Origin of the sequence: Paraburkholderia tuberum STM678, from assembly GCF_902833905.1 — a bacterium.
GTDB lineage: Bacteria > Pseudomonadota > Gammaproteobacteria > Burkholderiales > Burkholderiaceae > Paraburkholderia > Paraburkholderia tuberum.
Genome location: NZ_CADFGP010000009.1, coordinates 113713 through 170182 on the forward strand (window position 1 = coordinate 113713; position 56470 = coordinate 170182).

Annotated in this window: 51 protein-coding genes and 2 pseudogenes (1 of these 53 cut by a window edge); 28 read left to right on the plus strand and 25 right to left on the minus strand. The window is 64.8% G+C overall.

The features are described from left to right. On the plus strand, positions 1–1146 hold the 3' portion of the coding sequence (locus tag HWY30_RS10260) for an ATP-binding response regulator (protein WP_090806042.1). Its footprint begins 702 nt before the window's first position; 1146 of the gene's 1848 nt are visible here — the last part of the coding sequence; the start codon falls outside the window, past its left edge; it ends in the stop codon at positions 1144–1146. Positions 1147–1205: 59 nt separating this feature from the next. On the opposite strand, the gene HWY30_RS10265 is transcribed toward HWY30_RS10260, so the two are convergent. Further along, a complete protein-coding gene (locus HWY30_RS10265; RefSeq protein ID WP_090806040.1) occupies positions 1206–2060 on the minus strand; it encodes a helix-turn-helix domain-containing protein in 855 nt (284 codons plus the stop codon). Between the two features lie 108 nt (positions 2061–2168). Here HWY30_RS10265 and HWY30_RS10270 point away from each other — a divergent pair, with 108 nt between their 5' ends. Then, positions 2169–2315, plus strand: a complete 147-nt coding sequence (locus HWY30_RS10270) for a hypothetical protein (RefSeq protein WP_167368686.1) — start codon at positions 2169–2171, stop codon at positions 2313–2315. A gap of 109 nt (positions 2316–2424) precedes the next feature. On the opposite strand, the gene HWY30_RS10275 is transcribed toward HWY30_RS10270, so the two are convergent. Together HWY30_RS10275 and HWY30_RS10280 are read right to left on the minus strand one after the other, a co-directional pair. After that, positions 2425–3765, minus strand: coding sequence for a type II toxin-antitoxin system HipA family toxin (locus tag HWY30_RS10275; RefSeq protein WP_090806039.1), 1341 nt, complete (start codon positions 3763–3765; stop codon positions 2425–2427). A gap of 1 nt (position 3766) precedes the next feature. Beyond that, positions 3767–4021 carry a helix-turn-helix domain-containing protein gene (locus HWY30_RS10280; RefSeq protein WP_090806037.1) on the minus strand — a complete coding sequence of 85 codons (255 nt, stop codon included), beginning with the start codon at positions 4019–4021 and terminating at the stop codon, positions 3767–3769. 231 nt (positions 4022–4252) lie between these two features. Between HWY30_RS10280 and HWY30_RS10285 the strand changes: the two are divergent. The 5 genes and pseudogenes from HWY30_RS10285 to HWY30_RS10305 all read left to right on the plus strand — a co-directional run. Beyond that, positions 4253–4423, plus strand: a pseudogene (locus HWY30_RS10285) (FAD-dependent oxidoreductase); the annotation flags it as partial. 109 nt (positions 4424–4532) lie between these two features. Next, positions 4533–5165: a C39 family peptidase gene (locus HWY30_RS10290; protein WP_090806035.1), complete on the plus strand. Its 633-nt coding sequence runs from the start codon at positions 4533–4535 to the stop codon at positions 5163–5165. Between the two features lie 130 nt (positions 5166–5295). Beyond that, positions 5296–6228 carry a bifunctional Delta(1)-pyrroline-2-carboxylate/Delta(1)-piperideine-2-carboxylate reductase gene (gene lhpI, locus HWY30_RS10295; protein ID WP_090806034.1) on the plus strand — a complete coding sequence of 311 codons (933 nt, stop codon included), beginning with the start codon at positions 5296–5298 and terminating at the stop codon, positions 6226–6228. Between the two features lie 236 nt (positions 6229–6464). Next, positions 6465–7946, plus strand: a complete 1482-nt coding sequence (gene zwf, locus HWY30_RS10300) for a glucose-6-phosphate dehydrogenase (RefSeq protein WP_090806032.1) — start codon at positions 6465–6467, stop codon at positions 7944–7946. Positions 7947–8116: 170 nt separating this feature from the next. Then, positions 8117–9263, plus strand: a pseudogene (locus HWY30_RS10305) (nucleoside hydrolase). Between the two features lie 39 nt (positions 9264–9302). Here HWY30_RS10305 and HWY30_RS10310 read toward each other — a convergent pair. Then, positions 9303–10259, minus strand: coding sequence for a LysR family transcriptional regulator (locus tag HWY30_RS10310; RefSeq protein ID WP_090806031.1), 957 nt, complete (start codon positions 10257–10259; stop codon positions 9303–9305). 739 nt (positions 10260–10998) lie between these two features. Continuing rightward, positions 10999–12051 (minus strand): NAD(P)-dependent alcohol dehydrogenase, encoded by a 1053-nt coding sequence (locus tag HWY30_RS10315; protein ID WP_090806029.1) that lies wholly within the window; start codon positions 12049–12051, stop codon positions 10999–11001. Between the two features lie 337 nt (positions 12052–12388). Here HWY30_RS10315 and HWY30_RS10320 point away from each other — a divergent pair, with 337 nt between their 5' ends. Next, a complete protein-coding gene (locus HWY30_RS10320; protein WP_026225869.1) occupies positions 12389–13357 on the plus strand; it encodes an AraC family transcriptional regulator in 969 nt (322 codons plus the stop codon). Here HWY30_RS10320 and HWY30_RS10325 read toward each other — a convergent pair. Genes HWY30_RS10325 through HWY30_RS10335 form a run of 3 tightly spaced genes read right to left on the minus strand, consistent with a single transcriptional unit; the run spans position 13354 to position 15492 of the window. After that, positions 13354–14160 carry a molybdopterin-dependent oxidoreductase gene (locus HWY30_RS10325; RefSeq protein WP_090806027.1) on the minus strand — a complete coding sequence of 269 codons (807 nt, stop codon included), beginning with the start codon at positions 14158–14160 and terminating at the stop codon, positions 13354–13356. The two genes, HWY30_RS10320 and HWY30_RS10325, sit on opposite strands and share 4 nt — an antisense overlap. After that, entirely contained in the window at positions 14157–14807 is a 651-nt protein-coding gene (locus HWY30_RS10330; RefSeq protein ID WP_090806025.1) for a cytochrome b/b6 domain-containing protein, read from the minus strand. Before HWY30_RS10330 ends, HWY30_RS10325 begins: the two co-directional genes overlap by 4 nt. Positions 14808–14850: 43 nt before the next feature. Continuing rightward, complete coding sequence (locus tag HWY30_RS10335) at positions 14851–15492, minus strand: hypothetical protein (protein WP_090806023.1); 642 nt, start codon at positions 15490–15492, stop codon at positions 14851–14853. 232 nt (positions 15493–15724) lie between these two features. On the opposite strand from HWY30_RS10335, the gene HWY30_RS10340 reads away from it, so the two are divergent. The 3 genes from HWY30_RS10340 to HWY30_RS10350 all read left to right on the plus strand — a co-directional run bounded on the left by HWY30_RS10340 (position 15725) and on the right by HWY30_RS10350 (position 18200). Further along, complete coding sequence (locus tag HWY30_RS10340) at positions 15725–16396, plus strand: heavy metal response regulator transcription factor (protein ID WP_090806021.1); 672 nt, start codon at positions 15725–15727, stop codon at positions 16394–16396. Continuing rightward, positions 16393–17793: a heavy metal sensor histidine kinase gene (locus HWY30_RS10345; protein ID WP_090806019.1), complete on the plus strand. Its 1401-nt coding sequence runs from the start codon at positions 16393–16395 to the stop codon at positions 17791–17793. The genes HWY30_RS10340 and HWY30_RS10345 overlap by 4 nt, the downstream gene beginning before the upstream one ends. A 104-nt stretch (positions 17794–17897) precedes the next feature. After that, positions 17898–18200: a putative quinol monooxygenase gene (locus HWY30_RS10350; protein ID WP_090806017.1), complete on the plus strand. Its 303-nt coding sequence runs from the start codon at positions 17898–17900 to the stop codon at positions 18198–18200. Between the two features lie 46 nt (positions 18201–18246). Here HWY30_RS10350 and HWY30_RS10355 read toward each other — a convergent pair whose 3' ends face one another. Together HWY30_RS10355 and HWY30_RS10360 are read right to left on the minus strand one after the other, a co-directional pair. Continuing rightward, positions 18247–19245 carry a sensor domain-containing diguanylate cyclase gene (locus HWY30_RS10355; protein ID WP_090806016.1) on the minus strand — a complete coding sequence of 333 codons (999 nt, stop codon included), beginning with the start codon at positions 19243–19245 and terminating at the stop codon, positions 18247–18249. 123 nt (positions 19246–19368) lie between these two features. Then, a complete protein-coding gene (locus HWY30_RS10360; protein ID WP_090806013.1) occupies positions 19369–20127 on the minus strand; it encodes a GntR family transcriptional regulator in 759 nt (252 codons plus the stop codon). Between the two features lie 269 nt (positions 20128–20396). Here HWY30_RS10360 and HWY30_RS10365 point away from each other — a divergent pair, with 269 nt between their 5' ends. The 5 genes from HWY30_RS10365 to HWY30_RS10385 all read left to right on the plus strand — a co-directional run bounded on the left by HWY30_RS10365 (position 20397) and on the right by HWY30_RS10385 (position 25972). Beyond that, the gene (locus tag HWY30_RS10365; protein WP_208524309.1) at positions 20397–20738 is read left to right on the plus strand and encodes a UxaA family hydrolase; all 342 of its coding nucleotides are present in this window, start codon (positions 20397–20399) and stop codon (positions 20736–20738) included. Between the two features lie 20 nt (positions 20739–20758). Further along, entirely contained in the window at positions 20759–21034 is a 276-nt protein-coding gene (locus tag HWY30_RS10370) for an Ldh family oxidoreductase (RefSeq protein ID WP_425199366.1), read from the plus strand. 221 nt (positions 21035–21255) lie between these two features. After that, on the plus strand, positions 21256–24207 hold the full coding sequence (locus tag HWY30_RS10375; protein WP_090810064.1) for a molybdopterin-dependent oxidoreductase: 2952 nt from the start codon (positions 21256–21258) through the stop codon (positions 24205–24207). 21 nt (positions 24208–24228) lie between these two features. After that, positions 24229–24999, plus strand: a complete 771-nt coding sequence (locus tag HWY30_RS10380; RefSeq protein ID WP_090806011.1) for a 4Fe-4S dicluster domain-containing protein — start codon at positions 24229–24231, stop codon at positions 24997–24999. 19 nt (positions 25000–25018) lie between these two features. Beyond that, complete coding sequence (locus HWY30_RS10385) at positions 25019–25972, plus strand: dimethyl sulfoxide reductase anchor subunit family protein (protein WP_090806010.1); 954 nt, start codon at positions 25019–25021, stop codon at positions 25970–25972. 57 nt (positions 25973–26029) lie between these two features. Here HWY30_RS10385 and HWY30_RS10390 read toward each other — a convergent pair whose 3' ends face one another. Together HWY30_RS10390 and HWY30_RS10395 are read right to left on the minus strand one after the other, a co-directional pair. Continuing rightward, a complete protein-coding gene (locus HWY30_RS10390) occupies positions 26030–28615 on the minus strand; it encodes an adenosylcobalamin-dependent ribonucleoside-diphosphate reductase (RefSeq protein WP_090806006.1) in 2586 nt (861 codons plus the stop codon). A gap of 283 nt (positions 28616–28898) precedes the next feature. Then, the gene (locus tag HWY30_RS10395) at positions 28899–29186 is read right to left on the minus strand and encodes a DUF3331 domain-containing protein (protein WP_013091570.1); all 288 of its coding nucleotides are present in this window, start codon (positions 29184–29186) and stop codon (positions 28899–28901) included. A 343-nt stretch (positions 29187–29529) separates the two neighbouring features. Between HWY30_RS10395 and HWY30_RS10400 the strand changes: the two genes are divergently transcribed. After that, positions 29530–30624 carry an AI-2E family transporter gene (locus HWY30_RS10400; protein WP_090806004.1) on the plus strand — a complete coding sequence of 365 codons (1095 nt, stop codon included), beginning with the start codon at positions 29530–29532 and terminating at the stop codon, positions 30622–30624. A 57-nt stretch (positions 30625–30681) separates the two neighbouring features. On the opposite strand, the gene HWY30_RS10405 is transcribed toward HWY30_RS10400, so the two are convergent. Both HWY30_RS10405 and HWY30_RS10410 read right to left on the minus strand, forming a co-directional pair. Then, positions 30682–31560: an alpha/beta hydrolase gene (locus HWY30_RS10405; RefSeq protein WP_090806003.1), complete on the minus strand. Its 879-nt coding sequence runs from the start codon at positions 31558–31560 to the stop codon at positions 30682–30684. A gap of 212 nt (positions 31561–31772) precedes the next feature. Beyond that, positions 31773–32882, minus strand: coding sequence for an OpgC domain-containing protein (locus HWY30_RS10410; RefSeq protein ID WP_090806001.1), 1110 nt, complete (start codon positions 32880–32882; stop codon positions 31773–31775). A gap of 211 nt (positions 32883–33093) precedes the next feature. Here HWY30_RS10410 and HWY30_RS10415 point away from each other — a divergent pair, with 211 nt between their 5' ends. The 3 genes from HWY30_RS10415 to HWY30_RS10425 all read left to right on the plus strand — a co-directional run bounded on the left by HWY30_RS10415 (position 33094) and on the right by HWY30_RS10425 (position 35965). After that, positions 33094–33336 carry a hypothetical protein gene (locus tag HWY30_RS10415; protein WP_143037192.1) on the plus strand — a complete coding sequence of 81 codons (243 nt, stop codon included), beginning with the start codon at positions 33094–33096 and terminating at the stop codon, positions 33334–33336. A gap of 73 nt (positions 33337–33409) precedes the next feature. Beyond that, a complete protein-coding gene (locus HWY30_RS10420) occupies positions 33410–34588 on the plus strand; it encodes a porin (protein WP_090805998.1) in 1179 nt (392 codons plus the stop codon). Between the two features lie 429 nt (positions 34589–35017). Then, entirely contained in the window at positions 35018–35965 is a 948-nt protein-coding gene (locus HWY30_RS10425; protein ID WP_090805996.1) for a peptidoglycan DD-metalloendopeptidase family protein, read from the plus strand. A 250-nt stretch (positions 35966–36215) separates the two neighbouring features. Here the strand turns inward: HWY30_RS10425 and HWY30_RS10430 are convergent, their stop codons facing one another. Then, entirely contained in the window at positions 36216–36614 is a 399-nt protein-coding gene (locus HWY30_RS10430) for a hypothetical protein (RefSeq protein ID WP_090805995.1), read from the minus strand. Positions 36615–36975: 361 nt separating this feature from the next. On the opposite strand from HWY30_RS10430, the gene HWY30_RS10435 reads away from it, so the two are divergent. The 4 genes from HWY30_RS10435 (at position 36976) to HWY30_RS10450 (ending at position 42603) form a co-directional block, all read left to right on the plus strand. Further along, the gene (locus tag HWY30_RS10435) at positions 36976–37431 is read left to right on the plus strand and encodes a (2Fe-2S)-binding protein (protein ID WP_018420878.1); all 456 of its coding nucleotides are present in this window, start codon (positions 36976–36978) and stop codon (positions 37429–37431) included. A 1-nt stretch (position 37432) separates the two neighbouring features. After that, positions 37433–39685 (plus strand): xanthine dehydrogenase family protein molybdopterin-binding subunit, encoded by a 2253-nt coding sequence (locus HWY30_RS10440; RefSeq protein ID WP_090805993.1) that lies wholly within the window; start codon positions 37433–37435, stop codon positions 39683–39685. A gap of 17 nt (positions 39686–39702) precedes the next feature. Further along, the gene (locus tag HWY30_RS10445; RefSeq protein WP_090805991.1) at positions 39703–41007 is read left to right on the plus strand and encodes a c-type cytochrome; all 1305 of its coding nucleotides are present in this window, start codon (positions 39703–39705) and stop codon (positions 41005–41007) included. Between the two features lie 273 nt (positions 41008–41280). Continuing rightward, on the plus strand, positions 41281–42603 hold the full coding sequence (locus HWY30_RS10450) for an MFS transporter (protein WP_090805989.1): 1323 nt from the start codon (positions 41281–41283) through the stop codon (positions 42601–42603). 25 nt (positions 42604–42628) lie between these two features. Here HWY30_RS10450 and HWY30_RS10455 read toward each other — a convergent pair whose 3' ends face one another. The 7 genes from HWY30_RS10455 to HWY30_RS10485 form a co-directional block, all read right to left on the minus strand. Continuing rightward, a complete protein-coding gene (locus tag HWY30_RS10455; protein ID WP_090810062.1) occupies positions 42629–43285 on the minus strand; it encodes an amino acid ABC transporter permease in 657 nt (218 codons plus the stop codon). A gap of 2 nt (positions 43286–43287) precedes the next feature. Next, a complete protein-coding gene (locus tag HWY30_RS10460; RefSeq protein ID WP_090805988.1) occupies positions 43288–44055 on the minus strand; it encodes an amino acid ABC transporter permease in 768 nt (255 codons plus the stop codon). Positions 44056–44117: 62 nt separating this feature from the next. Then, positions 44118–44939 carry a transporter substrate-binding domain-containing protein gene (locus tag HWY30_RS10465; RefSeq protein ID WP_090805986.1) on the minus strand — a complete coding sequence of 274 codons (822 nt, stop codon included), beginning with the start codon at positions 44937–44939 and terminating at the stop codon, positions 44118–44120. Between the two features lie 62 nt (positions 44940–45001). Then, the gene (locus HWY30_RS10470; protein WP_090805985.1) at positions 45002–46096 is read right to left on the minus strand and encodes an ABC transporter ATP-binding protein; all 1095 of its coding nucleotides are present in this window, start codon (positions 46094–46096) and stop codon (positions 45002–45004) included. 25 nt (positions 46097–46121) lie between these two features. Beyond that, positions 46122–47015 carry an ABC transporter permease gene (locus HWY30_RS10475; protein WP_090805983.1) on the minus strand — a complete coding sequence of 298 codons (894 nt, stop codon included), beginning with the start codon at positions 47013–47015 and terminating at the stop codon, positions 46122–46124. Next, positions 47012–47995, minus strand: a complete 984-nt coding sequence (locus tag HWY30_RS10480; RefSeq protein WP_090805981.1) for an ABC transporter permease — start codon at positions 47993–47995, stop codon at positions 47012–47014. The genes HWY30_RS10475 and HWY30_RS10480 overlap by 4 nt, the downstream gene beginning before the upstream one ends. Before the next feature lie 5 nt (positions 47996–48000). Next, positions 48001–49095 (minus strand): ABC transporter substrate-binding protein, encoded by a 1095-nt coding sequence (locus tag HWY30_RS10485; RefSeq protein ID WP_090805980.1) that lies wholly within the window; start codon positions 49093–49095, stop codon positions 48001–48003. A gap of 492 nt (positions 49096–49587) precedes the next feature. Here HWY30_RS10485 and HWY30_RS10490 point away from each other — a divergent pair, with 492 nt between their 5' ends. Next, positions 49588–50481, plus strand: coding sequence for a LysR substrate-binding domain-containing protein (locus HWY30_RS10490; protein ID WP_090805978.1), 894 nt, complete (start codon positions 49588–49590; stop codon positions 50479–50481). Positions 50482–50516: 35 nt separating this feature from the next. Here HWY30_RS10490 and HWY30_RS10495 read toward each other — a convergent pair whose 3' ends face one another. Together HWY30_RS10495 and HWY30_RS10500 are read right to left on the minus strand one after the other, a co-directional pair. Then, on the minus strand, positions 50517–51599 hold the full coding sequence (locus HWY30_RS10495) for a calcium:cation antiporter (protein WP_090805977.1): 1083 nt from the start codon (positions 51597–51599) through the stop codon (positions 50517–50519). Positions 51600–51918: 319 nt separating this feature from the next. Further along, on the minus strand, positions 51919–52278 hold the full coding sequence (locus tag HWY30_RS10500; protein WP_090805975.1) for a BON domain-containing protein: 360 nt from the start codon (positions 52276–52278) through the stop codon (positions 51919–51921). A gap of 370 nt (positions 52279–52648) precedes the next feature. Between HWY30_RS10500 and HWY30_RS10505 the strand changes: the two genes are divergently transcribed. After that, entirely contained in the window at positions 52649–53278 is a 630-nt protein-coding gene (locus tag HWY30_RS10505) for a DNA-3-methyladenine glycosylase (protein ID WP_090805974.1), read from the plus strand. 303 nt (positions 53279–53581) lie between these two features. After that, the gene (locus HWY30_RS10510; protein ID WP_090805972.1) at positions 53582–53923 is read left to right on the plus strand and encodes a DUF4148 domain-containing protein; all 342 of its coding nucleotides are present in this window, start codon (positions 53582–53584) and stop codon (positions 53921–53923) included. A gap of 267 nt (positions 53924–54190) precedes the next feature. Here the strand turns inward: HWY30_RS10510 and HWY30_RS10515 are convergent, their stop codons facing one another. Continuing rightward, positions 54191–54634, minus strand: coding sequence for a CBS domain-containing protein (locus tag HWY30_RS10515; RefSeq protein ID WP_090805971.1), 444 nt, complete (start codon positions 54632–54634; stop codon positions 54191–54193). Positions 54635–54972: 338 nt separating this feature from the next. Between HWY30_RS10515 and ribA the strand changes: the two genes are divergently transcribed. Beyond that, on the plus strand, positions 54973–55623 hold the full coding sequence (ribA, locus tag HWY30_RS10520) for a GTP cyclohydrolase II (protein ID WP_090805969.1): 651 nt from the start codon (positions 54973–54975) through the stop codon (positions 55621–55623). Positions 55624–56470 lie beyond the last annotated feature (847 nt).

The following is a 56470-nucleotide window of genomic DNA, read 5'->3' on the forward strand; positions in this document are numbered from 1 at the left end:
GCGAGCCGCGCGGCGCGCGAGGCGAGCCTCGCGAAGGATGCGTTTCTCGGCATGATCGGCCATGAACTGCGCACGCCGCTGCATGCGATCGTCTCGTCGGTGGAACTGCTCGGCTTCAACTATCACTCGGAGGCCGACCGCAAGGTGATCCAGCGGCTCGAAACCGCGGCGCGCCATCTCGAGGCGCAGATGAAGGACCTGACCGACTACGCGCGCCTTGGCGCCGGCAAGCTCGAACTGCGGCACCAGCATTTCGAGCCGCGCGAGCTGCTGGCGTCGATCGTCGATGAACACACGATCTCCGCCAGGACGCGCGGGCTCGAGCTCGAAAGCGAGGCGAGCGGCGCGAGCGGGCTCGTCGAGTCGGACCCGCACCGCATCCGGCAGATCGTCAACAACCTCGTCACCAACGCGATCCGCTACACCGAGACCGGCACGGTGCGCGTCGAACTGCGGCAAGAGCCGGCGCTGCTGGTTTTCGTCGTCAGCGATACGGGGCCGGGCGTGCCGTCCGAACAGATCCCGCTGATCTTCGAGGAGTTCACGCAGCTCGACGCGTCGCGCACGCGCCGCTTCGAAGGCGCGGGGATGGGGCTCACGATCGTGCAAGGGCTCGTGAAGCTGTTCGGCGGCACGGTGGATGTTGCGAGCACGGTCGGCGAGGGCACCAGCTTCACGGTGACGATCCCGGTCGTGCCGGTCGCAACCGTCGAGCCGGCCGAGGTCGCGGAGCAAGCCGAGCCGGACGGCGCGCAGCCGTGCGTGCTGATCATCGACGATAACCGGCTGATCCGCGAGTCGCTCAGCGAAATGGTCGCGCACATGGGCTACGACTCGCTCGCATTCGGCAATGCCAACGACGCGCTCGCGTGGCTCGACACCCACCGCTGCGAAGTGGTGCTGCTCGATCTGCACATGCCGGAGCGCGATGGCTACACGTTTCTCGACGACTTCGCGATGCGCGACGGACCGTCGGCGGGCGTGCCGGTGATCGTGGTCAGCGCGTACGCGCCGGAGGTCGTGCGGAATGGCGAAAGTGGCGCGACTGGCGTGCCGTCGGTGTTCGAGGCGCTGTTAAAGCCAGTCCATTACGAGGATCTGAAGCACGCCCTGCAGCGGGCGCTGGCGGCGCGGCATCAGGCGTGAGCGCGTGAGCGCGTGAAGGCGGCGCTGCCGCGAACGGGGCGCGCATCGGCGCCCGCGCTTCAGGGGCGGTTCAGCCGCTTCGACAGATCGGCGACGAGGATCGCCATGCGCGCGGGCTTCTCGTAGCACGCGACGTCGTAATCGCGGATCACCTCGCTGATCTCCGATTCGCTGGCCTTGCCGGTCAGCAGTTCTCCGGTCAGCACGAAGATCGGCGCGTCCGGGTTCTCCGACGCGCGCACCGCGCGAATCGCGGCCGCCGAGGTCTGCGAGCCGAACAGCCAGTCGATGATCACGCCGTCGAACACCTGCGTCTGCAACTGCTCGCTGAAGGCCGCGAGCCCATAGATCGCGACCGCCGTGAAGCCGCTGCGCTCCAGATAATCGCGCAGGTTATCGGCGCTTGCACGATCGTCGTCGACCACCGCGATGGCCGGCTTGTCGGTCTCGGCGCGGCGCGGATAGATCTCGATCTTGTGGACTTCGTACGCGCTCTGATACAGCGCGCCATCATGACGCGAGACGCGCCATTGACCGAGCCGCGAATAGGCGACGAATTCCGGGCGGCTACCCGGTTCGAGCGCCGCGCCGACCCACGCGGTGCAGGCGATTTCGGTCGCGCCGATGCAGAACACCGCCTCCTGGGCGATCGCGCCGACGACGCCCGGATCGAGCGACTGCGCGCCGAATAGCTGCGCCGCGGGTTCGTCGAATACCTCGGCGACTTTCTTGATCTGCGACAGCGTCCACGGACTATTGCCGCGCAGTTTGCGGTGCCCCTGAGAAAAACTCAGATCGAGGATGCGGCATAGCTCCGTGGTTTGCTGTCGCTTGCCGATTCCATGCCTGCTCATCAACTCGCGCACGCGCTCGGCAACCGCGATGGAGTCGGGTGAGTGTGTTTCGTTGGCCATGCTGGGTGAAAATCCGCCGGGTTAAAAGGTACATCTGGAGCGCGGTCGGCAGGCGCAAGCCGACCCTGCGCATGCTATGCGCATGAATCGGCCACGCGGGGACAGCAAATGTACCGTAAAAAAATCACCATTTATGATTTTGTCAGACCGGCCGCCGAGTCCGCTGATGCAAGCGACGCCATGGCCGTGCCGGTGACGTTTGATGCATTGAGCATCAAAAGGCATTCTACCGGTGAAACGATGACGAAACCGTAGGGAATCCACGAATGAGTAGTGCGCAAGGCGACGGATCCGGCCGCTTGCCGCAAAGCCCGGCAGGTCCGCCCTTGCGGAAAAGCCAGCCGAGAGGCGCAATGAAAAGTGTTCAGCTTGCCGGCATCGTGTCGAGCCGGGCCGCCGAATTTTGAAGTCCTTTGAAAATCCGCTCGGCGACCTTGCCCGGAAAGCGCTCGGGCAACTCCGCCGAGACCCGCTCGATCACGCCAGGTGTCTGCTCGATCAGACGCTGGAGCAGCGGCTCGGCGTCGGCGCCGTACGAGCATTTCAACGCCATCGCGTTGAAGTGTCGCCGCTGCACGTCGCGAAACGCATCGTGCTTGCTGCGCGACCATAGACCCATCGCAAGCCGCGCCTTGTACCACGACCACTGGTTCGGGCCGTTGCCCTCGACCGGCCAGATCGACATCACGTCGTAAAGCGGCGTCAGACGGTACTGGCCACCGGCGAGCAGGCGGATGCTGAAGTTCTTCGCGTGGCCGTCCGGCGCGGCCAGCATCCAGAACAGGATCTGGCTCGCGAGCAGGGTCTCGATGTCCTGCCGCGCCTCGACCGATTGCTGCAGAATTCGCGCGAGGTCGAGCACGCCGGGGCCGCCCTCGTTTTCGTACTTGCGATGCGACGGCACGCCGTAGACCTGGCAGAAATCTTCCTGCGGCAGACGCAGCAGCCAACTGCCGCTCGAATGCATCTGCCGGTCGAAGCGTTCGACGGCGAGCACGCGCTGCTTGCCGAACCTGAGCACCTCGGTGTTCGCGACCGGCAGGCCGAACGCGCGCAGAATCCGCAGACACAGCCACTCGTTTTCGACCGACGTGCTGAGATCGGCGAGCCGGTTGCCGACCAGCCCGAGCGGCAGCTTGAAGATATGCGTGGTCGGCGTCGCGCCGTGCGGCCGTTGCCATTGGCCGTCGTGCCACAGCAGCGCGGTTTTCTCCTGCGCGCCGGCGAGCGAGATGCGGAAATCGTCAAATTCGTCGGGCGCGCCGAGCGTCGGTTTGCCGACCGTCTGCGCGAGCAGCGCCTCGATGTCGTCGTCGGAAAGCGGCGTGCCTTCGATGCGCTGGACCCCGGCCGGCGCGTCGTCTTCGGCGAGCAGCTGGACCGCGCCGACGCAGTCGCGGCCGATGGCCTGCAGCAGGTCGAACGCTTCGAGCGTTTCGGTCCGGTAGCGCTGCGCGATGCGTTTGCGGATGACGTCGCTGTCGGGCAGCAGGTTGTCGAAGTAGTTGAGCACCCGCGGCCCTTTGTGCGTCATGTTGCCAGGCGTGAACGGCAGCGACAGCGACAGCGGACGACCCGCGGGCGACGCGATCCAGGCGGCGTCGTAGGCGAACTCCATCGGGCCGCGCGCGGGCAGCCGCCAGAGCCCGACGCGCTCGCCGTTGGCCCACACCGACAATGCCTTCGAAGCGGTTTGCCGGGCCATCTCACCACTCGACGTTCGGTGCCGGCTCGGAGCTCGGCTGATTTTTGTCGCGCAACTGCAGTTGCAGGCCGTAGGCGCCGCACAGCGCGAGCAGCTGGGTAAGCGTGAGCCCGCTCGCATCGGTTTCGAGCGCGGAAATGCGGCTTTGGCTCACGCCGACGCGCGCGGCGGCCTCGGTCTGCGTGAGGCCGGCCTGGCGGCGGCTGGCCGCTAGCAACTGCGCGAGCTGGTCCGACGTGGCGATCAGGTGGAGCATGGCGGATTATCTGCGAGACGAATAAACGCAATTTATGCGTGAGACGAATATTTGTCAAATATTTGTGTGACGCATAATCGACGAATATTCGCGTGACGGATAATCGGGCATTCCGGCAGGCGCCGGCCGCGCCGTCCCGGCTGCGACCAGCCGCGGTGCCGACGTCGCTCGTCATTGCGGACGATGGCTCCCACTGCGAAGATGACGCCCACATCTCCAATCCGCCCACCGATGACCACGACTTACCCGCTGCACTCGACCTTCACGCCCGCCGACCAACCGTTTCCCAGCCACGCCGACGTCGTGATCGCCGGTGCCGGCATCATGGGCTGCGCGGCCGCTTATTACCTGGCGCGGCGCGGCCTGTCGGTGGCGGTGCTCGACAAGTCGCGGATCGCCGGGTAGCAGTCATCGCGCGCGTGGGGCTTCGTGCGTCAGCAGGGTCGCGAAGCCGCGGAGGTAAACCCCGCGCAACCCAGCCCGATGCAACCCAACCCGACCGATACCGCCGATGATCGAACCCGTTCTCCGCCACGCCGACGTCCCGTACTACACGCAATGGGGCAGCCCCGAGTGGGTGCGCGCCATCGTCGAACAGCAGCGCGACCCGTGCGACGATCCGCACTGGCAGCGCAGCGGTTTCGCCGACCCCGAGCGCTATCGCTTCTGGGCGCAACGCCTGTGCGGGCTGACGTGCCTCGAGTCGGCTCTCGACTACTGGAGCATCGATCACGCGCCGCGCGCCGCACTGCTCGACGACGCGCTGCGGCACGGCGTATACCGGTTGCGCGACGATGGTGGCGTCGACGGTCTGATCTACCGGCCGTTCGCCGACTGGGCGGGCCCGGCGTTCGGCCTCGATATCGAGGTGCTGCCGCAGGCGTCGCTCGAGGAGATCGCGGCGCGGCTCGACGACGATACGCTCGCGATCGTGTCGGTGAGTCCCGAGATCCGCTATCCGGAGCGGACGAACCAGCGGCGGGGCGGTCATCTGATCCTGCTGCACGGGCGGGATCGCGGCGGCGTGTGGTTTCACAACCCGTCGGGCGTCGCGCCGCATCAGTCCGACGTGTACCTGCCGTTCGCGACGATGTCGCGTTTCTATGCAGGGCGGGGGATGACGCTCAGCCGCGGCACGAGCTAGCCAGCGCGCTGGGCATCAAGCGGAGTTCGCGATTCGGCGGGCAGTAGACGTCCACACGACTGGTCAATTTTTTCGCGCTCGGTTACGGTGACGTCATGCCCACTCCATCCCCCATTGGATCGTTCCGCCCATGACCCGCCCGACCACGCAGATCTTCGACGCCGCCGCCACCGCGCGGCTGATGCCTTACGCAGCGCTTGTCGACGCGTTGAGGCGCGCTAGCATCGACTACGCGCAACGACGCATCGTGTGCCCCGAGCGGCTCGTCGTGCCGCTGAACGCCGGCGGCGTCATGCTGTCGATGCCCGCCACCGCGCCCGATCTCGCGATCCACAAGCTCGTCAATGTGTGCGCGAGCAACGGTGCGCGCCATCTGCCGACGATCCACGGTCAGGTCATGGCCTTCGATGCCGATACCGGCGAGACGCTGTTCATCCTCGATGGTCCGACAGTGACGGGGCGCCGGACCGCGGCGATGTCGATGCTCGGCATCGCGACGTTCGCCGCGCGCGCGCCGCGTGAATTCCTGCTGATCGGCACCGGCACGCAGGCGCTCAATCATCTGGAGGCGATCGGCGAACTGTTTGCCGACGCGCGCGTGTGGGTCAAGGGCAGCGCGCCCGCGCGCGCCGAAGCGTTCTGCGCGGTGCAGCGCGGCAAGGTGCGTGAGCTGCGGCCGCTCGCGGATGCGGGCGCGACGATTCCCGCTTCGGTCGACGTCGTGATCGCGTTGACCACGAGCAAACAGCCGGTCTACGACGAGACGGCGCGCGCCGAGCGGCTCGTGATCGGCGTCGGCGCTTTCACGCCGCAGATGGTCGAGATCGGCGCGACTACGATCGCGGGCAGCGCGCTGTTCGTCGACGATCAGGCTGGCGCAATGCACGAGGCCGGCGATTTCATCCAGGCCGGCGTCGATTGGGCGCGGGTGGGCGGGATCGCCGCGGTGCTCGAGCAGACGCAGCCCTTGCCGGCGGGGCCGGTGGTGTTCAAGAGCGTCGGCTGCGCGGCGTGGGATCTGGCCGCGTGCCGGGTCGCGCGTGACGCGCTGGCGCGCGGCTGACCGTCAGCGGCCCAACCGGCAAATCATCGCGCAAAATATCCCGAAAAAACGACTGTCTGGCGCGCAAGGTTGGCAACTTGCGCTAACCTGCGGCAGATGCTGCCGTGCAAACTATCTCAAAACGTTGCACCATAGATGTTTGCCGGAAAAAGCGCCATAGCGGACGTGAGCCGTAGCCCGTCCGCCAGCCGCCGATTCCTGATCGACGCCTTCCCCCTAGACGCTGCGACCGTGCCATGACGACCCAACAAGCTCCTGCCACACCCGACCTGCCGCTCGACATGATCATCTTCGGCGGCACCGGCGACCTGTCGTTCCGCAAGCTGCTGCCCGCGCTGTACATGGCGCATCTGCACTGTAACCTGCCGCCCGACACCCGCATTCTGACGATCGGGCGCAAGCCCTGGTCGCGCGAGGAATACATCAGCGAATTCATGGAGCAGAAGGCCAAGCCCTTCATCGACGAAAAAGCGTTCGACGCGTCGGCGTGGGACAAATTCCTCGCGATTTTCGAATACGTGCGGATGGACGTCGATGCGGCCGAGGACTACCTGCGCCTGAAGGAAGCGTCGCGCGACGGCGTGAACCGCGTGTTCTATCTGGCGACGTCGCCGGATCTGTTCACCCATATCTGCGACAACCTGTCGTCGGCCGGGCTCGTCGACGGCAATTCGCGGGTGGTGCTCGAAAAGCCGCTCGGCCACGATCTCGCGTCCGCGCAGGAGATCAACAACGCGGTCGGCAAGCATTTCGAAGAAGCGCAGATCTACCGGATCGACCACTACCTCGGCAAGGAAACCGTGCAGAACCTGATGGTGCTGCGCTTCGGCAATCCGATATTCGGGCCGCTGTGGCAGGCGCCGTACATCAAGAGCGTGCAGATCACGGTGGCCGAAACGGTCGGCGTGGGCAGCCGCGCGGGGTTCTACGACAAGACCGGCGCGCTGCGCGACATGGTGCAGAACCACTTGCTGCAACTGCTGTGCATCGTCGCGATGGAGCCGCCGGTGTCGCTCGATCCCGACGCGGTGCGCGACGAAAAGCTGAAGGTGCTGCGCTCGCTGCGGCCGATGACGCCCGAGGACATCGCGCGCGACACGGTGCGTGGCCAGTACACGGCGGGCGCGGTGGATGGCGAGGCGGTCAAGGGCTACCTCGAGGAAGACAACGTGCCGGCGGGCAGCCGCGCCGAAACCTTTGTCGCGTTGCGCGCGCGGATCAACAACTGGCGCTGGGCCAACGTGCCGTTCTTCCTGCGCACCGGCAAGCGGATGCAGAAGAAGCTGTCGGAGATCGTCATCGAATTCTCCGATCTGCCGTTCTCGATCATCCCGAGCGGTGGGCGTACCTACGGCAATCGTCTGGTGATCCAGTTGCAACCCGAAGAGTCGATCCAGTTGCAGGTGCTCGCGAAAGAGCCGGGCAGCGGCATGCACATGCTGCCGGTGAGCCTGAACCTCGACCTGCAGCAGGCGTTCACCGAGCGTCGCGCGGAAGCCTATGAGCGGCTTCTGATCGACGTGATCCGCGGACGTCTGACGCACTTCATGCGCCGCGACGAACTCGAAGCGGCATGGGCGTGGGCCGAGCCGATTCTCGAAGGCTGGGCGAAGTCGGGCGAGCGGCCGCGCTCATATTCGGCGGGCACGTTCGGACCGGCGGCATCGACCGCGTTGATGACGCGGGAGAACGCCGTGTGGGCGGAGGAATCGCAGTAACGGGCTTTTGACAGCGCGCTATTCGAAGCGGCTCGCGACGTTGCAGTGGCGTCGCGAGCCGCTTTTGCGTGTGCTGTCGTTGCCGCGCTGATCATTCGTCATTCATACGGCTTGCGCCTATGATGGTTTCCTTGTCCGCGTCACTCGGCGGCATTCCAAACGGGGCATCGATGGGGCGAATTCTCGTGGCATTGATCTGGGCGGCAAGCGTGACAATCACACTCGATCTCACGGCTTGCGCCAGCAGCAGTCTCGATGCCCGGAGCGATCCGCCGAAGGGTGATCATCGACAGCGACTACAACACGCTCGGCGATGACGGCCAGCTCGGGGTGATGGCCGCGCAATTGCAGGCGCAGGGCGCGCTGAAAGTGCTCGGCATTACCGTGGTGTCGGGCAATCAGTGGCTGAAGCAAGGTGTTGCCGATGCGCTGAAATCGGTCGAACGACTCGGCGTCGAACAACAGATCGGCGTCTATGCGGGCGCCAACTACGCACTGACGCACGACTTCAAAACGATCCAGCGGGAACTGAAGGAATTCCCCGGCGGCGATGGCTATGTTGGCGCATGGAGCAAGCCCGAGCCGAAATCGGCTAGCGACCTCGTCGCGCCGCCGGACGGCTTCGCGACGCACACGAAGGTGCAGAGCCAGAGCGCGATCGACTTCATCGCCGAATCGGTCGAGCGGTACCCGGGCGAGGTGACGATCCTCGCGATCGGCCCGCTGACCAACATCGCGTTGGCCACGCGCGAGCATCCCGAGATCGTGCCGCTGATCAAGCAGATCATTTACATGGGCGGCGCGATCGACGTGCGTGGCAATACCACGCCCGCCGCCGAATTCAACTGGTGGTTCGATCCCGCAGCGGCGAAAGCGGTGCTGCGTCTGCCGATCAAACAGACGGTGATTCCGCTCGACGTGACGGATACCGTGAAAATGGACAAGGCACTGTACGATCGCGTCGCGCACGATCCGGCGAAGCAGACCATCATCACGCAACTGTTCAGGACGCTGAACGGCTACGGATACGACGGCAAGAACGGCTTCGAGACCAATCCGAACTACACGACGAACATCTGGGACACGCTGACGCTCGCTTATCTGATGCATCCGTCGTTCGCGACGCAGACCGTCGAGGAGTGGGTGGATGTGGATACGGGCTTCGGCGCCAACGATGGCAAGGCAAGGGGCTACACGAGTTCGCCGCCGCCGGGTTTGCAGAAGATGACGGTCGTCAAACGATTTGATAATCCGGCGTTTTTTAATTTCTATGTCGATCTGTTGACGCGGCCGGTGCCGGTGCGGCCGTTGGACTAGCCAACGCGCGAGCGCCGCGCGCCCGGACCCGCACCCGCTTCACGCGGGATGCAGGCCGCGCAGCAACTGACGCACGCGCGACAGATCCTGCTCGACGTGGCCGGCTTTCTCGAACAGCTCCGCGAGCCAATCGACGAACGCGCGCACGCGCGGCGACACGCGGCGGTTCTTCACATACGCGACCGAGACCGGCATCGGCACGGGTTTCCATTGCGGCAGCACTTCATGCAGCAAGCCCGAATCGAGGTAAGGCTGCGCGGCGATGCGCGCGGGCTGGATCATGCCGAGGCCTTGCAGTCCGCAGGTCAGGTACGCCTGTTCGTCGCTGACTTGTACGAAGCCGTTGAGCTTGACCTTGCGCGCTTCGCCGCCCACTTCGAAATCGAAGTCGCATTCGCGGCCGCTATGCGGCGACACGCAGTTGACCGCGACGTGCGCGCGCAGATCATCGAGATCGGCGGGCGTGCCGTGGCGGGCCAGGTAGGCCGGACTCGCGCAGGTGACCTGATCGAGCGTGCCGAGTTGCCGCGCGACGAGATTGGAATCGGGCAATTCACCGAGCTGGATGCTGCAGTCGATTGCTTCGGCGACCAGATCGACGGTGCGGTTGCTGACGCCGATCGCGAGGTCGAGGTTCGGGTAACGGGTGTGGAAGTCGTCTAGCGACGGGAGCACGATTGCACTCGCTACCGCGCTGGGCATTTCGATGCGGAGGCGGCCGGTCAGGTTGTCGGTCGAATTACGGAGGCTGGCTTCCATTTCGTCGATGTCGGCCAGGATTTGCGCGCAGCGTTCGTAATAGGCGGCGCCCTCCGGCGTGATGCTCAGGCGGCGCGTCGTACGGACTAACAGCGCTGTGCCCAGCAGGGCTTCCAGGTTCTGGACGATCGTCGTCGCCGTTGCGCGCGGAATGTTTAATGACTCCGCTGCGCGGGTGAAGCTGTTGGTGTCCACAATTCGGATGAATGTGCGCATTGCAGTTATTCTGTCGATCACTGGGATGCTCCAAATGGTTTTCTCTTTTTTTGCCTGCGGCGGATTTGTCTTTGTTCTTGTGGTGTTGGCCTTTCCTTGCTGACTTATCGGTCTATTAGCGTTGCCCCTGTGCGGGGCGGCACCTACTTTCTTTGCTGCTGCAAAGAAAGTAGGCAAAGAAGACAGCTCAAACCGCCAATTCTTAAGCGGGCACCGTGCTCCACGAATGGCAGTGGTGCATCTGGAATCCGTGCCCCCGCACATTCCACGGCAGTGACAAAGCCGTCATCCATCCCACTCCGCACTACGTGCGTCGCGGACGCGTACGCAAGGGAAACCAGGCTGTTTTTTTATGTTAGTGGGACCATCGGCTGCGCCTCGGCGACGCGCCGAAACGACCAATGGTTTGAGAACAGCGCTTCGGCGCGCGCAGCGCCGCCGGAAGAATGATGGCCTTGTCACTAACGCGGAGTGTGCGGGAACACAGATTCCAGATGCACCACTACCCGAGGTGGACAAAGGGACCCGCTTAAGAGTTAGCGGTTTGAGCTGTCTTCTTTGCCTACTTTCTTTGCAGCAGCAAAGAAAGTAGGTGCCGCCCCGCACAGGGGCAACGCTAATAGACCGACAAGAAATCAAGGAAAGGCCAACGCCCTAAGAGCACAGAAAAAAGGGCGAAGGCAAAAAAACACAACAACAAAACAGAACCCCGCGCCGCAGGCGCAAAAAAACCACCCGCTGCACGGCCAAAAAGTTGCTATTACTTCTGCATCGAATCCATATCAACCACAAACCGATACTTCACATCGCTCTTGAGCATGCGCTCATAAGCTTCATTGATCTTCTGCATCGGAATCATTTCAATATCGGAAGTAATGCCATGCTCGCCACAGAAATCGAGCATCTCCTGCGTCTCGGCAATACCGCCAATCAGCGAACCAGCAAGGCGCCGCCGCTTGAAGATCAGATTGAACACCTGCGGCGACGGATGATCGTGCTCCGGCGCACCCACCAACGTCATCGTCGCGTCACGCTTGAGCAGATTCAAAAACGGATTCAGATCATGCTGCGCAGCCACCGTATTGAGAATGAAATCGAAGCTATTCACATGCGCTTCCATCTCCTGCGGATTCTTCGAAACCACGACTTCATGCGCGCCAAGCCGCTTCGCATCCTCGATCTTCGACGGCGAAGTCGTAAACAGCACGACATGCGCGCCCATCGCCCGAGCCAGCTTCACACCCATATGGCCGAGTCCACCGAGGCCGACGATCCCGACTTTCTTGCCCGGGCCCACGCCCCACGTACGTAGCGGCGAATACGTGGTGATGCCCGCGCACAGCAGCGGCGCGACACCCGCGGCGTCGAGATTCCGCGGCACGCGCAGCGTAAAAGCCTCATCGACGACCAGTTGCGTCGAATAGCCACCGTAAGTGACCTGTCCGTCGACGCGATCGACACCGTTATACGTGCCCACCCAACCGTTCTCGCAATACTGCTCGAGACCTTCCGCGCAGCTCGAACAGGTGCGGCACGAATCGACCAGACAGCCGACCGCGACCAGTTCACCGACCTTGTACTTCGTCACGTTCGGACCAACCGCGGTCACACGGCCTACGATCTCGTGGCCCGGCACGACCGGGTAGATCGTGTTCTTCCATTCGTTGCGCGCCTGATGCAGGTCGGAATGACACACGCCGCAGTACAGCACTTCCATCTGCACGTCGTGGGCGCGGGGTGCGCGGCGCTGGATTTCAAATGGGGCGAGCGGCGCGGTCGCGTCGGTCGCTGCATAGGCATACGTCGTGCTCATGGATGACTCCAGCAAAGAGGGTGATGGCGCAACATGCGACGCGCCGACGATGCGCAACACTGGGTTGCGGATGCGGCGGGCCGCAGCATGAACCGGGATCGGGGCGCGAGCGTTGGGGGCCGCCGTTGGCAAGCTGTCGGCGCATGGCGGTCGATGACCGCGCACGCTGCGCGCGTCGAAAAAGGCGATCCGGCAGGGTTCCCATCTTAGGGACCCGGCGCTGCCCGGGGAATACCTGATCGTCTTGAAGGTTTGCCTAAAACTCCGGAGGGGCAGCGCGACAGGCTGTTTGATGCTAAATTTCAAGCATTATTCTCTTGGCCGTCGCCATATCGTCATGTCCACTCAAGCTGTCGGTTCCATTCCGGAAGACCCCGCGCAACGCCGCTTGCTCGAACTGTTCAACCTGCTCGCGCCGAATGCCGGCATGACGCGCTCGAGCCTCGAAGGCGTCAGCCTGCTGCGCGCGAATCGTCCGATGCCGCGCATGCCGGTCATGTACGAGCCGAGCATCGTGATCGTCTGTCAGGGGCGCAAGCGCGGCTATCTCGGCGATCAGGTGTTCCAGTACGACGCGCAGCAGTACCTGGTGCTGTCGGTGCCGTTGCCGTTCGAATGCGAGACCGAGGCAAGCGAACAGGAGCCGTTTCTCGGCATGTCGGTGCGCGTCGATCTGACGATGGTCGCCGAACTGCTGATGGCGCTCAACGAAACCCAGGGCCTCGCGCAATACGAACCGGCCGGCATGTATTCGACGCCGCTCGATGCCGCACTGAGCAGCGCGGTGCAGCGTCTGCTGGAGGCGCTCGCGTCGCCGCTCGACGCGCAAATCCTGGCGCCTGGCATCGTCCGGGAAATCTGTTATCGCGTGTTGACCGGCGAGCAGGGCGGCGCGATTCGCGCGGCGCTCACGCATCAGAATCACTTTGGCCGCATCGCGAAGGCGCTGCGGCGCATTCATGCGGACTACCACGCGTCGCTCGACGTCGATACGCTCGCGGCCGAGGCCGGCATGAGCCTCGCGGTGTTTCATGCGCAATTCAAGGCGGTCACCGCGACCTCGCCGATGCAGTACGTGAAGACCACGCGTCTGCATCACGCGCGTCTGTTGATGGTGCAGGATGGCTTGAATGCGGGCGCGGCCGCCGTGCGGGTCGGTTACGAAAGCGCGTCGCAGTTCAGCCGCGAGTTCAAGCGGCTGTTCGGCCTGAGTCCCGTCGACGAGGTCAAGCGCATGCGCGTCGCTCACGATGCGCCGCCGCCGCGCGCGCACAAGCCGGTGCCGCGTTATGTGACCGCGGTCTAAAGCCCGCTGAACCAGTTGTAGCCCTGATCTTCCCAGTAGCCGCCCGGGTTCGTGTTGGTCACGAAGATCGCGGCGATGTGCTTCGGGTTCTTGAAGCCGAGCTTGGTCGGCACGCGCAGCTTCAGCGGATAGCCGTATCTGGCCGGCAGCGGCGCGTTGCGGAAATCGAGCGTCAATTGCGTTTGCGGATGCAGCGCGGTCGCCATGTCGAGGCTCGAGTAATAGCGGTCCGCGCATTTGAAACCGACGTAGCGCGCGCTCAGATCGGCACCGATCAGTTCGAGAAACGTGCGAAACGGCACGCCGCTCCATTGTCCGATCGCGCTCCATCCTTCGATGCACACGTGACGCGTGATCTGCGAGACCTGCGGCAACCTGCGCAGCTGCTCGAGACTCCAGCCGCGTTTATCCGCGACGAGCCCCGATACTTCGAGCCGATAGGTCGAGCCGTCGATATCGGGCGCGTCGAACTCGGGATAGAACGCGTTGAACGGAAACGGATCGGTGACATCGCGCGCCGAATAGGTCGGCGCGAGTTTGTTGCGATTGAACAGCCACGCCTGCACGCGGTCGTTCCAGCGCGACATCGCCCATAGCACCTTGTCGACGGAATCGTTGTCCTGCAGGTTGCAGCCGGACAGCATCGCGAGCGCGCCGATCGATAGCGACGAGCGCAGAAACAAGCGGCGTTGCAACTGCTCGATCCGCGGCCGGTGCTCGGCAAGCACGATGCGTGAGCGGCGCGCGTCTTCTGTATTGGCGTGCGTATCGTTCGCCGTGTCGGTTCGTTGCGGGGCGCTCATGCGCGAGTCCTCTGGGAGGCTTGATCGATGCGCTGCGCATTGCGCCGGGCGCGTCCGGTGACCATCGGCGGCAACGTGCGCGGCACCAGCAGCACCAGCAGCAGATGCACGACGACAAAGCCGACCACGCCGGCCATCGCGACGAAATGCACGCGGCGCGCAAAATCGAAGCCGCCGAACAGCGCGGTTAGCCACGACAATTGCACCGGCTTCCAGATCGACAGTCCCGATGCGACCAGCAGCACGCCGAGCAGCAGTACCAGCAGATACAACGCGCGCTGCACGGCGTTGTACTTGCCGGTTTCGTGCGGCAGTCTTAGGCGCAACGCGAGCGCCGCGTCGCGCGCCAGCTCGCGGGCACGCACCGGCAGCAGCTTGCGACGCAAATGGCCGCTCGCGACGCCATACGCGAGATACAGCAGGCCGTTCGCGCACAGCAGCCACATCGCCGCGAAGTGCCATGCGATCGAGCCGCCGAGCCATCCGCCGACCGTCGCCCACACGGGGAACCGGAACGGAAAGATCGGCGACGCGTTATAAATCGCCCAGCCGCTCATCACCATGCAGACCATCGCGAATGCATTGATCCAGTGCGTCACGCGAACGACGAGGGGATGAACGACCAGAAATGCTTGCGAGTCGGGCATAGTCTTCAAAGACGAGGGGGAGGAAGACGAACGACGCGCCGCTTTACATCGGCGGCGTCACGCCATGCTCGCCGGCCGAAATGAAATTCGCCGCCATCGCGCCGTCCGCTTCCTTGTGCGCGAACAGCACGACCTTCGTGCCGGGCGTGAGCAACGCGCGGTTGCCCGGCTCCAGACTGACGATGGGCACGTCCTGCGGAATCACGATCTTCTTCTCGCCATCCTTGTACTTGATGGTAATCGTGCGGCCGTTGCTGACCACGAGCGAGCCGACCGTGCCGTTCGTCATCGTGCTGTTCGCGCCGAGATCCCACGGCCGATGACCTTCGCCCGAACCGCGCATGCTCGGCGGGAATACATGCACTTCGAGCGCCTTCAACGTGCCGTCGGGCTGCGGAATCGCGGCGGTGCCGACGTAGCTGTCCGGCTTGATGTCGCTGACGTTGGCGAGCGTGACGCCGCGAATCGGCGTGTCGGCGGCCAGCTTCACGTCGACGTCCTGACCATTGCGCGTGTGGACTTTGAGCAGATCGCCCGACAGCGACGTCACCGTGCCGCGCACGCCGGTCGGCGCGGCGGTCTGGGCCGAAGCCGCGAACGTCGTCGCGAGCAGCACGGCGGCGAGTGCGGGGACGGCGAGGGCGCGCAGCGTTCGTGCGCGGGCGATCTTCATACGGGTCTTCATGAGGCAACTCCAGGAAGGGATGCAGCGTGGTGGACGGTGCGTTCAGACTAGCCGTCGCATCGGCTCGTCAGAGTGACGGGAGGATGACAAAAACGTCATCAAGGGTCGATGGCGGCCACGTAGAATGGCCGCCGGGAGCGCTGCGGTTGTTCTCGAGCGCTGTCATCAGGCTTTTTTGCGCGGGCGAGCGCGGCCTTTACGGTCGCATCGCGCGAGAGGAGCAGTGAGCATCATGAGCATTCTGGTCATCGAAGACGATCCGAAAACCGGCGACTATCTGAAGAAGGGCCTGCGCGAGCATGGCTACGCGGTCGACCTCGCGCGCACCGGCACGGACGGCCTGCATCTGGCGCTCGAGCATGAATACGAACTGGTCGTTCTCGACGTGATGCTGCCCGGCATCGACGGTTGGGAAATCATGCGGGCGTTGCGTGCGCGGCGCGATCTGCGGGTGATTTTCCTGACCGCGCGCGATCAGGTCAGCGACCGCATTCGCGGTCTCGAACTCGGCGCCGACGACTACCTGGTCAAACCGTTTTCGTTTACCGAGCTGGTGCTGCGCGTTCGCACGCTGTTGCGCCGTGGCGTAATCCGCGAGAGCGACGTGTTCGAAGTCGCCGACCTCAAGCTCGACGTATTGCGCCGCCGGGTCACGCGCGAGGGCGTCGACATTGCGCTGACCAACAAGGAGTTCATGCTGCTGCATCTGCTGGTGCGCCGCGAGGGCGAAGCGCTGTCACGTTCGCAGATCGCGTCGGAAGTGTGGGACATGAACTTCGATAGCGACACCAACGTGGTCGACGTGGCGATCAAGCGCTTGCGCGCAAAGGTCGATCACCCGTTCGGGAAGAAGCTGATTCACACGGTGCGCAGCATCGGCTACACGTTCGGCGACGGCGCATGAAACTCTGGAGCGAACGCTCGCTGATCGCGCGCACCACGTTGCTGTTCGCACTGATCGCCTGCGCGGTGATCGGCTCGCTCGGCGCGTATTTCTATCATTCCGCCGAAGTCTCGCTGCAACGCCGCGCCGACGTCGTGCTGAGCGGCCGTGTCGAGCATTTCAGCCGCATCGTGCACGACCTTTATTCGGTCAGCGAATTAAAAAAGCGCCCGCTGCTGTTCGAGACGATGCTCGGCGCGGAAGAGGACGTGCTGATCTTCCGGCGGCCGGGCGAAGCGCCGTTCGTCGACGTGAATCCGGGCAGGCTCGCGGTGCCTGATCTACAGGTCGGCCCGGCGGGCAATCCGCCGGGTGCCGCCGACATGCGTCAAACGCGCCTCTCCGACGGCGTGCCGGTGCATTGGGCGATTGCGACCGCGACAGCGCGCGAGGATGGCGCCGAAGTCGCGGTGATCGCAGGCCATCCGATGACGAACGAAATGCGCATGCTGGACGAATACCGCAACCGCATCGTGCTGGCGACGCTGAGCGGCATGCTGGCCGCGACGCTGCTCGCTTACGGCGTGCTGCGCCGCGCGCTGCGACCGGTTCGCGAGATCGCCACGCGGGCCGCGCAAATCAGTCCGACGAACCTGGCGGTCCGGCTCGACGACGAAGCGGCGCCGGTGGAACTGCGTCAACTTACGCAGGCGTTCAACGCGATGCTCGATCGTCTCGCCGACGGCTATCAACGCCTGCAGCAGTTTTCCGCCGATCTCGCGCACGAGATTCGCACGCCGGTCGGCGCGCTGGTCGGCCAAACCCAGGTGGCGCTCGCGCAGCCGCGCGAAGCCGACGAATATCAGCACCTGCTCGAATCGAATCTCGAGGAGTTGAATCGCCTGAGCCATATCGCGGAGAACATCCTGTTTCTCGCGCATGCGGATCATGCGGCGTTGTCGATCGAGCGGCAGCCGGTCGATCTGCGTGGCGAGCTCATCAGGATCGCCGACTATTTCGAAGGCCTGGCCGACGAACGCGGGATGCGTTTCGAAGTCGACGCGGCGGGCGTCGCGTCTGCCAATCCGATGCTGTGCCGCCGCGCCATCAACAATCTGGTCGTCAACGCGGTGCGTTACGGCGCGGGCGACACGATCGTGCGCCTGCGCGGCGCGCAGGACGAAGCAGGCGCGCTGGTGACGGTCGAAAACGAGGGCGAGCCGATTCCCGCCATGCAACTCGACCGGCTGTTCGACCGCTTCTATCGCGGCGACGCGGCGCGCAGCGCGTTCACCGAATCGAACGGACTCGGGCTCGCGATCGTGAAGGCGATCATGCATCTGCATGGCGGCAGCGCGCGTGTGGTGTGTCCGCTGCCAGGCGTCGTGCGCTTCGAGCTGCGCTTTCCGGGCGCGTGACTTGCTAGCGGGGTAAGTCCGGCGCCGCCTCAGCCGACGCCGCCTATACTTTTCAAAGCGCTTTGAAAGGACCGTTCGCTGCCGAACTCACCAGGAGTCGCATCATGGTCAAGCTCGCTTTGTATGTCCGTCTGGAAGCCAAGCCCGGTAAGGAAAAGGAAGTCGAGGCGTTTCTGCTCGGCGGCCTGCCGCTCGTCGAGCAGGAGCCGGCCACCGCCGCGTGGTTCGGTCTGAAGCTCGGTCCGTCGACGTACGCCATTTTCGACGCGTTCGAAGACGAAGCCGGCCGCGACGCGCATCTGAACGGCAAGGTCGCGGCCGCGTTGATGGAGAAGGCGGGCGAGCTGTTCGCGTCGCCACCGAGCATCGTCAAGCTGGATGTGCTCGCGGCCAAATTGCCGGGCTGAGGTTGAGCGTTGCGTTGGCGTGGTGAACGCCTGACGCCGGCGAGCGTTACTTCGCCGCCGCGTCCGCCCCCGGCTGCGCCCCGTAGTGCGCGCGCTTTTCCTCGTACATCAGCAGGTCGGCGCGCTGCACGCCCGCTTCCAGCCGATCGCCGCGCTGGCAGGTTGCCGCGCCCATCGAGAAGCTCAGCGGCGAGCCCGGATAGAACTGGTTGTTCATCTCGACGAGCTGGCGGATCGCGTCGATCATCGCCGCGCCGCCGCGCTCGTCGGTATCGGGCATCAGGATCGCGAACTCGTCGCCGCCGATGCGGGCCGCGTGGAACGGTGATTCCATCGCCTTCGCGAGCACTTCGCCGGCACGCCGCAGCAGCGCGTCGCCGGCCGCGTGACCGAGCTGATCGTTCACGCGCTTCAGGCCGTTCAGGTCGGCCATGATGATCGTCACGGGCCACGGTCCCTTGCGTTCGAGCCGGTTCAGCTCGTCGACGTAGAACGAGCGGTTGCGCAGCTTGGTCAGCACGTCGTGCTTGCCGAGGAATTCGAGGTAGGCCTCGGCCTTCTTGCGCGCGGTGATGTCGGTCAGCGCGACGAGTACGAGGTCCCAGTCCTGTTCGTGGCCTGGCAGCACCGAGAATTGCAGGTGTACGTGCACCTCGTTGCCGTCGAGTGAATAGTTGAGCACCTCGCGCTGCTGGAACAGCTTGTTGTCCCATAGCTCGATCAACTGCTCGCGGAAATGCGGACGCATGTCGTCGCGGAACACCGAGGCGAGATTGCTCGTCAGCATGTCGAAATCGGCGGCCTCGAATTGCGTGAGCGTCTGGCGATTGACCTTGATCACGCGGATGCGATGAGCGCATTCGGCGATGCGGCGCGGGTCTTCGGCGAAATGGGCGCGCAGATCGGTCACGCTGGCGGCTCGCCACGCGTCGAACAATGCGCGCACGCCGCTGAAATCTTCGAGCCACAGCGACACGGGCGCGAGTTCGAACATCCCGGAGTCGTCGTTGATGGGCGCGGAGCCGCTCGTGAGGGTATCCAGCATGAGGTTCTCGGGGGCGGAAGTGCGGCTATTTTAGACAGGTTGGCGCCGGCCGAAAATGAAAGACGATTGGCCTGTCGTTTTTGCGCAGATGTGATATGAAGCGCAGGCGGCGACCGAGGTCCGCTATTTCTGATCGTCGCGCGCCGCGCGCGTGCCGATGTACTCGTACTCCTCGGTATTGAGCCGCGACATGCGCAGTTCGACCGCGCTGCGGTGATACGAGTACGCGATGCGCCGGATCTCGAGCAGCGGCGCGCCGACTTCGACGCCTAGTTGTGTGCTTTCGAGCTCATTGGCGAGCGCAACGCTCACATGCTCATCGGTCTCGACCACGTTGATGCCGAAACCGTCCTGATAGAAGTTGTACAGCGTGTTCGGCCGGTTGCGTAGCTTGCTTTCCGTCAAGCCGGGAAACAGCGCTTCGGGCACGGTGATATGTTCGATCAACACGGTCTTGCCGTGCAGCGCGAGCCCGTTGACGAACTGCAGAACGCGCGCGCCGGTGTCGATGCCGAGCGCGGCGGCCGCCTCGCGCGAGGCACGCGCCTTCCTGAACCCGATCAGCGTGACGACCGGGTAGGCCTTGTCGCCGTCGCGCCGCACGATGCGAAAGAAGCGGAAGAAGTGCCGGTCGCGCTGATGCATCGCCACGAACGTGCCGAGCCCCTGATGACGGATCAGAATGTTCTCGGCGCACAGTTCGTCGATGGCTTTGCGCAGCGTGCCGATCGACACGCCGAAGCGTTCGGCGAGGCGCTTTTCCGAAGGAATGCATTCGCCGCCTTTCCATTCGCCGGCCGCGAGCGCCGCGAGAATCGCGCTCTTGACCTCCTTGTACCGTGTGCCTCCCACTGCGGGCGCATTGATCGCGAGCGTGCTCATGAAAACCTCTGGGATACGCGAGTCGTGCCGCTCGCCGGGGTTGAACCTGCCCTGATTCTAAACGACCAGGTCATCTAATCCATCTGGATGAATCGTATGTTGTCGGTGAATCGCGACAACGGCCCGGTTCTCGCCCAGTCGTCTAACACATATATATGACCTAGTTGACATTGGGTAAGTCGCCGCCTAATATCGATTCACCGCGGCGCACCTGGCTGCGCTGCCCCGGCGGCACCCTCACCGCATTCAAACTACGAATGGAGAAGCTCATGGGCAATCCCACGGCAGACATCAACGACACCGCAGCGGGTGCGTCGGCGCCGCGCAGAACGATCCACATCGTGCTGCACGAGGCGAAAGACACGGTCGGCGTGGCGGTGGTCGAGGGCATCAAGGCGGGGACGCTGCTCAACGCATGGATCATGGACGACGACGAAATCGTCACCGTGCCGGCGAAGCAGGACATTCCGATCGGTCACAAGATCGCGCTGAAGGACATGGCCGTTGGCGACACGGTGTTCAAGTACGGCGTCGACATCGGCAAGGTGGTCGCGCCGATCAAGGCCGGCGAGCACGCCCACGTGCACAACATCAAGACGAAGCGCTGGTAGGCCGAGCAGCGCCGCGCGCGCTGAGCGGCGCGAACTTCGGCTGCGAAGCGGGCTCGTTCCTGACCGAGGAGGGCGAGCGCTCGCGCATCGGCCACCTGTTCTGGGTGATCGACCCGGGCGCGCTGGCCGGCGACGACGCGTATCTGTCGCGTGTCGAGGCGCTGATCGAGATGATGCTGATGGATGACGACGTGCGCCTGCCCGGTTATCGCCGGGAGCAGCTTGCGCAGGCCGCATACGAGGAGGGCGTCGAAATTCCGGATGCGCTGATCGCGCAACTGGAGGGCCGCGCTTAAACGAGCGTCCCAGCGCACCCAACCGATCTCACCCGACTGGACACGCCGTCGAAAAAAAGCGCATAGCTGAAAGCGAAACCGAAACTATCGGTGCGCCAGATAGTTTTGCTCGCAAATCGCGATTTCCCTTGTGAGGCAGGTGCGAATACGATGGTCGGTATCGTATGAGCAGCGCGTATGACGCGCGCTTCGGCCCACCAGAAGCAACGACGGAGATGGCCATGGAGCACCACGCCCGCACGCAGAACGAACGGCTCGATGTCAAGACCACCACCTGCTACATGTGCGCGTGCCGCTGCGGCATCCGGGTGCATCTGCGCGACGGCGAGGTGCGCTATATCGACGGCAATCCGGAGCATCCGCTCAATCAGGGCGTCATCTGCGCGAAGGGTGCCTCCGGCATCATGAAGCAGTACTCGCCCGCGCGCCTTACGCAGCCTTTGATGCGCAAGGCCGGCGCGCAGCGCGGCAGCGCGCAGTTCGAGCCGGTCTCGTGGGACACCGCGTTCGACGTGCTCGAAATGCGTCTCGCCGCGATTCGCTCGAGCGATCCGAAGAAGTTCGCGCTGTTCACGGGCCGCGACCAGATGCAGGCGCTGACCGGCCTGTTCGCCAAACAGTTCGGTACGCCTAACTATGCGGCGCACGGCGGCTTTTGCTCGTCGAACATGGCGGCCGGCATGATCTATACGATCGGCGGTTCGTTCTGGGAATTCGGCGGACCGGATCTCGACAGCGCGAAGCTGTTCTTCATGATCGGCACCGCGGAAGATCATCATTCGAATCCGCTGAAGATCGCGATTGCGAAGTTCAAGCGCGCGGGTGGCCGCTTCATCGCGATCAATCCGATCCGCACCGGCTATGCGGCGATCGCGGACGAATGGGTGCCGATCAAGCCTGGCACCGACGGCGCGCTGTTCATGGCGTTCCTGCACGAACTGATCGCCGCCGACGCGTGGGATCACGAGTTCGTGCAGCGCTACACGAACGCGGCGGAGCTGATCGATCTCGACGAAGCGAGCGAAAACTTCGGTTTGTTCGTGCGCGATCCCGAACGGGCCGAAGGCAATCCGCTGTTTCCGCAGAATCATCTGTGGTGGGACCCGGCCACCCAGCGCGCGGTGCCGCATCATGCGAGCGGCGTGAGGCCCGCGCTCGACGGCCGTTACACGCTCGACAACGGCAAGCCGGTAACGCCGTCGTTTGCATTGCTGCGCGAGCGCGTCGCCGAGTGCACGCCCGAATGGGCGGCGGCGATCACCGGCATCGCGGCCGAGACGATCCGCCGGCTCGCGGGCGAGATGATCGAGACGGGCCGCCGGCACCGCATCACGCTGCCGATCCGCTGGACCGACGCGTGGGGCGAAACGCATGAGACGGTCACGGGCAACCCGGTCGCTTTTCATGCGATGCGCGGGCTCGCCGCGCATTCGAACGGCTTTCAGTCGATCCGCGCGCTCGCCGTGCTGATGTCGCTCCTGGGCACGATCGACCGGCCCGGCGGCTTTCGTCACAAGTCGCCGTTCCCGCGCGCGGTGCCGCCATCGGCGAAACCACCGAACGACCCCGCCGCGGTGAAGCCCAATACACCGCTTGCGACGGGCCCGCTAGGCTGGCCCGCCGCGCCCGAGGATCTGTTCATCGACGAGCACGGCGCCCCGGTGCGCATCGACCGGGCGTTCTCGTGGGAATATCCGCTCGCGGTGCACGGCGTCATGCACAGCGTGATCACCAACGCGTGGCGCGGCGATCCGTATCCCATCGACACGCTGATGATTTTCATGGCCAACATGGCGTGGAATTCGTCGATGAACACGATGAAGGTGCGCGAGATGCTCGCCGACAAACACGCCAACGGCGACTACAAGATTCCGTTTCTCGTCGTGTGCGACGCGTTCCAGTCGGAGATGACCGCGTTCGCCGATCTGATCCTGCCGGACACGACTTACCTCGAACGTTACGACGCGATGTCGATGCTCGACCGGCCGATCTCCGAGTTCGACGGCCCCGTCGATTCGGTGCGTGTACCGGTCGTGCCGCCGACCGGCGAATGCAAGCCGTTCCAGGAAGTGCTGATCGAACTGGCGTCGCGCCTGAGGTTTCCGGCGTTCACCAATGCGGATGGCGGCCGGCGCTTTCGCGACTATCCGGACTTCATCGTCAATCACACCACGTCGCCCGGTTCCGGCGTCGGCTTTCTGATCGGCTGGCGCGGCAAGGATGGCGACAAGGCGCTCGTCGGCGAGCCGAATCCGAATCAATGGGAGCAGTACGCGAAGAACAACTGCGTATTCCATTACCGCTTGCCCGAGACCTTGCAGTACATGCGCAACTGCAACGGACCGTATCTCGACTGGGCGGTCAAAAACGGTTTCCGCAAATTCAGCGAACCGATTCTGATCCAGCTTTACTCGGACGTGATGCAGAAGTTCAGGCTCGCCGCGCAAGGACGCACGAGCGGCCGGCAGCCGCCCGACCATCTGCGCGAGCGCGTCGACAGGTACTTCGATCCGCTGCCGTTCTGGTACGCGCCGCTCGAAAGCGCGGCGACGGATCTCGCGCGATTCCCGCTCGCCGCGGTCACCCAGCGGCCGATGGCGATGTATCACTCGTGGGATTCGCAGAACGCGTGGCTGCGGCAGATTCATGGGGAAAACTACCTTTATGTGAATCCGAAAACGGCGAGCGCGAACGGCATCGCCGATGGCAGCTGGATCTACGTCGAATCGCAATGGGGCCGCGTGCGCTGTATGGCGCGCTACAGCGAGACCGTCGAACCGGGCACCGTATGGACGTGGAACGCGATCGGCAAAGCGGCGGGCGCATGGAATCTCGGTCCCGACGCGAACGAATCGCAGCGCGGCTTCCTGCTCAATCACCTGATCACCGACGAGCTGCCGGGCTGCGACGAGGCACCCGCGCGCATGTCGAACTCCGATCCGGTGACGGGCCAGGCCGCCTGGTACGACGTGCGCGTGCGCATCTATCCGGCCGAAGCCGACGCGCGGCACACGCTGCCGCAGTTCGAGGCGATGCCCGAATTGCCCGGCGCGGTTGCACAGAAGAGCGTGGTGTCGCGCATCGTCCAGACCTATTTCGCGGGACGCGGAGAATTCGCGGCTCGCCTGCGCGGGACGTTGCGCCGCGCCGAACATAACGGCGACGACCGCTAAAGCCACGGCAAGGAGCTTGCAATGACCCAGATGGCGCTGGTGATCGATCTGAACGTATGCGTGGGATGCCAGGCGTGCGTGACGAGCTGCAAGGAGTGGAACACGTCAGGCGAATCGGGCAGCCTCGCCGATTTCAATCCGTACGACGCGGACCCGTCCGGCACGTTCTTCAACCGTGTGCAGAGTTTCGAAGCGGGCAGCTTCCCCGACACGGAGATGATCCATTTCCCGAAGTCGTGCCTGCATTGCGAGGACCCGCCGTGCGTGCCGGTGTGTCCCACGGGCGCGAGCTACAAGCGCAAGGAAGACGGTCTCGTGCTGGTCGATTTCGATCGCTGCATCGGCTGCAAGTATTGCGCCTGGGCGTGCCCGTACGGCGCGCGCGAACTCGACGAAGCGCGCAAGGAGATGACCAAGTGCACGCTGTGCGTCGATCGCATTCATGACGAGCATCTGTCCGAGCGCGATCGCAAGCCGGCCTGCGTGCTCGCATGTCCGACATCCGCGCGGCTGTTCGGCGATATCCACGATCCGGAGTCGGTGGTGTCGCAAGCGATCCGCGAGCGCGGCGGCTATCAGTTGATGCCGGAGTGGGGCACGCGCCCCGCGAATCACTATTTGCCGCGCGTGCCGATCACGTCCGCGAGTTGCGGCGGCGACGGGTGCTCGTGCAAATCGTCAGGAACGACCACCGGCGATGTCATGCACACGCCGGGCTCGCCCGACTCGCAGCTCGAGGGGCAGCTCGCGCATGGCGAAGTGCATCTCGCGTCGATCGCGAAGCGCATTTGAACGACAACGAGGCCATACGATGAATCCGGCTTTTTCCGTAGTCTTCCTGACCACGCTGAGCGGCGCGGCGCAGGGGCTGTTGATCGCGCTTGTCGGTGTCGAGAGTGCGGCGTGCCTTGGCGTCGTCGCGCAACCCGCCGCCACCGCGTTCTACGTGAGCGGCGCGGCGCTCGCGGTGCTGCTGGGCGGTCTTGGTCTGATCGCGTCGTTCTTCCATCTTGGCCATCCGGAACGCGCGTGGCGCGCGATCGCGATGTGGCGCACCTCGTGGCTGTCGCGCGAATGCCTGTGCCTGCCGGCGTTCCTGGCGTGCGCGTTCCTGTATGGCGTCGCGCACTGGCTCGGCTCGCCGTGGTCGCTCGCGCTCGGCTGGCTCGGTGTGCTCGCGAGCGCCGCGCTGTTCGTCTGCACCGCGATGATCTATGCATGCCTGCGCTTTCTGCAGGAGTGGGCGACGCCGCTGACGCTGGTGAACTTCGTGCTGCTCGGCTGCGCATCGGGCTTGACGCTCGCGACCGCACTGAGCGCATGGTTCGCGCCCGCGCTGACGGCGGGACTGGCGGTCTGCGCGTGCCTGCTGACGCTCGCGGGATGCGCGAGCCGCTACGCGTCGCTCATGCGCAATGCGCGCTTGCGGCCGAAATCGACGGTGCAGAGCGCGACGGGCATCCGCAATCCGAAGCTCGTGCAGGTGTCACGAGGCTTCACCGCCGGTGCGTTCAATTTGCGCGAGTTCTTTCACGGCAAATCGGCGCGGACGTTGCGTGGCGTCAAATGGGGCTTTCTCGTGAGTGCGTTCGTCGTGCCGGTCGTGTTGATCGTGCTGGGCGCGGGGCTGCGTTCGCCCGGCGGGTCGTTCGGCTTGCTGGCCGCGGCTTGTCTCGTGCAGTATGCGGGGCTCGTGGCGGAGCGCTGGTTTTTCTTCGCGGAGGCGAAGCATCCGCAGAATCTTTACTACGCGAGGGTGGGGTGAGGCATAGCCTTCAACGAGCGCGTTTGGCCTCCGGGCCAGCGCGCTCCTCGCCTCACACTACCCGCACGCCCCCACCTCCCCGCACGCGGTACAAAAATCGCAGCCGTCCTTGCGAATCACCGCATTCGCGCCGCACGAAGCGCATTTGCGTCCGAGCATCGTGTGCAGTCCTTGCGTGCCGTTCGGCTGCAGCAAGGTGTCGGCGCTATCCGCTGGATTCGGACGGATGCCGAAATCGGCGGACAGCGCCATGTCGGTTTTCATGTGCCCGCGCGGCAAACGCGCGAGCATCCGCGACGCGACCTGATTGCCCTCGGCGTCGAGAAAGCCGCGTCGATACAGGATTTGCTGGATCGCGAACGCGAGCGCGGCCACTTCGGAATCGTGCCAGCGCGGCGCGCGGTGACCGTCGAGACGCTGCACGTCGCCAAGCCGCACCTGTCCGCGATCCCATGACACCTTGCGCATATCCTGCAGATTGCGCGCAACGAAGCCGCCGCGCGCGGCCAGCGACAGCGAACGCATCGTCGCGGTGATCCACTGCTGCGACTCGTCGCGCTGACCGGTCGGAATGAAGAACTCGATCGGCCGCTCGATCGTCACGTCCTCGCCGCCGAGCCGCCCCGTCACCTCGATGAAGGACGCCGCGACGTACAGCGACTTCTTGCCCGCCTGGGTCAGATACTCGACCTTCTCGATGATCGCCGGCAACTCGCCTCTGGGCCGATGATCGATCGCGATACGCAGCGGGTCCTGGTCGATCTCGGCGAGCGTGTCGTCGGCCTGCGCGGGCGTCACGCTCAGCACCGCGCCGAGCGTGTCGTTGGGGCGATAGGTGGCAAGGCCCTTCAGCCCGCTTTTCCATGCATCGAAGTAGAGGCTTTCGAACGCGTCGAACGGATAGTCGGCTGGCACGTTGACGGTCTTCGAGATCGACGTGTCGACGTATGGCTGGACGGCCGCCATCATGTCGAGATGGTCGCGCGCCGACATCTGCAGCGCGCTGACGAAATAGTCGGGTAGCCGGCTCACGTCGCCGCCGAGCTCGCGATAGAGCCGGTACGCGTAGTCCTCGACGTCGAACGATTCGCGGCCGCCGTCGGCCATCACTTTCACGCGCGTATAAGTCCACGAGAACGCCGGCTCGATGCCGTTCGACGCGTTGTCGGCGAACGCGAGGCTCACGGTGCCGGTCGGCGCGATCGACAGCAGGTGGCTGTTGCGAATGCCGTCGCGGCGGATCGCCTGCTGAATGTCATCGGGCAGGCGCGAGGCAAACGTGCCGGCTTCCAGATAGCGCGCGGCGTCGAACAGCTCGAACGCGCGGCGCTCCTTCGCGAGTTCGACCGAGGCGCGATACGCCTCGTCACGCATCAGCCGCGCGATGCGCACCGCGAAATCGCGGCCTTCCTGCGAGTCGTAGCGCAGGCCCATCATCACGAGCGTATCGCCGAGGCCGGTGAAGCCGACGCCGATGCGCCGCTTCGCGCGCGATTCGTCGTATTGCTGCGGCAGCGGCCACAGCGTGACGTCGAGCACGTCGTCGAGAAAACGCACCTGCGTGCGGGTGCGCCGCGCGAGGCCGTCCCAGTCGAACGAGGGCTGGCGGCCCTGCAACTGCGCAAACGGATCGACGACGAAGCGCGTCAGATTGAGCGGCCCCAGATTGCAGCAGCCGTACGCGGGCAGCGGCTGCTCGCCGCACGGATTGGTGGCGCGGATCGTTTCGACGGCGCGCAGATTGTTGTCCTCGTTCATCCGCGAGATGAACACGATGCCGGGCTCGGCGACGTCGTACGTCGAGCGCATGATGCGGTCCCAGATCGCGCGCGCCGGGTGTTCGCTGTAGACCCACAGGCCGTCTTCGCGCTGCCGCACGTCGCCGGCCGCGCGCAGCGCCGGCGACGGCTCGGCGCGATGGACCAGTTGCCACGGCTCGTCGTTTTCGACCGCGCGCATGAACTCGTCGGTGACGCTGACCGACACGTTGAAGTTGTTCCAGCGTCCCTTCGAATGCTTGGCCTCGATGAATTCGAGCAGGTCGGGGTGGTTGCAGTCGAGCACCGCCATCTGCGCGCCGCGCCGCGAGCCCGCGCTTTCGACGGTACGGCACGACGCGTCGAACACGTCCATGTAGCTGCACGGACCCGAGGCGGACGAACTCGTGGTGTGAACGCGCGCGCCCTTCGGCCGGATCGCGGAGAAGTTGTAGCCGACGCCGCCGCCGCGCCGCATCGTTTCGGCCGCCTGCAGCAGCGCCACGTAGATGCCGGGCAAGCCCTGTTCATCGACGCCCTGGATCGAATCGCCAACCGGCTGCACGAAGCAGTTGATCAGCGTCGCGGCGATGCCGCTGCCCGCCGCGCTCATGATGCGGCCCGCGCCGAGCGCGCCGTGGCGCATGTTGTCGACGAACTGTTCCTCGACCGACGCGCGCAATTCGGGCGGCTCGGCCTCGGCGACGCCGCGCGCGACGCGGCGATATACATCGTCGGCCGATTGCTCGTCGCCTTTCGCATACTTTTCGAGCAGCACGTCGAGAGAGAACTGCTGCGGCGGGATTAGCAAAGCGGGAGGAGCGGAGGAGGCGGGAGGCGTGGAAGCGGCGTTGGCCGCGCGGGTTTGCGGCGTGTCTTCTGCCATGATCGTCCCTCAAACGGCGTCGCGGCGGGCGCGGCGCGGTGGTGGAAGGCGCGCGGCCGGCACCGGATAGCGAGCCGGCGGTCGGGCGGGCGCAACGAGTCCACCTTAACGCACGAGGCGCGGGGCGGCAACCGGCAGCGGGGCCGGCGCGGCGCCGCATCGTGCGATGCCGCGGCCGCCGGGCACGCGCTCGCTAAGGGCACGTGGGCAGTAGGGAGATCGCCCCCGGAACAACGGGTTGAAACCCGCGCTTAGTGCGCGGGACTCGGGAACGTTCCGTGCGTCAGGCCGCTTCAAGCAGCGGTTCGAGGATTTCCGCGCAGATCATCGCGGACGCATTCGACGGCGCCGGGCGCTCGGCCGGCTTGAACACCGGGTCACCGCGACGGATCTTGCGGCGCGACACCGCGCAGGTGCCGGAAGAATGCGCCGAGCGACGGCGCCAGCGCTGCTCACCGTAGTGGCAGCGGCCCGGCTCGACCCAGCGGATCACCAGCGTCGTGTCGGAGCTCTCGAGAATTTCGATGCGTACGCCATTGCTACCGTCGAGGGGGATGGACTCCAGGGTCATCATCGGCTCCGTGTTGTGGAGTGCCGAATGTAGTCCCGCGCGCGCCGGATAGCTATTGTGTCACCGTTGAAACACCGTTCCGGAATTTGCAATAATCAGACTTGACATTAGCGATTCGCCGAAATGACAGGCGTTGCAAGCATTTTTTATGTAATTTTTTAATAAGGCATATTTTTGCAACGCTGTGTTGCCTGTGGCGCGACGAGGCGGGCGGCCGGGAAAGAGGCGGCAACGCTTCCTTTAAGATGTCGAATGTCGGGCGGCGAACTGAGCCGTCAGTGTAGCGGGTTTGAATTTTTCAGGTCGGCTCGCGCGCACACCGTTCAAAAACACAAGAGTTCACATGATTCCACGCCCTCCCGCCGTCCCCCCCAACTCTCCCGAAGCGTCGTCCGTCGCCGCCGAGCGCCTGAAAAAGCAGAAGGCCGCATCGATCGTGCTCTATATAGGTCTCGCGCTGCTCGCATTGTGGGTGGTGCGCGATTTCATCGTGGTGGTGGCGTGGGCCGGGGTCGTCGCGATCGCGCTGTGGCCGCTGCTGCACAAGGTGGCGGGCAGCCACTGGTTCAAGGGGCGCGCGACCTTGCTCGCGACGGTCTTCACGCTGGTGATCGCCGTGCTCGTGCTGCTGCCGGTCGGGCTCGGCATCGCCCAGGCGCTGCGCGAGGCGCACGAGCTGAACGACTGGTTCCGCAGCGTGCAGGAGAACGGCATCGCGCTGCCGGACTTCATCAACCGTCTGCCGTTCGGCGTGCAGCAGATCACTTCCTGGTGGCAGGCCAATCTTGCTCAGCCGCTGCGCGACTCGGCCGCGATGAAAGGCTTGCACAGCAATACGGTGATGACGCTCGGCCGGCTTTTCGGCGCGCGCGCCGCGCATGCGGCAATGGTGTTCGCGTTCATGCTGGTCACGCTGTTCGTGATTTTTCAGGCGGGGCCGCGGTTGTCCGGCTCGCTGCTGAAGGCCGCGCGACGCGGTTTCGGCGATAGCGGCGCGGACCTCGTCGCGCATATGGGTACCGCGGTGCGCGGCACCGTGTCGGGGTTGATCGTGGTCGGCGTCGGCGAAGGCCTGCTGCTTGGCGTCGCCTACTTCGCGACTGGGCTGCCGCATGCGGCGCTGCTCGGCTTCGTCACGGCGATCGCCGCGATGCTGCCGTTCTGCGCGCCGATCGTGTTCGGTCTTGCGGCGCTGTGGTTGCTCGTGCAGGGCTCGATGGTCGCGGCGGCCGGGCTGCTGGTGTTCGGCGCGGTCGTCGTGTTCGTCGCCGAGCACTTCGTGCGGCCTGTGCTGATCGGCAACTCGACGCGCCTGCCGTTTCTGCTCGTGCTGTTCGGCATTCTCGGCGGCGCGGAGACGTTCGGGCTGCTGGGGATTTTCATCGGCCCCGCGTTGATGACGGTGCTGATGGTGCTGTGGACCGATCTCGTGGAGTAGCGCGGGCGTCGAGGGACGCGGGGCTGGGCGGCCGTGCGCCTCGCGTGCCGCGCCGGCTCAAGGGCGCTGATTCGACGGATGCTCCTGCGCCGGCGGCTTCACGCAGCCGAGCGTGTATTTGAGCGCGGCGGGCAACAGCGCGCTCCACACGTCCCACGTGTGGCCGCCGTCGATGATGCGCAGCGCCGCCGGATTGCCCGCGAGCCGCAGGTGCGTGTATAGCTGCGAGGCGTTGGCCTGGATCTCGAGGTCGTCGTCGCCGGATGCGATGAACATCGGCAGGCGGTACGCCTGGCTCATGTAGCGGTCCCACTGCGCCGGATAGTTGAGCTCGTGCCACACGCGCGGATCGAACTGGCGCTCGCCGAACACGCCGACCCGCCGCGCCGCCGACGCGCGCGGCGGCTCGTTCGCGTAGATCGCCGGACTGAGCAGCAGCGCGCCGCAAAACATCTCGGGCTGCGTCAGCGCGTAGCGCAGCGCGCCGAAGCCGCCCATCGACACGCCGCCGATCATCCGGCCGCCGCGCTGCGTCGCGACCGCGTAGTGCGTTTCGATCTCGGGCAGCAGATCGTCGAAGAACGCGCTCTCCATCTTTTCCTTGCGGTCGACGTACCAGTCCGTGCCGCCTTGTGGCATCACGATGACGACCGGGGCAATCTCCTTGCGCTCGATCAGCGTGTCCGCGGCGTTCTGCAAATGACCTTGCGTGAGCCAGTCGTTGGCGTCGCCGTTATTGCCGTGCAGCAGGTAGAGCACCGGCAGGCGCGGACCGTCCGCGCGATAGCCGCCCGGCAGGTAGATCGTGTAGTTCCAGTCGCGGCCGAGCGCATCGGAATGGAAGCTGCGGCTCGCGACCGTGCTCGCGAACGCGAACGCGGGCGCGCCGACGGCGAAGGCAAGCAGTGCGAGGGCGAAACTGAGGAATCGACGCATGTCAGTAGGGAAGGCCGGCGGGCGCGGGACTCGCGCGCGGCCGTCATGCTATCAGCATTGGCGCCAGATTTGAGATGGAAAGTGGCGCAGAGAAGGACGGCGCTTTATGCGCGCAAAGTTCTTCGGGCGCCAAGGGGACGTCAAGGGCCCCGAAAATCGCGACGCGTCAGGGACGCGCTCGAAGGGCGCTCGAAACGTTGCCGAAAAGTTCTTCAGCCCGACGTCCGCAGCCGCCCGTCCACGAGCCGCCCGACGACCCGCTTCAGCGGTTCCACGGCCAACGCGACGGCAAACAGCGCGCCGACCGCGGCCGCATCGGCGAGCAGTCCGAGCGGATAGTTCAGGTAACCATCGGTCGCCGCGTAGAGCAGCGAGTCGATCACCAGCGAAATCACCGCGCCGGCAATGAAGCACAGCAAACCCTGACGCCCGATCACGCCGACCCACGGCAGCCGCCGCGCGACCTTCTTCGCCCAGCCGAGCTCGACCAGATTGGCGACGAGCCACGCGATCGCGAGGAAGTTCCCAGCGCGCAGGTAGGACAGGTTCTGCTTGAGGCTCGCGGCAAGTGGCGCATCCAGCAGAACGAGCTTGTAGTACGCGGCGCCCACGACCACCGCGAACGCCAGCACGCTGACGAGCCACCCGGATCGATGCGCGCTGGTGCGCTGATACACCGGCTGGCAGCGCGCGAGCACGCCGAGCACGAACATCAGTTGCCACGCGAACGGGTTGAAGTCCCAGTGCATGTCGGGCGCGGCGGGAAGGTACTGGCTGACCGCCGGTGCGCCGGCCCACAGCGCGACGCTGCCGGCGACCAGCAGCCAAGGCTTGCTGCGCGCGAGCGGCAGGATCGCGGGCACCAGCAGCGCGAAGAACGCGTACATCGGCAGCACGGACGCGAGGTACGGCTGGCGGCGTAGCAGCACGATGTCGCGCAGCGCGGCAAGCGGCGTGTCGATCAGGTCGTCGAGATCGGTCGTGGCGAGATTCGGCCCGTCGATGCTGAATGCGGTTAGCACCGCGCTGACCAGCAGCATCAGCCCGGCGGTGACGAGAAACGCGCGATAGATCTCGAACGAGCGGCGCAGGAAGCGGCCGCGAGCGATCGTCTCATTGCGCCGCTCGGCGAGCGTCGCATAGGCGGTGGCGGTCGCGAAGCCGCCGAGGAACACGAATACTTCGGTGGCATCGCACAGCGCGTACGCATGCAGCGTCACGCGCGACAGAATGCTGCCGCCGATGTGATCGACGACGATGATCAGCAGAACCAGTCCGCGGAAAAAGTCGAGCTCGATCAGGCGGGAAGATGACTTGGCCATTGTTTGCGTCAAAAGCAGCCCCGTGCGACGGCGCGCTGATCCAGCGCGGCGGGCGTCTCACAAGGCTTTTTAATATGGGATTCGGTGCTGCGGCGGTGAGGTGATCCGTGCCGGCGTCGCCTGTGGCCCATCTCGCCACGCTCGACCGGTATCGCAAGGCGGCCGTGTCAGCGGGCTGTGAAGATGACCTTCGCGGTGACGCCGAGTTCCGTTGCATCGCAGCAAGGCGCAGGATTATATTTCTTTTCATGACAATGACGCAGCGAGACGGGCAGCAGCGGCTGCTGTTTACCTGAAGCGACGTTACGAAAAAAGAGGCAGCAACACGCAGTGGAGAATTAGCAACATTCTCGATGCTTGGCGCATCCACTCATGGACGCCCGGACGATGTCATGTGAGGATTTCCGGAAAAGCGCAGCCATTGGAGCAGTCTTCAGAACTGCTGGAAAAGTGACGAGAATAAAGAGCAAAGAGAACAAAGCGGCCGGATCGAGTTGTCCTATCACTCGCGGTGCAGGGAGATCATCATGAACAAGCAAGTGTTCGCGCTGGCTGTCTCCATTGCTGCGTCTGCCGTTCTTGCCGCGCCTGCCGCCGCGCAGACTAGCGTCACGCTGTACGGCGTGATCGACGAAGGCATCAACTACACGAACAATGTCGGCCACGGCCATGTTTATGAACTCGCCAGCGGTCTTGCGCAGGGAAGCCGCTGGGGCCTGAAGGGTTCCGAAGATCTCGGCGGCGGCCTGAAGGCGATCTTCCAGCTCGAGAATGGTTTCGATCTGAATTCCGGGCGGCTCGGGCAGGGCGGCCGCCTGTTCGGCAGGCAGGCTTTCGTCGGACTCAGTTCAGAGGCGTACGGCACGCTGACGTTCGGCCGGCAATATGACTCGGTCGTCGATTATCTCGCGCAGACCACGGCCAACGGCAACTGGGGCGGCGAGCTGTTCTCGCATCCGTACGACAACGACAACACCGACAACACGTTCCGCCTCGACAACACCGTCAAGTACACGACCCCGTCGATCTCGGGCTTCCAGTTCGGCAGCACCTACAGCTTCAGCAACGACACGAACTTCGCCAACAATCGCGCCTACAGCTTCGGCGGCCAGTACACGTACGGTGGGCTGCTGGTCGCGGCCGCCTATCTGCAGGCCGACAATCCGGGCAACGGCTCGAACGGGGCGATCACCGCGAACGACGCCGGCTTCGTCGCGACGCGCCTGCGCGTGTTCGGCGGCGGCATCACCTATACGTTCGGACCGGCGACGGCGGGCTTCGTCTATAGCAATTCGAACTACCTGGAGCCGACCGCAAACGGCTATCTCGGCATCGAGCCGCTGGTGCCGCTCGTGCCCGTCACACCGCCGGGCGTGCTGCTGAATTCGCTCAAGTATCAGAACTTCGAGTTCAACGGCAAATATCAGATTTCGCCGGTGCTGTTCGTCGGCGCGCAGTACGTGTACACGATGGAAACCTACGACGCATCGAACGGCGGCGTGAAGCCGCGCATCCATACGTTCGGCCTGATGGCCGACTACAACCTGTCCAAGCGCACCGACCTCTATCTGCAGGGCGCCTATCAACAGGTCACCGGCGATTCCACGCTGTCGATCCTCGATTTCGCATTCATCCCCGGCACGCAGTCGCCGTCGTCGACGTCGAAGCAGGTCGTCGTGCGCGCGGCGATCCGGCATAAGTTCTAGTTCGCTGCCCGTCAAACGCAGATCGGCCAGCCTTCGGATTTCGAAGGCTGGCCTTTTTTGCGCCCTCCGACGCGACGCATGGCTATTCAAGTTCCCCTCCCGCCTGCCGATAAGTCGAATGTCAACAAGTCTGAACGCGCCGCGGCGAAGCGGTGATGTGTGCGTCATTGGCGTCCCGATACACGTGCGGGTCGTAACGCGGAAATACGGCTCGTAACGTCTGTATCAGAGTGTGTGGGGCAGGGCGTTTTTATTAAACGACACTTTAGAATTCCGCGAGAAATTTGATCGGCCAGCAGGCAGGAAATGAGCGCCATACGAGGCGGCTTCGCCGTGCCGTCGGGAAGGCCGCGCGGCCGAAGATCGCGCACCTCGTCCGCGGCATCGGGCTATCCGGCTTGCGCATTCATAGAGCAGGAGTCGAACAGGATGAGAAAGCGTTTCGACAGAACGTTATTGGCCAGTCTCGCCGGCGCGTGGGTCGCGCTGGCCGTCAGCGGTTGTGCGAACGTCGGGCAGCCCAATGCGCAGAACGGTGCTGCAACCAGCGCCAACGCGGCGTCCGGCGTGCCGGCGGCGAATGCGACGGGAGCGGCGTCCGGCGACCCGGCGGCAGCCGCGCCGCTGTCGATCGACGCCAGCGATAACGCGCCGCTGAAAAAATCGCCGCCGCTCGTGTATCGGGTCAGGCGCGGCGACACGCTCGCGCGGGTTGCGCAGCATCATCACATCAGCGTCAAGCAGTTGCAGGCATGGAACGGGTTGAAGGCGTCGGCGCGGCTGAAGCCGGGGCAGGTGCTGCACGTTGCGTCGCCGGAAACGGTGCGCGCGGTGCAGGCGGCCAATGCGGCGGCCGCCGCGAAGGCGGCGGCGCAATCCGCGGCGCAGCGTGCGTCACAAGCGACAGCGCAAACGTCGGCGCAAGCTTCGACGCAGTCCGCCGCGCCGGCTCCGGATGCCACCGCAGTGCGCGAAGTCACGCAGGAAACCCGCCGGCACGCGAGCAGCGTGACGCTCGCGTGGCCTGCCGCGGGCAGCGTCGTCGAAGCGTTCCAGCCCGGCGAAACACGCGGCATCGAAATCGGCGGCAACGCGGGCGATCCGGTGCGAGCCGCCGCCGACGGCAAGGTGATGTACGCGGGCACCGGACTGAACAGCTATGGCAGTCTGATCATCGTCCAGCACAACAAGGATTTTCTGACCGCGTATTCGCACAACCGCAAGCTGATGGTCAAGATGGGCGACATTGTCCGCAAGGGACAGCAGATCGCGGAGATGGGCGACGAGAACAACTCGCGTGTGTCGGTGGGGTTCGAAGTGCGGCGCGACGGCAAGCCGGTCGATCCGCTGCCTTATCTGCCGCAGGGGCGCGGCTGAGCTTCCACGTTCCCGCAAAAGCTCACCTTGAATTTATTCAGCTAAACCAGGTAATTTGATCGACCGCGCATTCCGGCGGTCGACGAATCGTTGCAAAAGTACCTTCACGTCAGAGCATTCCGCTCGATCTGCGCAAGAATACCGACGATCAACCATGCTGCCTCGACCCGCAGCCGTTTATGAACGGTGAGGCAATGCAGGAGCCGGCAGGCAGCGCAGGCGCCGCCGCCGTGCCTGGTGCGAATCGCCGTTACGTCGTTTGCCCTCCGCGCAGCAGCCGCGCTACCTCACCGTGGTAATGCAGGATCGCGGGATCGGCCTGCAAGAGCGGCAGATAACGCGGCAGGAAGTGATTTTGCGGTTGATCGGGCGAGAACAGGCCGACCACGGCCTCGGCGGTCGCGAGACGGTCGCCGGCCTCGGCTTCCGCGTCGTCGAGAACTTCGTCGACGCTCGCGATCACCGTCGACAGCGGCGTCAGCCAACGAAACCCCGAGCCGTTGATCAGCACCTGCAGGAATGCCGCCGGCGTTACCGGGCCGAACTCCTTTTCGTACGCGGCACGTTCGTGATCGAGAATCGCCTTGTGCAGCGCAAGCAATGGTCGGCGAATGTCCGTGAGGAATTGAGTGCATTGCGGGTCGTTCATCGGCGGCTCCAGCGGCTGAGGTGATTCGACGGAATCGTGCGTCGCAACACCACTCAGTGCGATGCAGCGGGTCGCGCGATCACGCTAACGGATCGATTCGTCGATGGTAACGCATCGCTCCAGCCCACACATGCGATCCACCGCGCACAGCATGCGATGTGCCGCCTGACACCGCCAAAGCGAACTTCTTTCGACACGACTACAATCGGCCGGTTTTCTTGCGACACCCGCTCGCTCACAGGCCGCATTTCATGGCTTATTAGCGCGACACGCCGAACAAAACCGGTGCATGTCGGCGCTCTGGTGCGGTGTCGCGATCTAAACCGCGTGACCACAACAACATCCCCATCCGGAGCCCCTCATGACAACGCTCAATATCAACGGCGAAACCCATACCGTCGATGCCCCGCCCGACATGCCCCTGCTGTGGGTGCTGCGTGATCTCGTCGGGCTGACCGGCACCAAGTTCGGCTGCGGCATCGCGCAATGCGGCGCATGCACCGTGCATCTCGATGGCGTCGCGGTGCGCTCGTGCGTGTTCCCGGCGGCGGCGGTCGGCGACCGCAAGATCGTCACGATCGAAGCGCTCGGCGCCACGCCCACGGGCCAGAAAGTGCAGCAGGCGTGGCGTGAGCTCGACGTCGTGCAATGCGGCTACTGTCAGTCGGGGCAGGTGATGTCGGCGGCGTCGCTGCTCGCGCGCAATCCCAATCCGAGCGACGCCGACATCGACGCCGCGATGGCGGGCAACATCTGCCGCTGCGGAACCTATCACCGCGTGCGCGCGGCGATCAAGCACGCCGCGAAGGGGGCCTGACATGTCCCAGGGATTGCTCGATGCACAGAACGGCGCGCAGCCGGCTGACACCGACACGCGGCATGCACGCGGCATCTCGCGGCGCGGCTTCCTCAAATTCGGCGTGACGGTCGGCGCCGCGGCCGGCGGCGGTCTGCTGCTCGGCTTCAGCATGCCGGCCGCGAGCCAGGATCAGAAGGCGGGCAAGAGCGTGATCGGCGGCGATGCGAACGAGGCGCCGCAAAGCGGCGTGTTCGCGCCGAACGCGTTCATCCAGATCGACAACGCCGGCAAGGTCACGCTCGTGATACCGAAGGTCGAGATGGGTCAGGGCGTCTATACGTCGATTCCGATGCTGATCGCCGAGGAACTCGAAGTGCCGCTCGGCACGGTCACGCTCGATCACGCGCCGCCCAACGAAAAGCTCTTCATGGACCCGCTGCTCGGCGGCCAGTTGACCGGCGGCTCGACGTCGATCCGCTTCGCGTGGGAGCCGATGCGTCGCGCGGGCGCGACTGCGCGCGTGATGTTGATCAACGCGGCCGCGCAGCAGTGGCAGGTCGATCCGGCGAGTTGCCATGCGCAGGCCGGTCAGGTGATCCACCCGGCCAGTAATCGCAGCGCGAGCTATGGTCAGCTCGCGCAGGCCGCCTCCGCGCTGCCCGCGCCGCAGAACGTGCCGTTGAAAGACCCGAAGGACTTCAAGCTGATCGGCACGCCGGCCAAGCGTCTCGATTCGCCGGAGAAAGTCGACGGTACCGCGCAGTTCGGCCTCGACGTGCGCTTGCCCGACATGGTTTACGCGGCGATCGCGAACTGTCCGGTGTTCGGCGGCACGCTCGCGAGCGTCGACGATACGCATGCGAAGACGATCCCCGGCGTGCGCGAGGTCATCAAGCTCGACAACGCGGTCGCGGTGATCGGCGCTCACACGTGGGCCGCGAAGCGCGGGCTGCAGGCGCTCGACATCAAGTGGAACGAGGGCGCGGGCGCGCAGGTATCGATGAAGCGCATCGTCGACGATCTCGCGGCGGCCTCGCAACATGGCGGCGCGGTGGCGCGCAAGGACGGCGACGTCGGCCGCGCGTTCGGCGATGCGAAGTCGCGCGTCGACGCGGTCTACCAGCAGCCGTTCCTCGCGCACGCGACGATGGAGCCGGTCAACGCCACGGTCCACGTGCGCGGCGACGCCTGCGAAATCTGGCTCGGCTCGCAGGTGCCGACGCGTGTCGTCGATGCGGCGGTCGCGGTCACGGGCTTGCCCGCCGACAAGATCATCGTGCACAACCATCTGATCGGCGGCGGCTTCGGACGGCGGCTCGAAACCGACATGGTCACGCAGGCCGTGAAGGTCGGCAAACAGGTGTCGACGCCGGTCAAGGTGCTGTGGACGCGCGAGGAGGACATCCAGCACGACATGTACCGGCCGTACTACTACGACACGATCTCGGCCGGGCTCGACGCGAACGGCAAGCCGATCGCGTGGCAGCATCGCATCGCCGGGTCGTCGATCATGGCGCGCTTCGCGCCGCCCGCGTTCAGGAACGGGCTCGACCCCGATGCGGTGGAGGTCGCCGCCGATCTGCCGTACGACCTGCCGAACCAGCTGGTGGACTACGTGCGCGTGGAACCGCACGCGGTGCCCACCGCGTTCTGGCGCGGCGTCGGGCCGACGCGCGGCACGTTCGTCGTCGAGAGTTTCATCGACGAACTCGCCGCGCACGCGAAGATCGATCCGGTGCAGTACCGGCGCGATCTGCTCGGCAAATCGCCGCGCGCGTTGAACGTACTCAACCTGGCCGCGCAAGCGGGCAACTGGGGCAGCGCGCTGCCCAAGGGGCAAGGGCGCGGCATCTCGGTGATGCACGCGTTCGGCAGCTTCTTCGCGATCGTCGTCGAGGTCGCGCTCGAGCAGGGCGAAGTGACGGTCAAGCGCGTCAACTGCGCGGTCGATTGCGGGATGTTCGTCAACCCGAACACGATCGAAGCGCAGGTGCAGGGCGGCATCATCTTCGGCATCACGGCGGCGCTTTATAGCGAGATCACGATCAAGGACGGTCGCGTCGAGCAGAACAACTTCACCGACTACCGGATGCTGCGCATCAACCAGACGCCGCCGATCGACGTGCATATCGTGAAGAGCGGCGAGGCGCCCGGCGGCATCGGCGAACCCGGCACCGCGGCGCTCGCGCCCGCGCTGACCAACGCGATCTATGCGGCCACCGGCACGCGGCTGCGGCAATTGCCGGTTGGCCGCCAACTGCACAACGCCTGACGCGAAAGGAGCCCGACATGAAAAAAATGCTGAAGGGTCTTGGCGCGGCGCTATGCGTCGCATTGCCGTTTATCGCCCAGGCGCCTGCTGATGCCGCAACTGCGTCAGCCACCGGCGCAGCCGATCAAACGCTCGTGCAACGCGGCGCTTACCTCGCTCAACTCGGCGATTGCGCCGCCTGCCACACCGCGCCGAAAGGCAAGCCGTTCGCCGGCGGCCTGCCGATGAACACGCCGATGGGCCGCATCTACGTGACCAATATCACGCCCGACGCACGGACCGGCATCGGCGGTTACACGCAAGCCGACTTCGCGCGGGCGCTGCGTGAGGGCATCGCGAAAGACGGCCACAACCTGTATCCGGCGATGCCGTATCCGTCCTACGCGAAGGTCGACGACGACGACGTGAAGGCGCTGTACGCGTTCTTCATGCACGGCGTCGCGCCAGTGCAGCAGGCGAATCGCGAGTCCGACATCAAGTGGCCGTTGAACATGCGCTGGCCGCTGATGTTCTGGAACATGGCGTTTCTCGAGAAGGGTGCGTATCGCGACAAGCCGGGCAAGGACGTCGCGTGGAATCGCGGCGCGTATCTGGTGCAAGGGCTCGGACATTGCGGGTCGTGTCACACGCCGCGCGGTGTTGCGTTCCAGGAAAGTGCGCTCGACGAAAGCGGCAGCGCATTCCTGAGCGGCGCGCTGCTCGACGGCTGGTTCGCGTCGAACCTCACGGGCGAGCACAACACCGGGCTCGGCCGCTGGAGCGACGAGGATCTGCGCACGTTCCTGAAGACCGGCGCGAATCGCCATGCATCGGCGTTCGGCGCGATGACGAGCGTGATCAACAACAGCACGCAAGCGATGAGCGATCAGGACGTCGCGGCAGTCTCGACCTATCTGAAGTCGCTGCCGCCGGTCGGCGGCACCGGCGCGGCGGCCTATACGTACGATCCGCAGGCGACGAAGGTGTCGCTCGATCGCCCCGCGAACGATGCCGGCGCACGCGTCTATACGGCGTATTGCATGCATTGCCACGGCGTCGACGGGCACGGCTTCGCGCCGATGCTCGCGCCGCTCGCCGGCAATCCGAACGTGCTCGCGAAGGACGCGTCGTCGCTGATCAACGTCACGTTGAACGGCACCGGCGATCTCGTGATCGACGGCGTGCCGTCGCCGTTTCCGATGCCCGGCTTCGCCGCGGTGCTCGACGATCAGCAGATCGCCGATGTGCTGAGCTTCGTGCGCGCTGGCTGGAACAACGGCGCGCCGGCGGTCGGTGCGGCGGAGGTGGCGAAGTTGCGGCAGTCGACGCAGGCGGGGCGTTGATCGGCCGCTAAGTGCGGCGCAGAAGCGCGCTTGCCGACCTCGCGCCGTATCAGGTTGTGGGCCAACCGACGGCAGCTATCATCGTGGGACGGCACACCGCGCCTTCGTCGATGGACTCGCCGTCGGCCAATGCCGACATTTGCACCACGACCGATACAGGCGCATTGGTCCTATGGGAGTCCCCGTCGTGTTCGAACGGCTCTCGGAATTGGCAACGACCTTCGTCCGCCGTGCGGCGTCGAAGTCTCTGCGCGAAGCTGATGGACTTCCGACATGACCCTATCCAGTCAAGCCCGAAACGTGTCGGTCACACCGTCGGCTTCTCGCCTGTCGACGCTCAGTCACATACAGATCGCGTCGCTGTGGTTTGCGCTCTTTACCCAATGGATGACGGTCGTTCCAGTGCTCGTGCCGGCACAGGTCGCCGATATGCTCGGACGCGATGCCGCGTTGAAGGAAGGCGTGGCCGGCTCCGTCATTGCGTCCGGCGCATTCATTGCGATGATCGTGGCGCCACTGGCCGGCGCGCTTTCAGATCGCTGCTCTGCAAAACGTGGACGTCGGCGACCGTTTCTCGTCACCGGCGTGTTCGGCATTGCGGTTGCACTGGTATGGCTTGGTTCATTCAACGGCGGGGGGAGCGTAGGGATGTATACACTCGCGTTCCTGCATCTCCAGTTCTGGTGGAACTGGGCGGCGGGGCCGTACGCCGGGCTGTTGCCCGATGTCGTGCCAAAACAGGAAACCAACCGCGCGAGCGCGTGGCTCAACGTGATGACCGTGCTCGGCACGATCACTGGCAACGTGGTGCTCGTTGTCCTCTATTCGCCGGGCCACCTGTATCCTACGGTTGCCGCGTTCATTGCGATCATGTTGCTCTGCCTTTGGCTGACGATTCGCGGCTCGCGCGAGCCGACACCGGTCAGATCCCGACAACGGTTCGAACTCGTCACGTTCATGCGCTCGTTCTATCTCGATCCACGTCTTCACCGAAACTTTTACTGGGTGCTGGTAACCCGTCTGTTCGGCAACATGGGAATCTGGTCGATCTTCGCCTTCATGTTGTACTACCTGCAGGACGTGATCGGCATTCGTCATCCGACCAGTCTCCTGAATGGGCTGCTTGGCGTCGGCGTGGTGCTAGCGATCCCGGCCAGCCTGCTGGGCGCATGGCTCGCCGACCGGCACGGTGTCGTTCCCGTCGTCCGCCTGACCAGCTGGATCATGGCCGGAGCCGCGATTGGCTTTGTCCTGCTGGCGTTGCATCCAAACCTGTTGCTGGTGATCGCGGTCGGGCTGGTTTTCTGCGCCGCTTACGGAACCTATCAAGCCGTCGACTGGGCACTCGCGCTGCAAGTGTTGCCAGACGATGCGTCCAGCGGCAAGGACATGGGCATCTGGCAAGTGTCGATGGTGCTACCGCAGATCCTCGGCCCTGCCGCGACCGGGTGGATGCTGTCATGGGTCAAGGCGTTTGCCGGTGCCGGACCCGCCTATGTCGTCGCGTTCGTCGTCGCAGCGGGGTGGTTTGTGCTCGCGGCGTGGTTCGTCTCGCGCATCAAGATTGCTTCCCGGCAGCACGTATCCGTGACTTGAACTACAGACCGCGAATCACCTCACCTCACCGATGCTGTCCCGCCTTCTGCCGCTTTTCGAGCACGCGAGCATACCAGGTCAGCGGAAAACACATCGCGAAGTAGATCATCGCGACCATGCCGTAGATCGGAAACGGCCGGAACGCGGCATTCGTGATCATCGTGCCGGTCTTGGTCAGCTCGGCGAAGCCGATGATCGACGCGAGCGCGGTGCTCTTGACCACCTGCACGAGAAAACCGACGCTCGGCGCGACCGCGATCTTCAGCGCCTGCGGCCACACGATGTAGCGCAACTGCTGGCCGAACGTCATACCGAGGCTCGCACCCGCGGCCCACTGACCGCGCGGCACCGCTTCGACGCAGCCGCGCCAGATGTCGACCAGATACGCGCTCGTATAGAGCGTCAGCGTGACGGTCGCGGCGGCCCACGGCGACACGTCGATGCCGATGAGCGGCAAGCCGAAGAAGGCGAGAAAAAGCTGCATCAAGAGCGGCGTGCCCTGAAACACCTCGACGTACAGCACGACGACGCGGCGCAGCCACGCGATCGGCGACACGCGCATCGCGAGCAGCACGAGCCCGACGATCCCGCCGCCGACGAACGCGATCAGCGACAGCAGCACGGTCCAGCGCGCGGCGAGCAGCAGGTTGCGGGCGATGTCCCACAGCGTGAATTCGACCATGATCAGCGCTCCGTCGGCAGGGTGCGCGCGCCGCGCCACATCAGGCGGCTGCGCCAGTTGCGCGGCAAGCCGTCGTTGCCGCTACTACTGCTGTTGTTACCTCGCGCCGCGCGGCCCGCGAACAGCCCGCGGCCGAAGCGGTTCAACAGCTGCCGCAACACGATCGACATCAGCAGATAGGCGGCCGTGATGATCACGTAGCTCTCGAACGAGCGGAAGTTGCGCGACTGGATGAAGTTCGCCGCATAGGTCAGGTCGGGCACCGAGATCTGCGACACGACGGCCGAGCCGAGCATCACGATCAGCACCTGGCCGAGCAGCGCGGGAAACACGTTGGCGAGCGCCTGCGGCAGCACGACGTAGCGGAACACCTGGCGTCCATGCAGGCCGAGCGCCTGGGCGGCCTGCACCTGACCGCGCGAAATCGAATCGATGCCGGCGCGCACGATCTCGATCGCGTACGCGCCGAGATTGACGGTCATCGCAAGAATCGCGGCCTCTATCTCGTCGATATGAATGCCGAGGCTTGGCAGGCCGAAAAACACGAAGAACAACTGCACCAGAAACGGCGTGTTGCGGATCAGCTCGACGTAGCTCGCGACCAGCCAGCGCGCCCACTTCGGCCCGGCCGCCGCGATGCTCGCGCCGGCGATCCCCACCATCCCGCCCGCCAGGGTCGACACGGCCGTGAGGCCGAGCGTCACGGCGGCGCCGCGCGCGAGCATCCCCGCATACAGGCCGAAGCCGCTGAAATCGAACGCGTAAGTCATGGCCTCGTGCCCATCGTAGGATCAGATCGCGGCGCGGCCTTCACGGCGCCACGCCACAGGTTTCAAAAATCGGCCGGCAGCGGCGCGCGCAGCCACTTCTGCGAGATCGCGTTCATCGTGCCGTCCTTGCGGGCCTTGGCAATCGTTTCGTCGACCTTCGCCTTCAGGCGCGGCTCGTTCTTGTTCAGACCGACGTGATCGGGCGAGCTGAACAGCGCGAACTTCTGCTCCGGATCGTTCGCCGGATGCCGCGCGAGAATCGTCGCGCCGACGTCGTTGCCGACCACCATCAACTGTACCTGACCAGAAAGAAACGCCGAAATAGCGCCGTTCGGATCGTCGAAACGTTTGATGTTCGCCGACGGCGGCGCGATCTTCGTCACGCTCAGGTCTTCGAGCGTGCCGCGCGCGACCGAGATCGACTTGCCGCCGAGGTCGGCGGCGGTCTTCACCGGCAGCGACTTCGGGCCGAACACCGCGAGGTAGTACGGCGCGTAGGGTTGCGAGAAGTCGATCACTTTTTCGCGCTCGGGCGTCTGGCCGACCGACAGCAACATGTCGGCCTTGTGGTCGGCGAGAAAGGCCATGCGGTTGTCGCCGGTGACCGGCACCAGTTCGACCTTCGCGTTGAGCGCCTTACCGATCAGATTGGCGACGTCGATGTCGTAGCCGACCGGTTTCATGTCCGGACCGATCGAGCCGAACGGCGGATAGTCCTCGAATACGCCGATGCGCACGGTGCCCGACTTCGCGATGTCGTCGAGCGCGTCGGCATGCGCGGCCGACGGCAGTGCGCACAGCGCGCCGAGCGCGGTCATCGCGAGCGTCGCGGCGAGCGTCGCGAACACGCGGCGGGTCGATTGGAGAGCGGGGCGCTGGTTCATGATGGGTTCCTCTGTCGTAATACGGTAGTTATTCAGGCAAAGCCGTGTGATGGGTTCGGGTATCAGGCGGCGCGCGCGGCGATCAGCTTGCACGCGTGCGGCGGCAGCTCGGCGAGCACCGGCATGCCGAGCGCGAGCCCGGGCGTTTCGCGCGGCGTGGTCGCGGCGGTCAGCGTGAAGCCCACGCAATCGATCGTCGCTTCGAGCGAGGCGCCGACGTCGCGAATGAAAGTGACGGTGCCGGGCAGCCGGTTCGGGTTCGGTGCTTCCGTGGCCGCCTTCACGCAGATGTCCTCGGGGCGAATCAGCAGGCGGATCGCGTCGCCGGCCGCACCCGGCTGCCGCGCATCGGCGAGCGGCGCGCCCGGGTTTGGCGTCACCGCGATGCGCCGTCCGCCCGGCAGGCTCACGACGCCCGCGCCGTCGTACCGCACCGGCAGAATGTTGCCGAGCCCGATGAAGTCGGCGACGAACTCGCTGACCGGATCGCGGTAGATGTCGAGCGGCTTGCCGACCTGCGCGATGCGGCCTTTCTCCATCACGACGATCTCGTCGGCCATCGTCATCGCTTCGCGCTGGTCGTGCGTGACCATGATCGTCGTGATGCCGAGGCGTTGCTGCAGCAGGCGGATTTCGACCTGCATCGCTTCGCGCAGCTTCGCGTCGAGCGCGGACAGCGGTTCGTCGAGCAGCAGCAGTTGCGGCTCCGAAGCGATCGCGCGAGCGATCGCGACGCGTTGGCGCTGACCGCCCGACAGTTGCGTGACCGGCCGATTCGCCATGTGCGGCAGCTGGATCAGCTCGAGCAGTTCGGCGACGCGGCGCGTTTGCCGTGCTTTCGCGACCTTGCGCAGCTTCAGCGGATACGCGACGTTCTGCGCGACCGTCATATGCGGAAACAGCGCGAGCGACTGGAACACCATGCCGAAGTCGCGCCGGTTGGCCGGCAGTCGCGTGATGTCGCGGCCGGCGAAATGGATGCTGCCCTCGGTCGGCGTTTCGAGGCCTGCGATCATCCGCAGCAGCGTGGTCTTGCCGCAGCCGGACGGGCCGAGAAAGCACACGAGCTTGCCGTCGGGCACGCTCAGGTCGACGTCGTCGACGGCATGCACGGCGCCGAAGCGCCGCGTGACGGCCTGCAAGTTCAGATGGGTCATCGGAAGCTCCAGCAAGGTGGCGGGTTCACAGCGCGACGCCTTCGTCGCCGATCAGCTTTTCGAGCAGCCAGATCAGCGCGAAGTCGATCGCGACGATGACCACCGCGAAACAGAACACGGTCGGATCGAGCGACGACACCGTGCGGCTATAGAGCCACACCGGCAGCGTGATCGTATCGATGCTGTACAGGAAGAACGTCACCGTGAACTCGTTGAACGACACGATGAAGGCGAACAGCATGCCGGCGAGAATGCCGGGGCGCATCAGCGGCAGCACCACGTCGATGAGCGCGCGGCCGGGGCTCGCGCCCATCACGAGCGCGGCTTCCTCGAACTCGGGGCCGATCGACGCGACCGACGCCGCGCAGTTCTTCACCGTGAACGGCAGCGCCAGGATCACATGCGCGATGATCAGACGGCCGACGCCCAGCTCGACCGGCAGCACGTTGAACACCAGCAGCAGCGACAGGCCGAGCATCACGAGCGGATAGACGAGCGGCAGCGCGACCAGTTGCTCGACCATCGGCTTGCCGCGAAAACGGTAGCGCGACAGCGCGTACGCGGCGGGCACGGAGACCAGCGTCGCGATCAGCATCGTCGCTAGCGCGACGACGAGACTCGTGCTCAGCGCGGCGCCCATCGACAGCGTATCGGTCGCGTCCGGTGACACGAAGCTGTGCCACGCCGCGCGGTACCAGTGCAGGCTGTACGCGTGCGGCGGGAATTCGAGCGTGTCGGCCGCGCTGAACGACATCGCGATCATCGTCAGGATCGGCAGCGCGGCGAGAAACAGCACCACGCCGGCGACGAGCGCGGTCGCGCGGCCGAGCTGGCCGGGCATCGTCTGAGGCAGGCGCGGGAAGCGCGGCGAACGAGGTTCGGTGCGCGGCAGGTGCGAACTCGGCAGCGGCGTGCTCATGCGTGTGGCTCCCCGGTCAGACGTTGGGTGCGGCGCACGAGCCGTTGCGACAGCGCCATCACGGCGAGCGTCGCGATCATCAGCACCACGCCGGAAGCGGAGGCGGCCGGCCAGTTCAAGAGCGGCGCGACCTGATCGTGCACCAGCACCGCGAGCATCGGCACACGCCGGCCGCCGAGCAGCAGCGGCACCGCGAACGCGCTCGCGTTGTACGCGAACACCAGCAGCGCGCCCGACACGAGGCCCGGCATCGCGAGCGGCAGCAGCACGTGACGCAGCGTTTGCCAGCGCGTCGCGCCGAGCGTCGCGGCGGCTTCCTCGTACGAGATCGACACCGCGCGCATCGCGCTGGACAGCGGCAGCACGGCGAGCGGAAACGCGGTCTGGATCAGCCCCAGCAGCACGCCATGCTCGCGATACAGCCACATCACCGGACGCTCGACGAGTCCGCTCGCGAGCAGCGCGTGATTGAGCAGACCCGCCGGGCCGAGGATCACGAGCCAGCCATAGCCTTGCAGCAGCAGATTGACGAGCAGCGGCAGCAGCACACCCGCGAGCAGCAGCCGGCGCGCGAGCCGCGATGTCGTGCGCGCCATCGCGAGCGCGACCGGAATCGCGAGCACGACCGCGCACAGCATGCTCTGGAACGCGAGCCGCAGCGTCAGCCACAACGATTTCAGGAAGTAGCCGTCGAGCAGGTCCGCGTAGTTCTGCAGCGTGAAGCTGCGCCATTCGTTGCCGGACGTGCCGAAGCTCATGCGCAGCACGACCAGCGCGGCCGTGCCGAGTATCGCCAGAAACAGCAGGATCGGCGCGAGCAGCAGCCACGGCCGGGCTTTCGCGAGCGTCGTTGCACCGGCAGCGGGGTCGGTCACGGCAGTCTCGACGACTGCGCAAGCGCAAGCAGCGCCGCCGGGCGTCGGGCCCGGCGCCGCTTCGTCCGGCATCATCGCGGCACGCCGCGGGAAGCGCGCGAGCATCGTGGTTACGCCGAGAAGATTTCGGTGTAGCGCTTGATCCATGCCGGCTGCACGGCGGCGAGCGCCTTGTCGTCATGCAGCACGGCTTTCTCGGCGATCTGCTGCGGGCTCGGCACGAACGCGCGGCTCGCGGCCGGAATCATCGCTTTCGAATTGACTGGGCCGTTCAGCACATCGGCCGCCATGCGGCCTTGCACGCCGGCGTCGAGCGAGTGATTGATGAACGCGTGGATCAGGTCGGTGTCGCCCGGATGCGCTTTCGGAATCACCGTGAACATCAGTTGCGTCGCGAAGCCTTCCTTCATGCCGTAGGTCACGCCCATCTTGTATTCGGGCTTGCGGATCTGATCCGGGAAAAACGCGGGCGAGTAGATGCCGCCGATGTCGAGCGAGCCCGTGCGGAACAGGTCGGCCACCTGGTTCGGGTTCTCGCCGAGCGTCATCACGCGGTCTTTGAGCTGCGCGAGCTTCTTGAAGCCGGGCTCGATGTTCTGCTGCGAGCCGCCGTTCATCTTCGCGGCGATGATCGCGAGATCGACCGCTTCGGCCCATTCGGGCGGCGGCAGGAAAATGCGGCCGGCGTATTTCGGGTCCCACAGCGCCTCGTACGACGAAGGCGGCGTCTTGACCGTCGCGGTGTTGTAGATGAGGCCGTCGGACCACAGCAGATAGCCGACGCCGAAGCCGTTCGCGCCGGTGCGGTATGGCGGCGCGACTTCTTTCAGGTTCGGCAGGCGGTCGAGGTCGGGCTTCATCAGCAGGCCCGCGTCGGCGAGGCCGGAGGCGCCGACACCGGCGAGCGTGATCACGTCATAGGTGGGGCGCTCGCCCGCTGCCTTGACTTTGGCGACCATGCCGGAGGTGCCGTCGGCGCGGTCGGCGATCACCTTCGCGCCGGTCTTCGCCGTGAAGGTCGCGGCGATGTTGCGCAGCGCGGCTGTGCCGGTATCGTCCGACCACGTCAGGATGCGCAGCGTCTTGCCGCTGAAGTTGTGCTCCTGCGCGCGCAGATTGAGGAACGGCATCGGCAGCGCGGATGCCGCGAGCGCCGTACCGATCGTCTTGATGGCCTGCCTTCTGCCCCGTTTGATCTGCTGCATGGCGGTCTCCTGTGTTGAACGCCCGTTGCCCATGATTCGCCGTGACCGCTGCCGGATATACCGTGCGTGGATGCACTGTAGGTTTGCCAAAATCACGCAACAATCGAAATATGCGCATGGATCGCATGACGTACGCTCATGGCTCGCCGCCGGCGAACGCGGTGGCGAGCGATTTGGCGACGCGCCGGGAAGCTACGGGCGATGGCGTATGCGGGTTAACGTCCAGATCTGGCTGAGGAATTCCAGCGTGCGTCGAGGTATGAGGAAAGCTCGGTTCTGGTGCGGTTGCTGAAGGCTTTTTTGCACCGCGCCGGTGCGACATTCCTCGGTACGGGCGTTTTTCACGCATGCCATGAGTCGAACGCATGCGGGTTTGCCTGCGCGCCCACTCGTGCGCGCATAGCCGATCGCGTATGCTGTGGGCTTGACGGGCAGGGCGGCGAGGGGCGCTGCCGCAGCCACGCAATGATTTTTTCTGATCCTGGACTTTTGATGCGACGCCTACCGCCGCTCAACGCGCTGCAGATTTTCGAAACCGTCGCGCGCCATCGCAGCTTCACGCGTGCCGCCGACCATCTGTGCCTGACGCAAGGCGCGGTCAGCCGGCAGATCATCGCGCTCGAGGAGTACTACAAGTTTCCGCTGTTCAAGCGGCACGCAAAGGGGCTGACGCTGACCGCCGAGGGCGAAATGCTGCTGCCGGCGGTCAAGGAGAGCTTCGCGCGGATCGAGGAAATGTCGCTGCGCTTGACGAGGCAGCGCACTGATCTCGCGCTGAAGGTGCCGACCTGCGTGATGCGCTGGATGCTGCCGAAGATCATGCGCTTCCAGTCCGACTATCCCGATCTGCACGTGCAGATCACGACCACCTGGCAGCACGACGTCGATTTCCAGAGCGAGCCGTTCGACGCGGCGATCATCTATGGTTCGTCGCCCGGTGCGGACGTGCAGGCGGTGTCGCTGTTCGAGGAGCGTCTGACGCCGGTCTGCACGCCCGAACTGCTGAAGGACAAGCCGCTCGCGCAGGTGGCCGATCTCGGGCGCCACACGCTGCTGCATCCGACGCGCGATCACCGCGACTGGAAGATGTGGCTCGCGAAAGTCGCGGAAGCCGATTCGGCGGGCGCCGCGACGATCGACGCGGAGCTCGGCCCGAGCTTCGATACGCTCGACATGGCGACCAACGCCGCCGCGCAGGGCTTCGGTGTCGCGATCAGCGACCTCGCGCTAATCGACGAGGACGTCGCCGCCCGGCGCCTCGTGCGGCCGTTCGATACCGTGCTGAAGACCGGCTGGCGCTATTACTTCGTGTATCCGGACTCAGTCGCGCAACAGCAGAAGCTGAATTTGTTCCGCGACTGGATCGCCGAGCATTGGGAAGAGTGAGGTTGCCGTCCGCCCGTGCCGGATAAGGCATCGCGTCACGGCGCGAACGACAGAAACAGATAAGCCGCGAACAGCGACAGATGCACGGCGCCTTGCAAAATCGTCGTGCGCCCGGTGCTGAGCGTCAGCGTGGCGACCACCAGCGTGAGCGCGAGCAGCACCATGTCCTTGCCATCGATGCCGAGCACGATGGGCTGACCGATGTACAGGAACACGCCGGCAACGGTGGGAATGGTCAGGCCGATACTCGCCAGTGATGAGCCGAGCGCAAGGTTCAGGCTGGTCTGCAGACGGTCGGCGCGCGCTGCGCGCAGCGCCGCGAGTCCTTCCGGCAACAGCACCAGCGACGCAATCACGATACCGACCACCGCCGGCGGCGCGCCCGCGCTCAGCACCGCTGACTCGACCACCGGCGACAGCACTTTCGCGAGCAGCACGACCGCGACGAGGCTCACGAGCAGCAGCACGCCGCTGATGGCGGCGAGGCGCGCGCCGGGCGGCTCGGCATGGACGTCTTCGTCGGGCACGCCGGCGAGGAAGTAGTCGCGATGGCGCACCGTCTGCACGAACACGAACACGCAGTACAGCACCAGCGACGACACGCCGGCAAACGCGAGCTGCGACGGCGACAGGACAGGCCCGGGGCTGGTGGTCGTGAAATTCGGCATCACGAGCGTCAGTACCGACAGCGACGCGAGCACCGCCAGGGCGGCCGCCGCGCCGCGGCTCTGGAAGTCCTGTTCCAGATGGCGGATGCCGCCCACCAGCAGACACAGCCCGACGAGCCCGTTGCAGACGATCATCACGGCCGCGAATACCGTATCGCGCGCGAGGCCGGCTTTCTCGGGACCGGACGTCAGCATCACCGAGACGATCAGCGCCACCTCGATCACCGTGACGGCGACCGCGAGCACCAGCGTGCCAAACGGCTCGCCGACGCGATGCGCGACCACTTCGGCATGATGCACGGCGGCAAACACGGCCGCGCATAGCGACATGCCGGTCAGTGCGAGCAGCAGCGTGTTGCCCGGCATCGCGTAGGCGGCGCCGAGCACGATCCAGCTAACGATCGGCGCGACGAGAGTCCAACGAGGCAAGACGGTCGCGGACGAAGTCATGCGGCCTTCCTTTCGGTGCATGTATAAACTTGAAGTAATATCTTAACAAGTGACGTTAAGCTATTAAATTATCGGGAATAACTCGTTACGAGAAGCCGTCGCCACGCGGTCGGGTCGTCATCGCGACGCGCGTAGCGCATTAAAAATATCGCGGTTTCGGGGGCGCGGGGAATCGCCGGGTCGGATGGTGCGATGGCCGCACCGTGAGGCAATGGTGTCGAGCGCTGCATCGGAGGGTGAATTGGCGTCGCGGCGGAGCTTTCCGCCGTCGACGCCAGCTTGCTGCTGTTACCGCAACTTCTTCGGCCGTTCGACCGGATTACTGGCCCATCGCGCGGATCGACAGCGCGCTCTTCACCGACGTCACGCCTGCCACGCCTTGAGCGGCGTTCGTCGCGAGTTCGATCTGAGCCTGTTCCGGCACCGAGCCTTCCAGCGTGACGGCGCCTTCGCGTGCGCGCACGGTGATGTTGCCGACGCTCAGGCCCTTCGTACGTGCGAGCGTCGCGCGGACCTTCTTCTGCAGCGCGCGATTAGCCGCGCGAGTCTGCTTGGTGGTCGGTGCCGTTGCCGCCGGCGCTGCGGTCGCGGCCGCCTCGCTGCTTTGCGCGTACGCATTGAGGGAAGCGAGAACGACCAGCGCGCCGCCGATCATCTTGATTGCCGAGAATGCTTTCATTCAACCATCTCCTGTTGTCGTAGAACGTCGATCCCCGGATGGGATCGATTTTTTTTACACCAGCGGGTACGGCGGGATTCCATGCCAAAGGAACAGGTACAGCAGTCTGCGAACGCTTTCAGCCGACACGCGGTTTCAGCGAGCCGCGAAGCGCGCGCCGAAACATGCAAACGGCCGTGTGACCGGCCGGATGAACACAATACAACAATTGGTGCCATGTTGACTTCCATGGCGCAGAAAATGAGGCTTCGGTACAACGAATTTGTCGAGCGCAACCGGTCGATGACGTGAGAGTAGGGCGACTGCGCGCTTGTCGCGAGGCCGTAGGTTTCAGCACCGATTTCAGCACCGACTCAAGGACACCCAGCGCATGCGAAACGAAGCTCTTCCGATCCTACCGTTGCGCCGCGAGGATCTGCCGATCGATACCGTGGAACTCGCGCGCTTCATGGTCGGCAAATATCTCGTGCACGATCTGCCCGAAGGACGCCTGAGCGGACGCATCGTCGAGACCGAGGCGTATCCGCTCGGCGACTCGACGAGCCATGCGTTCATCGGACGTCGTCCGTACAACGGGTCGATGTTCCTCCCGCGCGGTCATGCTTATGTGCGGCTGACCTACGGCGTGTCTTACATGCTCAACATGTCGTCCGAAGCGGAGGAGGTCGGCGCCGGCATCCTGCTGCGCGCGATCGAACCGCTCGAAGGACTCGCGCTGATGGAAGCGCGCCGTCCCGGCGTGCCGCTGCGCGATCTCGCGCGCGGACCCGGCCGGCTGACGGTGGCGTTCGGCATCGGCCAGGCTCTCGACGGCCGCGATTTGTGTACGGGGCGGGGGCTATGGATCGGCGTGATCGAGACTGGCGACGCGCCGATCGGCGTGACGACGCGCATCGGCCTGTCGCGCGAGATGCACCGTCCGTTGCGATTTTTCGAGCCGGGCAGCGCGTTCGTCAGCGGCCCGCGCAAGCTACTGACGATTCCGCATTCGGGCGCATGACGTCGCGGCTACGCGCGTACATCGATTCAGACGTTTCGGCGTGCGGGGCGGGCGAATTTTTTCTTCGATCAGACGTATTTCGGAAACATCAGACGCAAAGGTGACGATCCGGGCAATTGTTACCCCGAAGATCATGCTAACGGAGGCGGTTCCACGATATTTCCCGAGATCGTTGCGAACTGAGCAATTTTCTATCTCGAAATTAAGGGTTTTCCCTTGGCAGTGCGGTGACTAGACTCAAGTGATTCGCTGGACACCGAAGTGTCGGCGATGCAGATAAAACCACATTGGAGGGAAGTCACCATGAAATCGCTGATCAAGGCAGTTGCCATTGCGGCCCTTGTCGCCGCGCCAGTCGTATCGTTCGCGCAGTCGAGCCAGCAGCCGGTCACCCGCGCGGAAGTCCGCAGCGAACTGATCCAGCTGGAGCACGCGGGCTACAACCCGTCGACCTCGAGCGACCCGAATTATCCGGCCGACATCCAGGCCGCCGAGCAGCGCGTGCAAGCGCAAAATCCGGCCGTCGCGCAAACCCAGCCGAGCGCTGATACCAGCGGTTACGGCGCGCCGATGAGCGGATCGACCCAGGCGGGCGGCATGAAGCAGCCGATGAGCGGCCCGAAGAGCGTCTATTTCGGTAACTAATTTCGGTAACCAAGCAGGCAGCAGAATCTGTGTGCGCGTCGTTTGACGGCGCACACAGCGTTTCATACCCGGTACTGTTTCAAACGAGCGCGCCGCACTCATGCGCCCGAGAGCGTGTTATCCGCGCGCGTTGCGTTCCTCTTTCCGAAGGAACCTCCGCTGCCGCAAGGTAGCTTGGCCCAAGCTCTTAGAGGTTTGGGCTTTTTTTGCGTCTGGTCCCGCGCGGATGATCGATGCGGTGTCGCTCAGCGAAAACCGTGCTGCCTGTCAGAGCCGTTCGCCGTGAATATAGAACTCGAGTTGCTGAATCGTGAACTGCTGTTCCGCGATGATGTCCTTCACGAGGTCGCCAATCGACACCATGCCGACCAGCCTCTCGTTGTCGATGACAGGCAGGTGACGCATGCGCCGCTCGGTCATCAGCGCCATGCACTCTTCAGTCGTCTGGTTCGGACGAACGAAGCGCACCGCCTTGCTCATGATGTCGCGCACCGGCGTCGCCTTCGACGACCGGTCCATCAGCACGATCTTGCGCGCGTAGTCGCGCTCCGTGATGATGCCGGCGATGCTGTCGCCGTCCGTCACCACCAGCGCGCCGATGCTTTTCTCGGCCATCAACCGGATCGCCTCGTAGACGGAATCGTCGGCGCCGATCGTGTAGACGTCGGAGGGGTTCGGTTTCGTTTTAAGAAGCTGTGCAACGCTTGTCATGGAGCGGCTCCGTTTCGCAATGCAGCACGCCGAAGTGGCGCACTGTCGTGAGGGACAGGCGATACCAGTATAGGCGCGACGTGCGCCCGCGGTACACCGGGAATACCTCGGGCGCGCCGGACGATGCCCGCTGGATTGACGCGGTCCGCGCGGGCTTGTTTCGGGTCTCGGGCTCGTGTTTCTCGTGATGCGCGTCTGCCTGGCGCGGCTTGTCGAGGGGCAGCGTCCCGTGCAAGCGAAGGGGCATCCACGTGCTGCATGCGGATTAGCGGTAAACTCGCAGTCCACACCTTATCCCCGGCTCGACCGGGTTCATGCCAGCACCATTGTTCAACGCCATGCTCACGTCTCAGGATCCCTCGCCCGCAGCGGACGGCGCCGTCACCGGCGAATGCGTCGTGCTCGACGCCACCGCCACGCTGCCCACGCGCTACGGCACGTTCACTTCCTATGTGTTTCGCGTGGTCGACAGCGGCGCCGAACATCTCGCGCTCGTGATGGGCGATGTCGCCAACCAGTCGTCGGTGCTGACGCGCCTTCATTCGGAATGTCTGACGGGCGACGTGCTCGGCTCCTATCGCTGCGACTGCGGCGAGCAGCTCGATCTCGCGCTGCGCTATATCGCGGCAGAGGGTTGCGGCGTACTGCTGTATCTGCGCGGCCACGAAGGACGCGGCATCGGTCTGTCGAACAAGATCCGCGCGTATGCGCTGCAGGAGCAGGGGCGCGATACCGTCGAAGCCAACCTCGATCTCGGCCTGCCCGACGATTCACGCGAATACGATTCGGCCGCGGGCATCCTGCGCACGCTGAAGGTCACGTCGGTACGGCTGATGAGTAACAATCCCGAAAAGTTCGACACGCTGTCGAAGCACGGCATTCCGGTGTGCGAGCGTGTCGCGCTCGCGATTCCGATGCGCGAGGAAAACGAGCGGTATATCCGCACGAAGCAGTTGAAGTTCGGGCATTACTTCGACGAGAACGAATAGCCATGTTTTCAGGCTTGCCTCGGTAAGGCCAAAGCCTTCCCGGGATATGCCGCAAGTAACTGAATTTTAAGAAAAATATTAACACTTCAGGCCCATCGGTTGGTGTGTCGATGCGTGTCTCCGCTTACCCAAACTTGTGATGCTGGCATAGGTTTTTGTGCCGTTATGCAGAAAACCTGCGCCGAGGGAAGAATGCGCTTTGATGCACGTGCCGTGGCCAAGCTGCCGAGCGGCGAGCACATGACGTTTGAGGGATTTCCAGGCCTACGCCTACCAGGCTTCAACGAGCCGCAAGTCATGGACGTATCGCTATAAGTCGCCGATCGACGGTCGCATGCGACAGGTGAAGCTCGTGAGTGGCCGTCGACCTCATTTGCCGCAGCGATCGCGGCGTGGCAAACGAAGCGCGTCGAACGCGATTCCGGTGCCGAACCTTCGACACTGCGGAGAACGGGAATCAGCGGCTGCGCACCCAGGCGATTACACCGTCAGACAGCTGTGCCGCGACTATCTGGAAGGGTATGTAGAAGTAAATCGGAAGACAAAGGGAGCGGTCGAGGTCGCACGTATATTCAAGGCGATGCTGGGGCCTATAGGGATATGCGCGTCACAGCCGTCACACGCGCCCAGGCTTTCGATTTCCTCGAGTCGTACCGGTCGACGCCGGCGCCTTCGCATGGACCTGGGTAGCGCCTGGCATTACGCGCTTGATGCTGGTCGTCTTCCTGAACAACATCAGCAAGAAGTGGATGATGCCGATCCGCGACTGGAAGGCCGCACTGAACCGCTTCGCGATCCAGTTCGAAGAGCGGCTGGTGCCGGGTTAAACCTCAACCCGTTTACACAA

Bases quoted from the DNA above. Each gene is read 5' to 3' on its own strand.
- HWY30_RS10265 (WP_090806040.1), bottom strand. From the start codon at position 2,060: ATGGCCAACGAAACACACTCACCCGACTCCATCGCGGTTGCCGAGCGC.
- HWY30_RS10270 (WP_167368686.1), top strand. From the start codon at position 2,169: ATGTACCGTAAAAAAATCACCATTTATGATTTTGTCAGACCGGCCGCC.
- HWY30_RS10275 (WP_090806039.1), bottom strand. From the start codon at position 3,765: ATGGCCCGGCAAACCGCTTCGAAGGCATTGTCGGTGTGGGCCAACGGC.
- HWY30_RS10280 (WP_090806037.1), bottom strand. From the start codon at position 4,021: ATGCTCCACCTGATCGCCACGTCGGACCAGCTCGCGCAGTTGCTAGCG.
- HWY30_RS10290 (WP_090806035.1), top strand. From the start codon at position 4,533: ATGATCGAACCCGTTCTCCGCCACGCCGACGTCCCGTACTACACGCAA.
- lhpI (WP_090806034.1), top strand. From the start codon at position 5,296: ATGACCCGCCCGACCACGCAGATCTTCGACGCCGCCGCCACCGCGCGG.
- zwf (WP_090806032.1), top strand. From the start codon at position 6,465: ATGACGACCCAACAAGCTCCTGCCACACCCGACCTGCCGCTCGACATG.
- HWY30_RS10315 (WP_090806029.1), bottom strand. From the start codon at position 12,051: ATGAGCACGACGTATGCCTATGCAGCGACCGACGCGACCGCGCCGCTC.
- HWY30_RS10320 (WP_026225869.1), top strand. From the start codon at position 12,389: ATGTCCACTCAAGCTGTCGGTTCCATTCCGGAAGACCCCGCGCAACGC.
- HWY30_RS10325 (WP_090806027.1), bottom strand. From the start codon at position 14,160: ATGAGCGCCCCGCAACGAACCGACACGGCGAACGATACGCACGCCAAT.
- HWY30_RS10330 (WP_090806025.1), bottom strand. From the start codon at position 14,807: ATGCCCGACTCGCAAGCATTTCTGGTCGTTCATCCCCTCGTCGTTCGC.
- HWY30_RS10335 (WP_090806023.1), bottom strand. From the start codon at position 15,492: ATGAAGACCCGTATGAAGATCGCCCGCGCACGAACGCTGCGCGCCCTC.
- HWY30_RS10340 (WP_090806021.1), top strand. From the start codon at position 15,725: ATGAGCATTCTGGTCATCGAAGACGATCCGAAAACCGGCGACTATCTG.
- HWY30_RS10345 (WP_090806019.1), top strand. From the start codon at position 16,393: ATGAAACTCTGGAGCGAACGCTCGCTGATCGCGCGCACCACGTTGCTG.
- HWY30_RS10350 (WP_090806017.1), top strand. From the start codon at position 17,898: ATGGTCAAGCTCGCTTTGTATGTCCGTCTGGAAGCCAAGCCCGGTAAG.
- HWY30_RS10355 (WP_090806016.1), bottom strand. From the start codon at position 19,245: ATGCTGGATACCCTCACGAGCGGCTCCGCGCCCATCAACGACGACTCC.
- HWY30_RS10360 (WP_090806013.1), bottom strand. From the start codon at position 20,127: ATGAGCACGCTCGCGATCAATGCGCCCGCAGTGGGAGGCACACGGTAC.
- HWY30_RS10365 (WP_208524309.1), top strand. From the start codon at position 20,397: ATGGGCAATCCCACGGCAGACATCAACGACACCGCAGCGGGTGCGTCG.
- HWY30_RS10375 (WP_090810064.1), top strand. From the start codon at position 21,256: ATGGAGCACCACGCCCGCACGCAGAACGAACGGCTCGATGTCAAGACC.
- HWY30_RS10380 (WP_090806011.1), top strand. From the start codon at position 24,229: ATGACCCAGATGGCGCTGGTGATCGATCTGAACGTATGCGTGGGATGC.
- HWY30_RS10385 (WP_090806010.1), top strand. From the start codon at position 25,019: ATGAATCCGGCTTTTTCCGTAGTCTTCCTGACCACGCTGAGCGGCGCG.
- HWY30_RS10390 (WP_090806006.1), bottom strand. From the start codon at position 28,615: ATGGCAGAAGACACGCCGCAAACCCGCGCGGCCAACGCCGCTTCCACG.
- HWY30_RS10395 (WP_013091570.1), bottom strand. From the start codon at position 29,186: ATGACCCTGGAGTCCATCCCCCTCGACGGTAGCAATGGCGTACGCATC.
- HWY30_RS10400 (WP_090806004.1), top strand. From the start codon at position 29,530: ATGATTCCACGCCCTCCCGCCGTCCCCCCCAACTCTCCCGAAGCGTCG.
- HWY30_RS10405 (WP_090806003.1), bottom strand. From the start codon at position 31,560: ATGCGTCGATTCCTCAGTTTCGCCCTCGCACTGCTTGCCTTCGCCGTC.
- HWY30_RS10410 (WP_090806001.1), bottom strand. From the start codon at position 32,882: ATGGCCAAGTCATCTTCCCGCCTGATCGAGCTCGACTTTTTCCGCGGA.
- HWY30_RS10420 (WP_090805998.1), top strand. From the start codon at position 33,410: ATGAACAAGCAAGTGTTCGCGCTGGCTGTCTCCATTGCTGCGTCTGCC.
- HWY30_RS10425 (WP_090805996.1), top strand. From the start codon at position 35,018: ATGAGAAAGCGTTTCGACAGAACGTTATTGGCCAGTCTCGCCGGCGCG.
- HWY30_RS10430 (WP_090805995.1), bottom strand. From the start codon at position 36,614: ATGAACGACCCGCAATGCACTCAATTCCTCACGGACATTCGCCGACCA.
- HWY30_RS10435 (WP_018420878.1), top strand. From the start codon at position 36,976: ATGACAACGCTCAATATCAACGGCGAAACCCATACCGTCGATGCCCCG.
- HWY30_RS10440 (WP_090805993.1), top strand. From the start codon at position 37,433: ATGTCCCAGGGATTGCTCGATGCACAGAACGGCGCGCAGCCGGCTGAC.
- HWY30_RS10445 (WP_090805991.1), top strand. From the start codon at position 39,703: ATGAAAAAAATGCTGAAGGGTCTTGGCGCGGCGCTATGCGTCGCATTG.
- HWY30_RS10450 (WP_090805989.1), top strand. From the start codon at position 41,281: ATGACCCTATCCAGTCAAGCCCGAAACGTGTCGGTCACACCGTCGGCT.
- HWY30_RS10455 (WP_090810062.1), bottom strand. From the start codon at position 43,285: ATGGTCGAATTCACGCTGTGGGACATCGCCCGCAACCTGCTGCTCGCC.
- HWY30_RS10460 (WP_090805988.1), bottom strand. From the start codon at position 44,055: ATGACTTACGCGTTCGATTTCAGCGGCTTCGGCCTGTATGCGGGGATG.
- HWY30_RS10465 (WP_090805986.1), bottom strand. From the start codon at position 44,939: ATGAACCAGCGCCCCGCTCTCCAATCGACCCGCCGCGTGTTCGCGACG.
- HWY30_RS10470 (WP_090805985.1), bottom strand. From the start codon at position 46,096: ATGACCCATCTGAACTTGCAGGCCGTCACGCGGCGCTTCGGCGCCGTG.
- HWY30_RS10475 (WP_090805983.1), bottom strand. From the start codon at position 47,015: ATGAGCACGCCGCTGCCGAGTTCGCACCTGCCGCGCACCGAACCTCGT.
- HWY30_RS10480 (WP_090805981.1), bottom strand. From the start codon at position 47,995: ATGCTCGCGCGCTTCCCGCGGCGTGCCGCGATGATGCCGGACGAAGCG.
- HWY30_RS10485 (WP_090805980.1), bottom strand. From the start codon at position 49,095: ATGCAGCAGATCAAACGGGGCAGAAGGCAGGCCATCAAGACGATCGGT.
- HWY30_RS10490 (WP_090805978.1), top strand. From the start codon at position 49,588: ATGCGACGCCTACCGCCGCTCAACGCGCTGCAGATTTTCGAAACCGTC.
- HWY30_RS10495 (WP_090805977.1), bottom strand. From the start codon at position 51,599: ATGACTTCGTCCGCGACCGTCTTGCCTCGTTGGACTCTCGTCGCGCCG.
- HWY30_RS10500 (WP_090805975.1), bottom strand. From the start codon at position 52,278: ATGAAAGCATTCTCGGCAATCAAGATGATCGGCGGCGCGCTGGTCGTT.
- HWY30_RS10505 (WP_090805974.1), top strand. From the start codon at position 52,649: ATGCGAAACGAAGCTCTTCCGATCCTACCGTTGCGCCGCGAGGATCTG.
- HWY30_RS10510 (WP_090805972.1), top strand. From the start codon at position 53,582: ATGAAATCGCTGATCAAGGCAGTTGCCATTGCGGCCCTTGTCGCCGCG.
- HWY30_RS10515 (WP_090805971.1), bottom strand. From the start codon at position 54,634: ATGACAAGCGTTGCACAGCTTCTTAAAACGAAACCGAACCCCTCCGAC.
- ribA (WP_090805969.1), top strand. From the start codon at position 54,973: ATGCTCACGTCTCAGGATCCCTCGCCCGCAGCGGACGGCGCCGTCACC.